A 57671-nucleotide genomic window follows, 5' to 3' on the forward strand; every position below is an offset into this window, starting at 1 on the left:
AGCGGCAGCTCGAAGCCGGAAGGCATCCGTGCCGGCAACTCGTCCAGCAAGGCCTGCGCGGTCGCAAGCTCGTTCTGGAGAATGTGCCAGCGGATCAGATCCAACCGGGCCTGCACCCGCCCGGGCGCGTCCACCGGCAGCGTCGCCGCCAGACCGGCATCGGCATGCAGCAGCAGCTTGCCCGCCTCTTCGCTACGCCCGCTGCGCATCAGAAACTGCCCCAGGCCACTCTGCGCACGCAGGGTGGTGGGCGACTGGCTCCCCAGCTTCTGGCTGCGCAGTGTCCATGCCTGCCGGTAGAGCCGCTCGGCCTGCACCACATCGCCACGCAGATCGTGCAGGAGGGCGTAGTTGAACAGGCCCATCGAATACTCGACCGAATCGGCGCCATCCAGCACCGCACTCAGGCGCTGCCGCAGCTTGTACTGCACCTCGGCGGCGGCGTAGTTGCCCGCGTCGCGGTACAGATCGGCCAGCGCGTCATGCTGCATCAGTACGAAGCTGCTTTGGTCTCCATACAGCTCTGTGGCGCGATGCATTCCCGATTGCAGCAATGGAAGCGCCTGATCGAATCTGCCCTGCTCCCGGAGGATCTGCGCCAGTCGCATTTCCGTGGCCAATGTCAGACTGGTACGGCGGCCATGCCGCCCGGCCAGGACCTGGCGGAACGCCGCTTCAGCCGCCGCCTGGCGGCCATGACGCAGGTACATGATGCCCTTGTTGTAGGTCAATTCAGGCAGCAGCACCTCGGCATGCGCGTTCGGAAGCGTTTCATACAGCTGCCGGGCCTGGTCGAACAGTGCCTCGGCCTTGTCGAACTGTTGCTGATTGGTATGCGCCAAGGCCTTGGCGGCGTACAGCTGTGCCACGACTTCAGGCGCATTGTGTCGGGCAAGCAACGCCAGGCCACGATCGGCCAGCGCCAGCCCTTCGATCCCGTTGCCCTGGCGTGTCTTGTGGATGGAAAGACTCGCCAGCGCTGATGCCGCATCCACCGGACGATCCACATCCTCGCGCAAAAAGCCCTCATACGCCTGCCGCAACAGGCGCTCGGCCTGGGAGGAGACGCCGGAGTTCTGATAGGCAATACCGAGCACGGCGCGCATCCGCGCCTGCTGGGCGGGCACGCCGTCCAGATCGCGTGACACCTGCAAAGCCGCGCGATCAAGCAGCTGCCTGGAGGTAAGCTCCTCCTCGCCGCGCTCGGTGCGCAGGAATGGATCCGCGGTTTCGAACACGCCGACCATGAAATCCGTCAACTGCTTTGCAATGGCCGCATCCTCTTGCGCCTGCTGGCGGGTGCGGACCAGGCCGGCGACGAACGCCCCCATCACCACCAGCGCCGCCGAGCCCAGGACGATTGCCCGCCAGTTGCGCCGCGCTCCGCGCTTCAGCTCGTACAGGCGGCCGCCTTGTCGCGCCGCGACCGGACGCCACTCCAGATAGCGGCGGATATCGGCGCTAAGCGCCTCCACCGAACGGTAACGTTGCGCGACCATGCCTGCACAGGCACACCTGACGATCGCGTCCAGGTCCCCCCTCAGCTGCCGCCTCCAGCGCAGTGTTTCGGACGCATGCTCGCTGGGCGGAATCATTGGCACATCGATGTCCTGCGGCTCACGCACGCACGTACGTGCCGCGACCAGCTCCAGCAGCATCACCCCGAGACTGTAGACATCGCTGGCCGCTCCCACATGCGCGCCACGCATCAACTCGGGGCTGGCATAGCTCGGCGTGCAGTAGCCGGAGTCCTCTTTCGCGCGTGCATCATTGAGTACCCGGGCCAGACCGAAATCCAGCAGAACCGGCTGTCCTCCGGGTGCTACAAGGACATTGCTGGGCTTGAGATCACAGTGCAGAACCAACCGTTCATGCGCCGACTGCACCACGGAACAGATATCCAGGAACAGCCGCAAGCGCTGGGGAAGATCCAGCTTGTGCATCTCGCAGTAGCGATCCAGCGGCAGACCGTCGATGTACTCCATGACCAGATAGGGATGGCCATCGGGCGTCGTACCACCGTCGTAAAGACGCGCCACATGGGGCAACTGCAGATCGGCAAGCACCTGCCGCTCTGCCGCCAGCCGTTCCACCTCTATGGTCCCCGGCAAGCCATGAAGCAGCTTGATCGCAACGGTGCGCTGGTAGACCCCGTCCGCCCGCTCTGCCTTGAACACGGTGCCCATGCCACCTTTGGCAATCCGCTCGGTCAGCCGCCACGGCCCCAGACGCTCGCCCACACCGAACTCCGGCGCGAGGGCTTGTGCAAGTGCCGTATCCAGCCTGCTGGCAACCCGGCTCAAACCAACGGTCTGCGCCCGCAGCAACTGGAACACCTCTTCGACAATGCCGGCATCGCCACAGCGTTGCATCAGCGTCGCCCGCCACTGGTCCCGCGGAAGATCGCAGACCGCCTCGAAAAGGTCGCGCACCTCCCGCCAACGCTGAGCATTCATCGGCAGCCCCCCTTTGCCAGATGCCTCACAGCAACTGGCGATTCAACCATGCCCGGGCAAACCGCAGATCACGATCCACCGTCGGTGCGGAAATGCCCAACACCATGGCGATCTCATCCCGGCTCATGCCACCGAAATAGGTCAGCTCGATGGTGCTCGCCGCACGCGGCTCCAGCTCGGAAAGCTGGTTCAACGCCTGATGCAGCGCCAGCACCTCGTAGCCGATGCCATTGTCATCCGCGGCTCCTTCGGCATGGGAAAGAGTGAGTTGCTCGGCATTGCCGCCACGCTTTTCCGCCGACCGCGCGCGCAGGTGATCCACCAGTACCGAGCGCATTTTCAGCGCCGCCACCGCGATGAAATGGGTACGATCATGGTAGTCGGCCTGCGTCCCCAGCAAGCGCAGCAGGGACTCGTTGACCAGCGCCGCCGGCTGCAACGTTCCTGCAGTATGGTTGGCCAGCCGATTGCGGGCGACAAGCATCAAATCGGCATACAGCGCATCGAACAGGTGCTCACGCGCCTGCAGGTCTCCCTGCTGCCAGCGGTGCAGCAATTGCGTGATCTGGTTGCTCAACGACCGTCCCGGTACACAGATGTGATGCCCTGATGGTAGAGCGCACACCTGATACTGCCAACCGCCTGTGCCTGGCCGGCCGGCTCGCAGGGACCACAAAAAAGGCCCCGGATCGCTCCGGGGCCCTCTTGAAAACTGGTGGGCCGTGATGGATTCGAACCATCGACCAAAAGATTAAAAGTCTTCTGCTCTACCAACTGAGCTAACGGCCCAAACAAACAGCCTGCGCCGTTTGCCGGGTGCGCATTCTACCGCAGAAATACCGAAAACAGGAAGTCAGACGTAATGCGTCGGGTCCGTCAGGCCCGCTACAGCGAAGCCGTCGGCGCGAAGCCGGCAGGCATCGCAATGACCACACGCTCTGCCCTCCGTATCGGCCTGGTAGCACGACACGGTGAGGCCGAAGTCGACGCCAAGGCGCTGCCCTTCGCTGGCGATCTGCGCCTTGCTCAGGTGCTGCAACGGTGCATGGACGCGGATGCCCGCGCCCTCCACACCCGCCTTGGTCGCCAGATTGGCAAGCGTCTGGAAGGCGGCAATGAATTCGGGTCGGCAATCCGGATAACCGGAGTAGTCCACCGCATTCACGCCGCAGAAAATATCATTGGCGCCCAGCACCTCGGCCCAGCCGAGCGCCAGCGACAGCATGATGGTGTTGCGGGCCGGCACGTAGGTGACCGGGATACCGGCGCCGCCGGCTTCGGGCACAGCGATATCATCGGTCAACGCCGAGCCGCCGATGCTGCGCAGATCCACGTCGACCACCTTGTGCCCAGCCACGCCCAGTGCCGCCGCGACACGTGCCGCGGCATCCAGCTCGGAGGTGTGGCGCTGGCCATAACGCACGCTCAGCGCGTAGACCTGATAGCCCTGCTCCTGGGCAATGGCGATGACGGCGGCAGAATCCATGCCGCCGGAGAGAAGCACAACAGCCTTCTTCATGGGAATCGTCCGGTTGGGGAGGGAATGCCAGCACGCTGTCCCGCGCCGGATTTTTGAAATATCGGATCAACAATCAAAGCGCCGATGAAATCCCGCATCCGCTTGCGCATACGCGGCTCAGCGGCCGGGGGCGTCATTCCACAGCAGTTTGTGCAGCTGCATCTGGAACCGCACCGGCAAGCGGTCAGCTACGATCCAGTCGGCCAGCTCACGTGCGCTGACCTGCGACTTGCTGGGCGAAAACAGGACCATGCAACGCCCGGGGAGGTCATGCTCGACCAGCATCGACTTGGCCCAGTCGTAGTCGGCGCGACTGCAGATCACGAACTTGAGCTGATCGCGCGCCGTCAACAACGCAATGTTCTCAAGCCGGTTGCGCGCCATTTCCGCCGAATCCGGGGTTTTCAGGTCGACCACGCGCGACACGCGCGGATCCACCTCGGCAATGTCCAAGGCGCCGGAAGTCTCCAGCGAGACCTCCAGACCTGCATCGCACAACTTCTGCAGCAGGATCAGGCAGCGCTTCTGCGCCAACGGCTCTCCCCCGGTCACGCAGACATGCCGCACGCCCTGCCGGAGCACCTCGTCGACAATCGCGTCGATGTCCCACCAAGTGCCGCCATGGAACGCATACTCGGTATCGCAGTACTGGCAACGCAGTGGGCAGCCGGTCAGGCGCACGAAGACCGTCGGCCAGCCGACGCTATCGGCCTCGCCCTGCAGGGACAGGAAAATTTCGGTGATCTTCAGTCGCGGCAATGGCGACTGCACGATCTCGCTGGGGACAGCGGCACTGGGAGAATTCATAGTCACATCAGCCGCACCGACGGGTGCGGCATCACCTCAACGCAGCTGCCGGCCAAGCCGGATCGACTGCAGTCGATCCTGGGCGGTACGGGCCGCATCACTGCCGGGAAAACGGGATACCACCTGCTCCAGGGTCTGCTGCGCCAACGCTGCATCGCCATCACCCAGCTGCGACAGGCCAAGCTTCAGCAAACCGCCGGCGGCCTTGTCATGGGTGGGATAGCGCGCGACGAGATCACTGAACTGCGTCTCGGCCATCTTGAAATTGCGGGTGGCGTAATAACTTTCGCCGAGCCAGTACAACGCATTGGGCGTGTAGGCGGCATTGGGATACAGCTCGAGGAAGCTCTGGAACAGCTGCGCCGAATCGGCATAGTTGCCTGCTTTCAACGCATCGAACGCGACGTTGTAGGCGGCGCGCTCGTCACCGGCCGACGCCAGCGCACCGGCGTCACCACGCACCGTGGGCGGACGTTCCGCAGCAGCCGCTGTCGGCTTTGCGGCCGCAGCGGCGGGCGTCACTGCGCCAGTGGCTGGAGCTGCTGGAGCGCCAACACCGCCCTCAAGACGGTTGAGACGACCATCCAGGTCCAGATACTGATCGCGATTGCGCTGCTTCAGCTGTTCATTTTCATGCTGGAGCTGTTCGATCGTGCCTTGCAGCGACTGCAGCTCAGTACGCAACTGCTGCAGCTGGTTGAGCATGTCGGTATTGGCCTGGCTGTTGTTGACCTGCTGCTCGAGCACGCCAACGCGATCGGCCAGACTCTGCCGCTGTGCATACGCGGGTGCGGCACCCGAAACGGCTGCCGCGACCGCGAGCATCAGTGTGATGCCGATACGCATCGATTACTGCGCGGTGTAGACGATTTCGACGCGACGGTTCTGCGACCAGCAGGACTCGTTCGACTCGGTGCACACCGGACGCTCTTCACCGTAGGACACGACGGTCAGCTGCGAAGCCGAGCCACCGTTGGCCTGCAGCGCGGAGTTCACGCCGTTGCCACGACGCTCGCCCAGAGCCTGGTTGTACGCGCGCGAACCACGCTCGTCGGTGTGGCCCTGCAGGGTGATGCGCGAGGACGGACGGTCACGCAGATACTTGGCGTGGCAGGCCATGATGGCCTGGAATTCCGGCTTGACCGAATCCTGATCCAGGTCGAAGTAGACCACGCGCTGGCGCAAGCAGGCGTCGGTATCCAGGTCGCCCGGGCCATACAGACCCGAGGTGGACGGAGCCGGTGCCGGAGCGGTCGGGGTGGTATCGACCGGAGCAGCAGGCTGTTCCTTGACCTTTTTGGAGCAACCGGCCAGCGCGGCCACGGACAACAGCGAAACGAGCAAAACGCGAGTGGACTTATTCATGGCGATAACTCAAGGCTCCTAAGCCGGTGTTGGGGTTTAATGCAACTGCGATATTAACATTTTATCAACGCGCGGCACGGTAGGGGCCCCACGAAGGTTCCCTGACATCACCATCCGCCAAAACCAGTCGCTGGCGCACCCGCGCATCCGCCGACACGGCATACAGCACACCACGGCCACCTTCGCGGGCGGCGTACAGCACCATGCTTGCATTCGGGGCGAAACTGGGAGACTCATCCAGCGATCCCGGCGACAGCGTGCTCCAGCGGGGAGACCCCAGGCTGCTGTCCATCATCGCGATCTTATACGTATTGCCGCTGCCTTGCGCCATGACGATCTTCTTGCCGTCAAATGAAACACTGGGGGTGGCGTTGTAGTTGCCCTGGAACGTCACACGGCTGGCGCTGCCGCCACTGGCCGGGACCTGGTAGATCTGCGGACGACCGCCCCGGTCGGAGGTGAAATAGATCGAGCCGCCATCCGCCGCCCAGGTCGGCTCGGTGTCGATACCGAAGTGGTTCGTCAGCTGGGTCAGCTGCTTGCTGCCCAGATCCATCACATAGATTTCCGGATTGCCGCTGCGCGACAGGGACAGCGCCAGCCGTCGGCCGTCCGGGGAAAACGACGGGGCACTGTTGATGCCACGGAAGCTGGTCAGCAATTCGCGCGCGCCGGTGGAAATGTCCTGGATGTAGATGGAGGAATTTCCACGCTCGAAGCTGACATAGGCCAGCTTGCGGCCATCCGGGCTCCAGTTGGGCGACAGCAGCGGTTCGGCCGAACGCACGATGGTCTGTGGATTGAAGCCATCGGAGTCGGCCACCATCAGCGCATAGCGCATGTTGGCGCCCTTGCCGCTGGCGGTGATGTAGGCGATACGCGTCCAGAACGCGCCGCGGACACCGGTGATCTTCTCGTAGATCGCATCGGCCATCTGATGGGCGACATCACGCATCGCGTTGGAGCGTGCGGTCATCGCCAGACCCAGCATGCGCTCGCCCTTGGCGACATCGAACAGCTCGTACTCCACCCGATAGGCACCGGCGCCGGCATCGAGCACACGCCCCACCACCAGGTAGTCCTGCTTGAGCGCGCGCCAGGTCGGGTACTGCACCTCGCTGCCGCGGGTCGGACGCTCGACAATCTGCGCCTCGGGCAGACTGCGGAACTGGCCGGAGCGCTCCAGATCGGCGCGCACCACCGCCGCGACATCGGTCTGCGGCGCGACCGAGCCCTGATACGGCATCGGCACGACAGTGATCGGCATTGCCGATGCATTGCCACCGATGATGTCGATTTCCAAGCCCTTCTGCTGCGCCATCGCCGCAAGCGGCAACAGCAGGACAGCGAGGGCAACCAGCCAGCGATGCATTTTCTTCATGGGAGGCTCAACGGTACGGATCAAGTCAAAGAGGGATAGCAGCACGCGGATGAACAGTTTCGCAATTGTGAACGAACACCCTGTGAAATTCCGCCAACTGCGGAAAACGGAGTCCACCACCATGGCTACTTGAGCAATCAGAGCAAGTGGCTACCGCGACCTGCCCTGCGCTCAGCGATCCTGCGCCTCGAAATTGAAATTGAGGTTGCGCTGGAACACCGATTCGAATCCGCGATAGGGCAGCGGCTGGGCGCGCCGCACCGCGGCCTCCACCGAACGCCTGCCGGCCTCGTCATAGGGACAGCCCGGTGCGAATTCGACATCCATCACCTCTCCCCCGGGCAGCTGACGGATGGTGAGGCGGCAGCGCTGGCCTCGCGGGATGGAATCCGGACGTATCCACTGGTTGAGCACCGCCTGCTGGATCGCCGCCGCATATTTGGCGGTGAGATCCGTGCTGGTCCCCCCCTGCCCCGGTGCGGGCGATGTCGGCCCGGCACTTCCGGCACTGCTGGACGATGCAGCCTGGGCTTTGGCGCGCGCATCGGCCACCTGGCGCAGACGCTGCTCGGCGAGCTTGGCCTCGCGCTCGGCCTGCTCCCGCTTGCGGCGGATCTCGGCGATCTTCTGCTGCCGCTCCTGCTCGGCCTTGGCCTCGTTGGCCTGGCGCTGCTGGTCGGCCAGCTTCTTCTGGCGGTCGGCTTCTTCCTGCTGCTTGGCCAGCCTCAGCTTCTGCTCGGCCTCCTCCACGCGCTTGCGCTCGGTCAGATCGATCTGCTCCTGGCGGCGCTTGGCCTCCTGCTCCTGCCGGGCCTTCTCCTGCGAGATCGCCAGTGCACTGACGCGCTCCTGGTCCACCGTATCGGGCTGGGCGATGCGTTCTTGTGCATTGTGCTGCTGCGGAGTCGGCGCATCCTGCGGGCGCGGCTCGGGAATCGGCTGCGGCGGCGGCACGGTGTCTTCGGGCACCGGTTCGGGCTGCACGTCCTGCACCGGCTCGGGCAGGTCGGGCAGCTTTTCCGAAGCACGCAACGCCTGGCGTGCGGCTGCCGCCTCGGCAGCAGAAAGCTCAAGGCTGGCCTCCACCGCCGGGCTCCCGGCAGCGGCGTCGGTCGAGCGCGAGGGCGACCAGACCCAGGCGATGATAAAGATCGCCGCAACCAGCAGATGCACCAGCAAGGCCAGTACGACCGGCAGGCCCCACTCGCTGTTGGAATCGCGCGGCGGCGGCAAAGCGTCAGCGTGCATCGGTCGCCAGACCCACCTTCTCGATCTTCGCGGCCTTGATCACGTCCATCGCCGCGACGACCTTCTCATAGGTCACGGTCTTGTCGGCGGCGACGATCACGCGCAGATCCTTGTCCTGCGAGGCCAACGCGCCCAGCTGCGCCTGCAGCACACCAGCCTCCATGGCTTGCGGGTCCTTGGCTTCGGGCAGCTTGAGGCTGAGCTGGCCATCGGCGCGCACCGAGACGATCACCGGATCCTGCCGGCTTTCCAGCGCCTTGGCGGTGGAACTGGGCAGATCGACTTCGAAACTGAGCGTCAGCAGCGGCGCGGTCACCATGAAGATGATCAGCAGCACCAACATCACGTCGATGTACGGCACGACGTTGATCTCGGACTTGAGCTTGCGGCGCTTGCGGCGGGGTATGGCGGCGGTCATGTTCTGGGCTCCTGCGGTCAGAGGAAAGCGCGGAGGCGCTTACTCGTCAGCGCCGCTCTGGCGCTGCAGGATGGAGCTGAACTCTTCGGCGAAGGTTTCATAACGCACCGACAGGCGCTCCACGCGGGTTGTGAAACGGTTGTAGGCCCACACTGCCGGGATGGCCACGAACAGGCCGATGGCGGTGGCGAACAGCGCTTCGGAGATGCCGGGCGCGACCGAGGCGATACCGGCCTGCTCACCGCTGCTGATCATGTCGTGCATGGTCACCATGATGCCGAACACGGTACCGACCAGGCCCACATAAGGGGCGGTTGAACCGATATTGGCCAGCAGCTCCAGGTTGCGCTCCAGCCCGTCCACTTCACGGGCATAGGCGGTGCGCATGGCGCGCTGCGCGCCTTCCAGCTGGCTGCGGCCGTCCAGGCCGCGACGATTCTGCATCCGGGTGTATTCGCGGAAACCGGATTCGAAGATCGCTTCCAGACCGTCCACCGACCGGTTGCGATCAGTCGCCGCCGAATACAGCTTGCCCAGATCGGCCCCCGACCAGAAGCGGTTCTCGAAATCGTTGGCCTCGCGATCGGCGGCCTTGAACACGCGCGCCTTGCGGAAAATGATCACCCAGCTGATGAACGAACCGGCCAGCAGCAGCAGCACGATCAGCTTGACCGGGATACTGGCCTTGATCATCAGATCCAGATAGTTGATGCCGCCGCCATGGCTGGCCTGGGCAACGGTCTGCGCAGCTGCGGCGCTGACATCGGCCGGCAGGGCCTCGGTCACGGTGGCCTGCAGGGCCAGAAGCAAAGCGATCATCCGGTCTTCCTCAGTATTGCTTAAGCGGTTTGTGTTTGAAGGGGTTTGAGCGTTGCGTACAGCGTTTCATCAATGGGCTGCGGACGGAAATCCGCTGCGCTGACGGCGGCAAGCCGGACCTCGGCACTGACCAGCAGTTGGTCCTCTCGCATCACCGCCTGCGTCATCAGCAGACTGGCCCACCGGCATCGCACCAGTTCCACCGTGGTGGTCAGTGCATCGTCCAGCCTGGCCGGTTTCAGGAAATCCAGCTTCATGGCACGGACCACAAACACTTGTCCGCCCCCATTGCGCATGGCTTCCTGCCCATAGCCCAGCGCGCGCATCCATTCGGTGCGGGCGCGTTCCATGAACGCCACATAGCGTGCGTGGTAGACCACACCACCTGCGTCGGTATCTTCCCAGTAAATGCGTGTCGGCCAACTGAACCGGGCCTCAATCGTCATCGCGCTGCTCCACAAACAGATCCACCGGTGCCGGCGCGGCCTTGGGCTTCAGCCCCATGTGGCGATAGGCCTTGTGCGTGGCCATACGCCCTCGCGCGGTACGCACCAGAAAACCCTGCTGGATCAGATAGGGCTCGACCACGTCTTCGAGCGTACCGCGCTCTTCCGACAGGGCGGCGGCCAGCGACTCGATCCCGACCGGGCCGCCATCGAAATATTCGACCATCGTGCGCAGCAGGCGCCGATCCAGCTCATCGAAGCCTTCCGGGTCGACCTTGAGCATCTGCATGGCGGCCTGCGCGACGTTCTGGTCGATATGCCCACTGGCCTTGACCTGCGCATAGTCGCGCACGCGGCGCAGCAGGCGGTTGGCGATGCGCGGGGTGCCGCGCGAACGGCGCGCGATCTCGCCGGCGCCTTCGGCGCTGCAATCGATCCCGAGGATGGCGGCCGAGCGCCGGACGATACGGGTCAGCTCGTCGGCCGAATAGAACTCCAGCCGCTGCACAATGCCAAAGCGGTCACGCAGTGGCGCGGTCAACAACCCGGCCCGGGTGGTGGCGCCGATCAGGGTGAACGGAGGCAGATCCAGCTTGATCGAACGCGCCGCCGGGCCCTCCCCGATCATGATGTCGATCTGGAAATCCTCCATCGCCGGGTACAGCACTTCCTCGACCACGGGCGAGAGGCGATGGATCTCATCGATGAACAACACATCGTGCGGCTGCAGGTTGGTCAGCAGCGCGGCCAGGTCGCCGGCTTTCTCGATCACCGGGCCGGAGGTGACCCGCAGCGCCACGCCCAGTTCGTTGGCGATGACGTGGCTGAGGGTGGTCTTGCCCAGCCCCGGCGGGCCGAAGATCAGCACATGGTCCAGCGCCTCGCCACGCGATTTTGTCGCCTGGATGTAGATATCCAGCTGCTCACGCACGGGCGCCTGGCCGAGATAGTCGGCCAGGGTGCGCGGACGGATACTGGCATCGGCCACCTCGTCCTCGCGGGTGGCGCCGGCGCCGATGATGCGATGATCAGTCATCGCGCAATTATGCGCCAAGCGCGCGGCAAGTTACGGGCATACGGGCTAGATCTCCACCTGCGCACCCAGCTCGACCAGACGGTTGCCCGGAATCCGGAAGAAGCCGGTGGCCGGGGCCGCGTTGCGATGCATGAACGCAAACAGCTTGTCACGCCAGATCGGCATGCCGCGATTGGCGCTGGCGACGATGGTTTCGCGGCTGGCGAAGAACGTGGTCTCCATCGGATCGAAATAGATGCCGCCGTGGTCGCATGAGCGCATCAGCGCCAGCGGGACGTCCGGCGTTTCCATGAAACCGTAGCGCACCTGGATGCGATAGAACTCGTCCCCCACCGAATCGATCTTCAGCCGCTGCGCATCGGCCGCATACGGCACCGGCAGGGTTTCCACGTGGAGGAACACATTGCGCTCGTGCAGCACCTTGTTGTGCTTGAGGTTGTGCATCAGCGCGTGCGGCACCACCGCCGGATCGGCCGTCAGGAATATCGCCGTGCCCGGTACACGCACCGGCGGTGCCAGCATCAGCCCGGGCAGGAAGGTATCGATGCGGATACCGTCCTTGCGGATCTCATCGCGCAGCAGTTCGCGACCACGCCGCCAGGTGCGCATCATCGTGAACAGGGCCAACCCCAGCACAACCGGGAACCACGCCCCCTGCAGCAGCTTGGCGCCGTTGGCGATCACGAACCCCAGGTCGATGACGAAGAAAACCACGCACAGCGCGACGATGGCATGCCGCGCCCTGGGCCACAGCGCACGCGCCACCAGCGCCAGCAGCAGGGTGTCGATCAGCATCGTGGCCGACACCGAGATGCCGTAGGCCACGGCCAGATTGCTGGAACTGCGGAACGCCAGCACCAGCCCGAACACCATCACCGCCAGGCCCCAGTTGATGCCCGGGATGTAGATCTGGCCGATGGTGTCATGCGAGGTATGCAGGATGCGCATGCGCGGGATGTAACCCAGCTGTATGGCCTGACGGGACACCGAGAATGCGCCGGTGATCACCGACTGGCTGGCGATCACCGCCGCCATCGTCGCCAGGATGATCATCGGGTACAGCGCCCATTGCGGCACCGCTTCGAAAAACGGATTGGACACCGCATCCGGCCGCTGCAGCACCAGCGCGCCCTGGCCCAGATAGTTCAGCACCAGACACGGCAGTACGAAGAAGTACCAGGCATGGCGGATCGGCGGCGCGCCGAAGTGGCCCATGTCCGCATACAGCGCCTCGCCACCGGTCACCGCCAGCACCACCGCACCGAGGATGAAGATGCCGTGCCAGCCATGCTCCAGGAAGAAGCGCGCGCCCCACAGGGGATTGAAGGCCTTGAGCACTTCCGGGGCACTGACCACGTTCCAGATGCCGATCGCCGCCAGCGACAGGAACCAGATCGTCATCACCGGTCCGAACACCTTGCCAACCTTCTCGGTACCGAAACGCTGCGCGGCGAACACCGCGGCCAGCACCACCAGGGTGATCGGCACAACGAAATGTCCCAGTCCGGGCGCTGCGACCTCCAAGCCCTCCACTGCGCCCAGCACCGAGATGGCCGGGGTGATCACCCCATCACCGAAGAACAGCGAGGCGCCGAAAATACCGAGAATGCCCACCACATAGGCCGAGCGCGAGCCGTTGCGCAGCGTGCGCTGGGCAAGCGCCATCAACGCCATGATGCCGCCCTCGCCATCGTTGTCGGCGCGCATGATGATGGTCACGTACTTGAGCGTGACCACCATGTTCAGCGCCCAGAACGCCAGTGACAGCACGCCCAGCACGGTGTCGTGGTCGCTGGTCAGCCCGTAGTGCGGCGAGAACGCCTCCTTCAGGGTGTACAGCGGACTGGTGCCGATGTCGCCGAACACCACGCCGATGGCGCCGATGACCAGCGCCAGACCACCAGCGGTGCCGTGGCCGGAATGTGGCGCGGAAGAGTCAGACTGCGGGGAAACGTGGGACATGGAAGTCTCGATTGACGTCATACAGCCGGATGGGCACCGCGCCTCAGCGCAGCGCCGATTGCAGCGCCTTGCGGATGACGGTGGCGACATCGTCGCCCTCGCCGCCGGCATCGCGCGCCATCTTGGCCGCCTCGGCCGGTTTATAGCCCAGTTGCTGCAAGGCCACTGTCGCCTCGGACACCGGATCGGCCCCGAGCTGTCCGGCGATGGGCGCACCGCCGCCGGTGAAATTGGCCGCGCGATCACGCAGCTCCACCACCATACGCTCGGCGGTCTTCTTGCCGATGCCCGGAATACGGGTCAATGCGGCGACATCGCCGGTCTGGATCAGCCGCCCGAACTCGTCGACGCTGACCCCGGAAAGTACCGCCAGCGCGATCTTCGCCCCGATACCGCTGACCTTCTGCACATCACGGAACAGGCGGCGCTCGCCTTCGCGCAAGAAGCCGTACAGCGACACGCTGTCTTCCTTCTGCGCGTAGTGGGTGAACAGGATCACCTCGCGGCCGACATCGGGCAGGTCGTAGAACGTGCTCATGGGCGCCTCCAACTCGTAGCCGACGCCGTTGACGTCGATCACCAGCCACGGCGGGGCTTTGTACGCGAGGATGCCGCGCAGGCGTCCGATCATGCCAAGTTCCTCATTTGCGACTCCAGGCCTGGCGCACATCCACGCCCAGCCGGTTGGCCGTGGCGCGCACATGCGCATGGGTAATGGCAACGGCCAGCGCATCGGCGGCATCCGCCTGCAGCTTGCCCTTCAGGTTCAACATCAGGCCCACCATATGCTGGACCTGTTCTTTCTGCGCGCTGCCGCGCCCGACCACCGCCAGCTTGATCTCGGTGGCCGCGTATTCGCTGACCTGCAGATCCCGCATCACCACCGCGCAGATCGCCGCCCCGCGGGCTTGGCCCAGCTTCAACGCCGAGTCGGCGTTCTTGGCCATGAACACCTTCTCGATGGCCACTTCCTGCGGCCGGTATTCCTCGATCAAGGCGTGCAGGCCATCGGCCAGCCGCTTGAGCCGCAACGCAAAGCCATCGGCGCCCAGCAGCACCAGCGGGGCATGGTAGACGTGGCTGGCGCGGCCGCTGGCATCGATATCGATAATGCCGACACCGGTGCGTTGCGAGCCCGGGTCGATGCCGAGGATGCGGGTCATTGGAGGGTCTGCCTGGATTTGGACGGCGGCCATGATCCGCCACCGCCGTCTCAATCAGTAGGACGGGAACGGCCGGTCAGGCCCGCTCGAGGCTGGCCTGATCGACGTTGGAATACACGTCCTGCACATCGTCCAGATCTTCAAGCATGTCCAGCAGCTTCTTGACCTGCACAGCGGTGTCGGCATCCACGGCAATGTCGTTGTCGGCGCGGAAGGTGATTTCGGCATGGTCCGGCGTCAGCGCCACCGCTTCCATCGCCGCCTTCACCCCCAGGAATGATTCCGGGGCGGTGATCACATCGATCGCGCCATCTTCCGGATAGACCGCGATGTCATCTGCACCGGCCTCGATCGCGGCCTCGGTGATTTTTTCCTCATCGGCGCCGGGCGCGTAAGCCAGCACGCCAAGGCGCTTGAACATGAAAGCCACCGAGCCCTCGGTGCCCATATTGCCGCCGCACTTGCTGAAGGCATGGCGCACATCGGCCACGGTACGCACACGGTTGTCGGTCAGACAGTCCACGATCACCGCCACGCCGCCCGGAGCATAGCCTTCGTAGCGGATTTCCTCATATTCAACGCCTTCCAGCTCGCCGGTCGCCTTCTTGATCGCGCGCTCGATCACGTCCTTGGACATGTTCGCCGACAGCGCCTTGTCGATGGCCGTACGCAAGCGCGGGTTGTTGTTGGGGTCGCCTCCACCACCGCGTGCGGCCACGCTGATCTCACGGATGATCTTGGTGAAAATCTTGCCGCGCTTCGCGTCAGACGCGTTTTTGCGGCCTTCGATGGAAGGACCTCTACCCATGGGAATACCGTACATCTGTCAGGAACAGGGCGTGAATTCTACCCGATCGCCGCGCCGGTACCTGTCACGCCACCCGTCGCCCCAGATCACGGTCAAACCGCCCTTCACGCAGGAACGCCGCGGTCTGCCGCGCCACCTCCGGCGACAGCACCAGCCCGCTGTGGCTGACCGGCACCACACAATGGTCGGCCAATCCCGGCAGACGGGTCTCGGCCAGCGCCACGGTGCCATCGGAATCGGCATGCACCGCGCCCAGCAGGGCCCCCAGGCCGTGCGGCACCGAGCCGGCCACCAGCCCCACCTCGGCCCGGCCCTGCCACGCCGGCAATCCGTGCCGCAGCAGTCCGCCGCTGCGCCCCAAGGCCGCCGCCCAGCCATGACCGGCCAGGGCGCGCGCGGTTTCGCTGCCGCACAACGGCGAGCCCAGGCACACCACCCGGGACACTTCCAGCTCCGGCGCCACCCGCAGGGCCTCCAGCGCCACCAGCCCCCCGAGGCTATGCCCGACCAGCGCGACCGGGCCGCGACCACGCAACCGCTCGATCAGCAGCGGCACCGCCACCTCCGGGCCACCGAATACGCTGGGATAGCCGAAACTGTTGACTGAAAAGCCCTGCGCGCGCAGCCGCCACGCCAGGGGGCCGACCCAGGCGCGGGCGTTCCAGATGCCATGCAGCAGCAGTACCGGTGATGTCATTGCGTCCACCTTGCGCCGCTTGCGGCGCCCGTGCTCCATATAGATACGGGGAGTGATAGCCGACCCACGGGCAATCCCGGGTGAAGCAGGTGTTGGGTGGCCATAGCCGGCGCTAGGGGGAACGGCGCAGGATGAACTCCCGGTCGCGGACCCGGCCCACCGGGAATTCATACTCGCCGGCTTTCTCAAAACCGTGCCGGCCATAGAAGCGCTGCGCGCCGAAGTTTTCCGACCACACCCCGATCCACAGCGTGCGCGGGCCCTCGCGCTCCAGCCATGCCAGCGCGGCCTGGAACAGACGGCCGCCCCAGCCGCCATTCTGATGGCCCTGGAGCAGATACAGGCGCTTGAGCTCCCCGTCGCCGGGACGCACCTGCGGATGCGGCAGACCACACGGTCCGGCGGCGGCATGACCTACGGCCACCCCATCGCATTCGAGCAACCAAACCGCATAGTCCGGATGCTCCAGGATCACCCGCTGGCGGGCCGCCGGATACGCTTCGTCCAGAAACGCCTGCAGATCCTCCGGCGGATACAGATGCCCGAAGGTCTCGACAAAGGTACGTGTAGCCAGCGCCGACAAGGTGTCGGCGTCGTCAGCAGTGGCGCGGCGGAGCGTGTAGCGATTGTTGATCACGGGGTTTCCGGCGGTACGGGAACGATGCCCAATCTATCCGGCGGCACTGCCATCGGATAGGACCGCCAACGCATCCCTCCAGATGCATTGGCGGCGGGCGCCAGGCGCTCATCAACGCGACCGGGCACCTATCAAACGGCGAGCGGAACTTATTCCTTGGCCGCCTTCGGACGCACCTGCACGTGCACCTCGGCCAGCTGCGCGTCGGCGATCGGCGAGGGCGCGTCGGTCATCAGACACTGTGCGCCGGTGGTCTTCGGGAACGGGATCACGTCGCGGATCGACTCGGTGCCGGCCATCAGCGCGGCGATGCGGTCGATACCGAAGGCGATGCCGCCGTGCGGCGGTGCGCCATAGTTCAGGGCATCCAGCAGGAAGCCGAACTTGGCGCGCGCTTCTTCAGCACCGATGCCGAGCAGCTCGAACACCGCACTCTGCATCTCCGGGCGATGGATACGGATCGAACCGCCGCCAATCTCGTTGCCGTTGAGCACCATGTCGTAACCGCGCGACACCGCCGTCTTGGCATTGGCGCGCAAGTCGGCCACGTCATCCACCGCCGGTGCGGTGAAGGGATGATGCAGGGCCACATAGCGCTGCTCTTCCTCGTCCCACTCGAACATCGGGAAGTCGGTGACCCACAGCGGGGCCCAGCCATCGGCGACCAGATTGAAGTCGCGACCGGCCTTCAGGCGCAGTGCGCCCATGAAGTCGGAGACCTTGTTGTAGCCGCCGGCGCCGAAGAACACGATGTCGCCATTGCCAGCACCAATGTGCTTGAGCAGCGCAGCGAAGGCGTCTTCGGCGAAGAACTTCTGGATCGGCGAGCTGATCTCACCGTTTTCGGCAATCTTGATGTAGGCCAGACCCTTGGCACCGTACTTGGCGGCGTGGGCCGCGTATTCGTCGATCTGCTTGCGGCTCAGGCTGGCGCCACCCGGGATGCGCAACGCGGCCACGCGGCCGTCGGCGTCATTGGCGACCGCGGTGAACACCGGGAACTCGCTGGTCTTGACCAGCTCGGCCACGTCCACCAGCTCCAGCGCGATGCGCAGGTCCGGCTTGTCCGAACCGTAGCGGCGCATCGCCTCGGCCCAGGTCATGCGCGGGAAGCTGGCATCGAGATCGACGTCGACCACTTCCTTGAAAATCGAGCGGATCATGTCCTCGACGAAATCCTGCACGTCGCGCTCGCGCACGAAGGCGAACTCCATGTCCAGCTGGGTGAACTCCAGCTGGCGGTCGGCACGCAGGGCTTCATCGCGGAAGCAGCGGGCAATCTGGTAGTAGCGGTCAAAGCCGGCCACCATCAGGATCTGCTTGAACAGCTGCGGGCTCTGCGGCAGCGCGTAGAACTCGCCCGGGTGCATGCGCGCCGGCACCAGGAAGTCGCGCGCGCCTTCCGGGGTGGCTTTGGTCAGGATCGGGGTCTCGATATCCTGGAAGCCACGCGCATCCAGATGACGGCGCAGGGCCTGCACCAGCTTGATGCGGGTGCGCTGCATGCGCTGCATTTCCGGACGGCGCAGGTCCAGGTAGCGGTACTTCAGGCGGGTTTCTTCGCCCGGGTTCTCGTGGGCGTGGAACGGCAGCGGCGCGGCCTTGTTGAGTACGGTGATGGCGGTGGCGATCACTTCCACCTTGCCGGTGCGCATTTTGTCGTTGACCGCGTGGCGGGCGCGCACGACGCCTTCCACCTGCAGCACGTCCTCGTAGCCCAACGAGGCGGCCACGGCGAACACCTCGGCGTTGTCCACCTCCACCGTCACCTGCACGATGCCTTCGTGATCGCGAAGATCGATGAAGCAGACGCCGCCCTGGTTGCGGGCCACGTCGGTCCAGCCGGCGAGAGTGATGGTTTGGCCGATCAAGGTCTCATCGACCAGGCCACAGAAATGGGTACGCATGGAAAAGCTCCGCAGGGGATGCCAGCGCGCAGCGGCGCCGGTTAAGGTTTTATATCAGCCAAGGCCGATCAAGCCGGTTATTTTGCGGCCCGGGCGGTGCGGGAGCAAATCCGGCGACCAGTCACGCCCGCTTAAGCGGGTGGCGGACTATAGTCGGCCACCTCCGGAACTGAATGGGGATGTCACCATGAAACGCCACCTCCTGCTTGCCTGCCTTGCCGCGACCCTGCCCGGCGCGCTGTTGACCGCCCTGCCAACCACCGCACAGGCCCAGGCCACCCGCGCCTACGCACCCGAGGACCTGCGCCAGCTCAACCGCGCCGACCGCGCGCGGGTGATCGAACGCGAATACGCCGACCAGTCCGGCGGACGCCGCATTCCCGACGACCAGCTGGAGTTCTACATGGACCAGGTCAACTCCGGCTGGGGCTTCTCGCGGATCAAGCAGGACATCGCCACTTCGCTGCGCGGCAATGGCGGAGGCAACTGGAATGGGGGCGGTAACTGGAACGGCAACGCCGGGACCCTCCGCTGCGAAAGCAATGACAACCGCCAGCGGATCTGCAACACCGGCTGGCGCCGCGCCACCCTGGTCCGCCAGTTGTCCAAGACCCAGTGCATCGAGGGCCGCAACTGGGGCAGCAGCAACGGCAGCGTCTGGGTCAGCAACGGCTGCCGCGCTGAGTTTGCCGAGGGCCGTGGCGGCACGGGCGGCAACTGGAACGGCAATGCCGGCACGATCCGCTGTGAAAGCAATGACAACCGTCGCCGCGAATGCACCACGGGCTGGCGCCGCGCCACCCTGGTGCGTCAGCTGTCAAAGACCCAGTGCATCGAGGGCCGCAACTGGGGCAGCGGCAACGGTACGGTCTGGGTCAGCAATGGCTGCCGTGCCGAATTCACGGAAGGCCGTGGCGGTGGCTGGGGCAATAACGGTGGCAACTGGAATGGCGGCAACAGCGATTACAGCGTCACCTGCAGCAGCGATGACAACCGCATGCGCTCCTGCGCCTGGGACCGCCGCCAGGGGCGCCCGGTGGTCATCCAGCAGTTGTCCAGTACCCCGTGCGTCGAAGGCCGCAACTGGGGTTACAGCGGCAACAGCGTGTGGGTGAACGCCGGCTGCCGCGCGCGCTTTGGCAGCCGCTGAGCACCGACCCGGCTCCTGCCGGAATAGTGAAGAAGGGCGCCTATCGGCGCCCTTCCTTTTTCCGCTCAGCTCTCGCTGCCCCACGGCGCGGGCGGCAGCGCCACCGGCGCGGTGAGATCGAATTCGACCTGGAACAGCCGCCCGTCCGGGCGCGACAGCTCGTAGACGAAGCGCTTGCCCGCTTCCAGCTCCATCGCCCAGGTATTGCGCACCGAGCCCTGCAGACCCTCGCGCTGGAACAGCGCCACCGACTCGGCATCCACCGGGAAGCGCTGCCGCGTCACGCTGCCGGCGTCCTGGGTGTCACCGCCGTACATCGTGGTGGCATCCGGACTGCCGTCCTCATGGCGGTGATCGTGTTTCAGGCGCAGCCCCCCGGCGGTGCGGGTCAGCACCCAGGTCCGCGACCGGTCATCGCCGACATGGAACGGCACGCGCAGCTCCTGGGTCGGCGCATCGCAGCCGCGGACATGCATTACCAGCGGCTGGCCCTCGAAGGCATCGGGTGTGGCCGTGGCCGGCTGGTTGGCGATCACGCGCCCGGCGAACGCCTGCCCACAATGCCGCGCCAGCGCCGCCAGGAACTGGTCGGCCGGCGCCGGGTCCGGACGGGCGATGCGCCCGGCATCGAGAGTGCCCGCAAAGGCCGGGGAAACCGCACCGCCGGCCAGGGCCAGCACGCACATCAGGGAATGCGAAAGTTTTTTGTTCATCCGGCGACCCTAGCCCGCCGTGGATTGACGGGCAAGCGCCTGCCTAGGGCCTCGCATTGGCTGATGCGGCGCGGGCGGTTGCCAATGCCGCCCGCCACTGGCGGGTGATCGGCGAATCATCGCCATATACCGGCACCGCCGCGGCGAGCACCGCCTGCCACGCCGTCACCGCCTCGGCCCACGCACCACGCTGCTGCGCCAGTCGCGCACGCAGTACGTGCTGGTTGATCGCCGCGAACGGACTGGCCTGCACGACCGGTTCCAGCGCCGCAAGCATCGCCGCCGCCTCGTCCAGACGCTGTTTGCCGATCAGCCACTCCGTCCAGGCCTGGCGCACGCGGATGCCATTGGCGCTGTTGGCGGGAATACGCGGCAGCCATTGCCGGTACGCCCGCTGCAGCAGCGCGTCACCCTCGTTCCTGCCCAGCCGGGTCAGCAACAGGCCCAGCTGCAACGCCGCATCCAGCGTATCGGGATGATCGGCGCCGATCACCGCCTCGCGCGTGGCCAGCACCGTGCGGTAGTCGGCCTCGGCACGGCGCATGTCGCCGGTCCCCACCGCCAGCTGCGCCGCCGTTTCCAGTACCAGCGAATAGCCGTAGCTGTCTTTGCCCTGCACCGCGACCGTCAGCCGCAGCGCTTCATCCAGATAAGGCCGCGCGCGGACATACTCACCCTTGCGGATCAGCGTGGCGGCCAGCCGGTTGTTCTCGCTGGACACATACACACTGTGTTCGCCGAAAATCTTCGGTGCCCGCGCCAGGTTGGCCTCGAACAGCGTCACCGCCTCCGCCAGCCGGCCGCTGTCGGCCACGGCCAGGCTGCGCTCGGTATGGCTGCCCCAGTAGTCGAACGACATCGGTCCAAACAGGCGCTCGAACATCGGCGTGGAACGGTCGAACATGGCCAGCGCGGCGGCCAGGTCGCCCTTGCGCCGGTAGAGCATGCCCAGGTTGTCCTGCAGCACGCCGATGAACTGCTCGCGCCGGCCGGCCTCATGCCGTTGCAAGGCCTGTTTGAACGCCGCTTCGGCCTCGTCATAGCGCTGCTCGGACAGCAACGCCAGTCCCAGCGAGTTGTAGGACTGCGCAATCCGGAAGCTGTCCGGCGCGCCCTCGCCCAGCAGCGCCAGCGAACGGCGCGCCAGACGCTCGCCCTCCTTGCCGAAGCGATCGGCCGAATAGGTGCTGGAGGCCATATTCAGACTCTGCGTGGCCAGATCGATGTTCTTTGCGCCACCGGCCTGCGCCAGTGCTTCGGCAGCGGCCTCCATCAGTGGCCGGGCCCTGCTGGAATCCCCCAGATTCTTGTAAGCCAGCCCTATCACCGCCTTCAGCCGCGCGCGTACTTCCGGTGCGGTATCCAGATCGGTGTCCACCTGCACGGCGGCCCGGTCCAGCACTTCCCTGGCGCTGATCGTTTCTCCGCCCCGCAGTCCCTTCTCGCGCGGATCGGCCGCCTGGAACATGGACACCAGAAAGCCGCTGACCTGTTCGGCGACCATGGCCTCACGCTCGGCCTCGGCCCGGGCCTGGCCCAACCGCCAGACAAACCCGGCCGCCAGCAGCAGCCCTGCCGACAGGGCCGCCATCCCCTTCCAGTTGCGCCGCAACCAGCGACCGGCGCGGTACCCACGCCCACCCTTGCGCGCCCGCACCGGGCGGTGTTGCAGATAGCGCCGTACATCGGCCGCCATCGCCTCGACCGAGGAATAGCGCTGCTCCGGCAGCAGCGCTCCGGCACGTACCACGATGGCATCCAGGTCACCGCGCAGCGCGCGCCGCTGCCTTGAGCCAAGACCGACCCGCAGGCTGGGCGCGACCACCGCCGCGGCGGAAGCCCCGGCAGCGCGGCGCACGCATCCGCCCGCCAGCAGTTCGCCCAGCACCACCCCCAGACTGAACACATCGCTGGCGACACCCACGTTCTGGTTGGACTGCAACTCCGGGGCCGCGTAGGCCGCGGTGAAGAACGGCTCGCGCACGCCGCGCTCTTCGCCCTCCAGCAGCCGCGACACGCCAAAATCCAGCAGCACCGGCTCGCCATCGGCGCGCACCAGGATATTGGAGGGCTTCAGGTCGCAGTGCAGCACCAGCTGCGCATGCGCCGCCTGCACCGCGCCGCAGACCTTCAGGAACAGAGCCAGGCGCTGGGGAATATCCAGGGCCTGGCGGCGGCAGTACTGATCCAGCGATTCGCCACGGACGTACTCCATGACCAGATAGGGATTGCCCGCCGGCGTGCTGCCACCGTCATACAGCCGCGCGATGTTGGGATGCTGCAATCCGGCCAGAATGCGCCGTTCCGCGGCCAGCCGCTCGGCCACCCGGGGTCCGGGTTGACCGAGCAGGAACTTGATCGCCACCTGCTGCGCGTACAGGCCATCGGCACGCTCGGCGCGGAACACCACGCCCATGCCCCCACTGGCCAACCGCTCACACAGACGCCACGGTCCGATCCGTTCACCCTCATTCAATTCCGACACTGCCGCGGCGGTCAGCAGCTGCTCCATCGGCGCGCGTGCGCGGCCCAGATCGCAGGTCTGTGCCTCCAGCAGCCCAAGGGTTTCCGCGATGACCTGCGGATCGGCGCTCAACCGCGCCAGCTCGGTCCGCCATTGCGACGGATCCAGCGCGCACACCGAGTCGAAAAGCTCCCGCACCTGCTGCCAACTGTCCCGATCCACCCGCATCCCCTGTGCCTGCAGGGCGCCGCTTTGGCGTCCCGCTTTCCGGGTGCCGATGATAGCGGGCCGGCAGGCCCAGGCCTCAGGTCTTGCGCGACAGATCAGCCGGTTTCGAGGCGACGTCCAGCGGCCCATCTGCAGCCATCTGCGCTCTTACGTTCGTCGCCGCGGCGTCGTTTGCGCGTTCGTGCTGCAACGGATCCACATCCATCGGAGTGCGGAACACCAGCGATGGCAGCAGTGTGGTCACCGCCGCGTAGAACAGCAGCGCGCCATACAGCACCGGCGAGACATCGAAACGCTCGCGCATGATCCCGGCCAGCACCAGGGTGAAGATCAACGTCGGCGACAGCGCCAGCGCCACCCGCAGGCTCGAACGCAGGTTCTCGCCGAAGATCAGCCGACGCTGCAGGCTCACCACCGCGATGCGCAGCGGCAGCACCACCAGGGTGATGACCACCCCCAGTCCCAGCGCTTCGAAACTGAGCGCGTCGCCGGGCACATGGGTGCCGGAATTGAAGAAGTAGAACGGCACGAAGAACGAGGAGAACAGGCGCAACGCGTGCAGGTTCTCGTGCGAGGCCAGCGACGGCATCCGCTGTTGCAGCAGGCGTGCCACCAGCCCGGCAATGAACGCGCCGACCAGGTAGTACACCCCCAGCCAGTAGGTGATGTAGGCCGCGAGCATGCCCACCATCACCAGCAGCGAGAACTCCGAGCCCGGCGCGTGCGGCGCCACCCAGCGGCCGAGACCGACGAACAGCAGCGGCAGCCCGACCATCATCGCCACCAGCGCCAGGCTGGAGAGCCCCAGGTGCACCGGATCATCGGCCTGCATCACCACGAACATCGCTGCCAGCGCCAGCAGCTCGCCGGCGATGGCCTTGCTGGTCACCCAGAACCGTTCCTCGTCACCAAGCCCGAGCTGCGACAGGGAATCCATGATGAAGCCGGTCGACGGCGTCAGCAGCGCCAACGCCAGCAGCCCCGCGGCCTGCCACGACAGGCCGGCGTAGCGCCATGCCAGCCAGGCCACCGCGACCAGCGAGGCACTGCGGATCAGCAGGTGCGCCAGCAGCGGCCACAGGCCCTTGCGCAGGCTGGCGATATCCACCTCCAGCCCGGCGAACAGGAACAACGAGGAGATTCCCAGTATCGACAGCAGGCTCACCACCGGATCGTGGGCACCATCGTCCAGCCACAGCACCGCGCCGATACCGAACGCCAGGCAGGTCAGCGGGGCGGGAATGCTGAAGCGCTGGATCGCGCGCGGGATCACCAGCAACGCGAAAATCAGCAACAGGTAGATGAAATCTTTGTTCATGAGCCCGGCATCCTTGATGGACAACTGACAACGCGGGCGCCGGAACAGACCGGCTGTCAGTGCAACCAGGCCCCCGCAAGCTCCCCCACGCGGCGAAGAATCCCATTGCGACCGTCATCATCCAGTGCAGACCCCTGCAGGAAACTGGCCAGCAGCCACGGACTGCCGCCGGCCTCGGGCCACAGCACGGCGATGTCGTTGGTGGCGTCACTCCCGTTGCTGCCGGTCTTGTCGCCCACCCGCCAACCGCGCGGCAGGCCGGCACGCAGGCGCGCATCGCCGGTCTGGTTGTCGATCAGCCAGTCGGCCAGTTGCTGCCGTGATGCCGGGGCGAGCACGTCGCCCAGCACGAAGCGCTGCAGGTTGGCGGCCATCGCCGCCGGACTGGTGGTGTCGCGCGGATCGCCGGGCGCGAAGCGGTTGGCCTCCGGCTCGTAGCGCGCGCAGACGGTTACCGCATCGCCCTGCGCCCGCAGGAAGGCGGTCAGCCCGGCCGGCTCGCCGACCAGCGGCAGCAGCAGGTTGGCCGCGGCGTTGTCACTGGTGATCATCGTCGCCCGGCACAGATCGCGCACCGTCAGGTCCTTGCCGACGTGGCGCTGGCTGACCGGCGAGTGGTCGATGATGTCCGCCGCCCGCACCGGCACGCGCCGGTCCAGCGCGAGCTGGCCCCGATCGGCGCGATACAGCACCGCGGCCGACAGCAGGAACTTGAAGGTGCTGCACATCGGAAAGCGTTCCTGCATGCGGTGGCCATAGCGCGCACCGCTGGCCGGATGCCACAGGCACACGCCCAACCGACCGCCGCTTTCGGCTTCCAGCGCGGCGAAATCGCGGGCCGGCGGGGCAGGTGCCGTAGCGTTGGCCAACCGCGCCAGTGCCGGCACGGCAACGGCACTGGCCAGGGCGGCACCCCCGAACTTCAGGAACTGGCGACGGGCGAACATGCGGACTCTCCTGGGCATTGGCTGACAACGATGGTGAAAGCCGCGGCGGCCTGTGACCAGCGCGAAAAACCAGCATCAGCCATGAGCTGAATTTGCAGCTGACCCCGCCCTTGCCGCAGCAAAGGCGGAATAATGCGGACAACCCATCACCCGCCCTAATGGCTTTGCATGATCCGCCCGCCGCTGCCCCTCAACGCCCTGCGTGCCTTCGAGGCCGCCTCACGGCACCTGAACTTCACCCGGGCCGCACTGGAGCTGTGCGTCAGCCAGGCCGCCCTGAGCCACCAGATCCGCTCGCTGGAAGACCGCCTGCAGGTCAGTCTGTTCCACCGCCTGCCACGCGGCGTGGCCCTGACCGATGAAGGGGCGGCGCTGCATCCGGTGCTGACCGAGGCGTTCGACCGCATCGCGATCGCGCTGGCGCGTTTCAGCGACGGCCGCTTCCGCGAAGTGCTCACCGTCGGCGTGGTCGGCACCTTCGCCACCGGCTGGCTGCTGCCACGGCTGGCGGCCTTCGAGGCTGCCCATCCGGATATCGAACTGCGTGTGCAGACCCACAACAACCGCATCGACCTGGCCGGTGAAGGGCTGGACCTAGCGATCCGCTTCGGGGAGGGCGACTGGCAGGGCCAAGACTGCACGGCCATTGTCGATACCCCGTTCGCGCCATTGTGCGCCCCGGCGCTGGCCCGGCGGCTGCGGCAGCCGCGCGAGCTGGGCAACGTGCCGCTGCTGCGCTCCTACCGCAATGACGAGTGGCCGCGCTGGCTGAAACTGGCCGGCATCAGCGGCGTTCAAGCGCGCGGGCCGGTGTTCGATTCGTCATTGACGCTGGCCAGCGCGGCGGCGGCCGGTGCCGGGGTGGCGTTGCTGCCGCTGCGCATGTTCGAGCAGGAGCTTGCCGACGGCCGCCTGCTGCAGCCGTTCACGCCGACGCTGTCACTCGGCCGTTACTGGCTGACGCGGCTGCGCTCGCGCCCGGAACGCGAGCCGATGCGCCGGTTCAAGGCCTGGCTGCAGGCGCAGGAAGCGCCGGCCGGTCCTTGATCACCGGTGGGAGCTGTCCACCGCCTGCCAAGCTGCGAGGCCAGGCGCCGCGGGAAGCTCAGTCTTCCAGCATCTCCATCCACGTGGCTTCTGCCTGTTCCAGCTGCTGGGCCAGCACCTCGCGCTCGCCGCCGAGCTTTGCCATCTTGGCCGCATCGGCGTAGTTGCCCGGATCGGCGAGCTGGCGGTCGATCCCGGCCAACGCGGCCCCCAGCTGCTCCACCTTCTTTTCGGCCGCTTCCAGCTTGTGCGGATTGACCGGCTTTCTGGCCGCAGCCGGCTTGACCGGCGCCACGGCTGCCGGCGGCGCGGAAGCGGCCGGCTTTTCCTGTTTGTCGGCCTTGCTGCGCGCCCCCTGGGCACTGGCACGGGTGCGCAGCCACGCCGCATATTCGTCCAAATCACCTTCAAACGGCTCGACCACGCCATCGGCCACGCGCCAGAAGGTGTCGCAGACCAGACCGATCAGATGGCGGTCATGGCTGACCATCACGATCGCGCCTTCAAACAGCGCCAGCGCTTCGGCCAGCGCTTCGCGCATTTCCAGATCCAGGTGGTTGGTCGGTTCGTCCAGCAGCAGCACGTTGGGCTGCTGCCAGGCGATCAGCGCCAGCGCCAGACGCGCGCGCTCGCCACCGGAGAATCCGTCGACCGGTTCGAACGCGCGATCGCCCGGGAAATTCCACTTGCCCAGGAAATCGCGGAAGCTCTGGTTCACGCCATTGGGGTCCAGATCACGGAAGTGGTCCATGGGCGTGGCGCCTTCGCGCAGCGATTCCACCGTGTGCTGGGCGAAGTAGCCGATCTGCAGGTCCGGATGCGCCATGCGGTCACCGGCCAGCAGCGGCAGCTCGCCCACCAGCGATTTGACCAGCGTGGTCTTGCCGGCGCCGTTGGGGCCGAGCAGGCCCACGCGCTGGCCGGCTTCCAGACCGAAGCCGACGTTGTCCAGGATCACCGCGTCCGGGCCGTAGCCGGCGGTCACATCGTTGAGCCGGATCAGCGAGAACGGCAGCTTGGCCGGTGGCGAGAACTCGATGCGGAACTCGCGCTCGGCGCGCACCGCTTCGGTGCCGGTCATCTTGGCCAGACGCTTGATCCGGCTCTGCGCCTGGGTGGCCTTGGAGGCCTGCGCCTTGAAGCGGTCGATGAAGCTCTGCAGGTGAGCGCGCTCGGCCTGTTCCTTCTCGTGCGCGATCTGCTGCTGGCGCAGGTGCTCGGCACGCTGGCGCTCGAAATCGGTATAGCCACCCGGGTACAGCTTGGCGCTGCCGCCATGCAGGTGCAGGGTGTGGGTGGCGACGTTGTCCAGGAACTCGCGGTCATGCGAGATCAGCAACAGGGTGCCCGGGTACTTGAGCAACCACTGTTCCAGCCAGTACACCGCATCCAGATCCAGGTGGTTGGTCGGTTCGTCCAGCAGCAGCAGGTCGCTGGGCATCATCAGCGCGCGGGCCAGGTTCAGACGCGCGCGCCAGCCGCCGGAGAACGCGGCCACCGGCCGGCTGTGGGTTTCGGCCGGAAAGCCCAGGCCGTGCAGCAGTTTGCCGGCACGGGCCTCGGCGTCATAAGCGCCCAGCTCGGCCATCTTCTGGTGCGCGTTGGCGACCGCTTCCCAGTCCTCGCGTGCGGCGGCGGCGGCCTCTTCAAGCAGCACCGCGGCCACCACGTCATCGCCACCGAGCACGTAGTCGATGGCGCGGTCCGGCAGCGCCGGGGTTTCCTGGGCCACGTCGGCGATGCGGATCTTGCCCGGCAGCGACACATCTCCCTTGTCCGCCTCCAGCTCGCCGCGCACGGCGGCAAACAGGCTGGACTTGCCCGCGCCATTGCGCCCCACCACGCCAACGCGGTAGCCGGCATGCAGGGTGAGGTCGACATTGGACAGCAGCAGGCGTTCGCCCCGGCGCAGGGCGAAATTACGAAGGGAAATCATGAATAGGTCCGTTATAACGAAAAGGAATGTGCATGTGAGCAGCATTCCTGCGACGTGATTCTAACGTTATCCAATACTTGACTCACCTCCTGCACCGGCAGGCGCCCTCCCGGCGTTTAACCGCAGGACTCCCCTACTCCCCCTGCCAAATCGCTCCTGCCGATCTGAAAAAGCTTTCAAAAGCAACAATTTAGCTGAAGCATCCGGTTTGACACGAGGTAAAAATTCCATTAATCCGTTGATGGCGCACCGCAACAGCCGCGAACCCCACGCCTCGCCGATGCCGCCACTCAATACCGGAGCTGCAAGCTGATGAACCGCAAGTCCAGTACCCTCGCCGTCGCCATTGCCCTCGCCCTGGGCGCCCCCGCCGTCCCCGCCCTGGCCCAGTCCAGTGCCAACACGCTGGACACGGTGATCGTCACCGGTACCCGCGTGGCCGACCGTACCGTGGCCGAATCGCAGTCGCCGATCGACATCATCACCCCGGAAGTGCTGCAGTCCACCGGTACCTCCGAGCTGGCCACCGCGCTGTCACGCGCCCTGCCCTCGCTGAATTTCCCGCGCCCGGCGCTGACCGACGGTACCAGCGGCATCCGTCCGGCGCAGCTGCGCGGGCTCTCGCCCGACCAGGTGCTGGTGCTGGTCAACGGCAAGCGCCGCCACACCTCGGCGATGATCAACGTCAACGGCAGCATCGGCCGCGGTTCGGCCGCGGTGGATATCAACGCCATTCCGATCGCCGCGATCGAACGGGTGGAAGTGCTGCGCGACGGCGCCTCGGCGCAGTACGGTTCGGACGCCATCGCCGGCGTGGTCAACATCGTGCTCAAGGGCAGCGGTGAGGGCGGCAGCCTGGCGGTGGACGCGGGCCAGTATTCGGCCGGCGACGGTGCCAAATATCAGCTCTCCGGCGACACCGGCGTCGACTTCGCCGACGGGCGCGGCAAGCTGCACCTGGCCGGCCAGATCAGCCAGCAGGACGAGAGCAACCGTGCCGGCCCCTACCGCGGCACCACGCCCAACACCGGCAACTTCCCGTCCATTGGCCAGACCACCTTCATCGTCGGCGACCCGCGCGTGGACGCCAGCGCCGCTTCGGCCAACCTGAGCTTTGCCTTCACCGACAACATCAGCGGCTATGCCAACGCGTTGCTGGGCAACCGCGACATCACCTCCTTCGCGTTCTACCGCTCGCCCAACCACAGCAGCCAGGGCGCACTGCTGGCCCAGGTCTATCCGGACGGCTACGTGCCGCAGATCAACCAGTACTCCAAGGACCGCTCGCTGGTGGCCGGCGTGAAGGGCAACACCGAGAGCGGCTGGACCTGGGACGTCAGCCTCAACCACGGTGAAAACACCCTGGATTTCCACACCCGCAACAGCATCAACTACAGCTTGGGCGTGAACAGCCCCAGCTCGTTCTACGACGGCACGCTGAAGTACCAGCAGGACATCTTCAACGCCGACCTCACCAAGTCGCTGGACTGGGGCCTGGCCTACCCGGCCACCCTGTCCTTCGGCGGCGAGTACCGCCGCGAGAAGTGGGAGCAGACCGCCGGCCAGCTGGAGTCGTACACCGGCAGCGGCGCCCAGGGTTTCGGCGGCTTCACCCCGATCAACGCGGTCGACGCCGATCGCCACAACTACGCGGTCTATGCCGGCCTGGAAGCCGACCTGACCGACAAGTTCTCCGCCGGCCTGACCGGCCGCTACGAGGACTACTCGGATTTCGGTGACAAGTTCTCCGGCAAGCTGTCGGCGCGCTACGCCTTCACCGACAAGGTGGCGCTGCGTGCCACTGCCTCCAGCGGTTTCCGCGCCCCGTCGCTGGCCCAGCAGAGCTACCAGGCGGTGACCAGCACCATCATCAACGGCGTCTTCGTTGAGCGCGGCACCTTCCCGACCACCAGCACCGCCGCACAGGCGCTGGGTGCCAGCCCGCTCAAGGCCGAAAGCTCCACCTCCTACAGCGTCGGCCTGGTGCTGCAGCCGGTGGACCGGCTGTACCTGACCGTCGACGCCTACCAGATCGACATCGACGACCGCATCGTGCTGTCCACCAACATCACCACCAATGCCGCCGCCAACGCCTTGCTGGCCGGGCTGGGGCTGCCGCAGGTCACCGCGTTCTCCTACTTCACCAATGGCATGGACACCCGTACCCGCGGTGTGGATGCGGTGTCCAGCTACACCGTGCCGTTGGCGGCCAGCAGCCTGGAGCTGACCGCCGCCTACAGCTACAACGAAACCGAGGTGAAGAAGTTCCTCGCCTCGCCGGCGGTGTTCGGCAGCCTGGGCATCACCCAGTCGCTGATCGGCCGCGACGAGATCGGCCGCATCGAGGACAGCTACCCGCGTGACAAGGCCATTCTCAGCGGCACCTGGCGCTCGGACCGCTGGGAGCTGGGCCTGTCGGCCACCCGCTATGGCAGCTTCACCGTGCGCAACTCGGCCACCGCCGCCCGCGACCAGACCTACAACGCCAAGTGGGTGCTGGACGCCTCGGCCAGCTTCAAGCCCAGCGGGCAGTGGAAGCTGACCCTGGGTGCGGACAACCTGCTGGACACCTACCCGGAGCGCACCGCCGACCTGCAGAACTCGACCTGGGGCATGCTGCCGTACAGCAACTACTCCCCGTTCGGCTTCAACGGTGCCTACGTCTACGGCCGCATCAGCTACACCTGGTAAGACCGCAGCCGCGTCGTGGAAGGAAGATGCCCCGGGAAACCGGGGCATCTTTTTGGGCCTGGCCGGTGCCCCGCCGTCGCCTGGCACAGACTCGCCGTTGCCGCATCCGCCACCAACGGCACGGGCCGGAGCCGGCAATCCATCATCTTGAATTTTTTGCTTTTTCCGGCGTATTTCCGCTTTGTCGATGCCGGCCGCGTCCGTAGAATCGAGCTATCCCCCATAACTGCGAGCTGTAATGCACCATGACACCGCCCTGATCAACATGCTGGCCATCGGCCTGGGCTTTGCCTTCGTACTCGGCGTCCTGGCCAACAAGCTGCGGCTGTCGCCGCTGGTGGGCTATCTGGTTGCCGGTGTCATCGTCGGCCCCTTCACCCCGGGCTTTGTTGCCGACCAGGCGCTGGCCAACCAGCTGGCCGAAATCGGGGTGATGCTGCTGATGTTCGGGGTGGGATTGCACTTCTCGCTGAAGGATCTGATGGCGGTCAAGGCGATCGCCATCCCCGGCGCCGTCGGCCAGATCCTCGTGGCGACCCTGCTGGGCTGGGGCGTGGCCTCGGTGATGGGCTGGCCGGTACTGCACGGGGTGATCTTCGGTTTCTCGCTGGCCACCGCCTCCACCGTGGTGCTGCTGCGGGCGATGGAAGAGCGGCGCCTGCTGGAAACCACCCGCGGCAAGATCGCCGTGGGCTGGTTGATCGTGGAAGACCTGGCCTGTGTACTGGCGCTGGTGATGATGCCGGTGATCGCCGACGTCTTCGGCCCCGATGCGAGCGGCAAGGCCCCTTCCATCGCCGGTGTGCTGGCCTCCATCGGCTGGACCTTCGTGCAGCTGGGTCTGTTTGTGGCGGTGATGCTGCTGGTCGGCCGCCGGGTGATTCCGTGGGTGCTGGAGAAAGTGGCCGGCACCGGTTCGCGCGAACTGTTCACCCTGTGCGTGCTGGCCATCGCGCTGGGCGTGGCCTTCGGCGCCGCCGCGCTGTTTGGCGTGTCGTTCGCGCTGGGCGCGTTCTTCGCCGGCATGATGCTCAACGAGTCCGAACTCAGCCATAAGGCCGCGCACGACTCGCTGCCGCTGCGCGATGCCTTCGCGGTGCTGTTCTTCGTCTCCGTTGGCATGCTGTTCAACCCGATGATCCTGGTCGAGCACCCGTGGCAGGTACTGGCGACGGTGGCGATCATCATGTTCGGCAAGTCGGCCGCGGCGTTCTTCATCGTGCGCGCGTTCGGCCACTCCAAGAGCACCGCACTGACCATTTCCGCCTCACTGGCGCAGATCGGCGAGTTCGCCTTCATCGTCGCCGGACTCGGCGTGGCGCTGAAGATCCTGCCCGAGACCGGGCAGTCGCTGGTGCTGGCCGGCGCCCTGGTCTCGATCATGCTCAACCCGCTGGTGTTCGGCCTGCTCGACCGCTGGCAGGCCAAGCATCCGATCGCCACCCAGGTGGCGCAGGAACCGGAGATTCCGCCGGGCCCGTCGCTGGAGCTGCAGGACCATGCCATCGTCATCGGCTACGGCCGGGTCGGCAGCCATCTGGCGCAGGTGCTGCGCGAGCGCGGCGTGCCGGTGCTGGTGATCGATGACAACCGCGAGCACGTCGAGCGCGCGCATGCGGCCGGCATTCCCGGCATCCGCGGCAGCGCGGCGGCCGACCGGGTGCTGGCCGAAGCGCATCCGGAGCGCGCCAAGATCGCGGTGCTGGCCATTCCGCAGCCGCTGGAATCGGGCGAGGCGCTGGCCAAACTGCGTGCGATCAATCCCAACCTGACCCTGCTGGCCCGCGCCCACAGCGATGCCGAAGTGAAGCACCTGCTGGAGCACGGCGCCGACGGCACGGTGATGGCCGAGCGCGAACTGGCGCACTCACTGGCGGAAATGGTGATGGCCACCCCGCCCTATCGCGCCCTGCGCCACGGCCCCGGCTACTGACGGCATCGCCCTGTCGCCCCGCCCGCCAGTGGCGGCGGGGGCGTTCCGTTACCGGGCGGAGTGGGGGTCGCATACGCCCTCTCCACCACCGCCACGAGGCGACGGCGCCCCTGATCAGGCGCTGGCCAGCGCCTGTTCCAGGTCGGCCAGCAGGTCGTCGATATGCTCGATGCCGATGGACAGCCGCACCGTGTCCAGGGTGACGCCCGCCTTCTCCAGCTCGGCCGCATTCAACTGCCGATGGGTGGTGGAGGCCGGATGCGTGGCCAGGGACTTGGCATCGCCCAGGTTCACCAGACGGGTGAACAGCTGCAGCGCATCGAGGAAACGGGCACCGGCCTCACGTCCGCCGGGCAGGCCGAAGGTGAGAATCCCCGAGCCATGGCCGCGCAGGTACTTCTGCACCAGCGCATGCTCCGGATGGTCCGGCAGCGCGGCGTAGTTCACCCATGCCACCTTGGCGTGCTTCTGCAGATAGTGGGCCACCGCCAGCGTATTGCTGTTGATGCGGTCCATGCGCAGCGCCAGCGTCTCGATGCCCTGCAGGATCTGGAACGCGTTGAACGGTGAAATCGCCGCGCCCATGTTGCGCAGCGGCACCACCCGCGCACGGCCGATGAAGGCCGCCGGGCCCAGCGCTTCGGTATAGACCACACCGTGGTAACTCACATCCGGCGTATTGAGACGCGGGAAGCGCTGCTTGTGCTCAGCCCACGGGAAACGACCGGAATCGACGATGGCACCGCCAAGGCTGGTGCCATGGCCGCCGAGATACTTGGTCAACGAATGCACCACGATATCGGCGCCAAAATCGAAGGAGCGCTGCAGATACGGCGTGGCCACGGTATTGTCGACAATCACCGGTACGCCATGCGCATGCGCGATCTTGGCGATGGCTTCGATATCGGTGATGTTGCCGCGCGGGTTACCGATGGATTCGACGAAGACCACCTTGGTGCGCTCGTCGATCAAGGCGGCGAAGGCCTGCGGATCGCGGTAGTCGGCGAAGCGGGTCTGGATGCCGAACTGCGGCAGCGTATGCGCGAACAGATTGTAGGTGCCGCCATACAGCGCACTTGCGGCAAGGATGTTGTCACCGGCCTCGGCGATGGTCTGGATGGCGTAGGTGATGGCGGCCTGGCCGGAGGCCAGCACCAGCGCACCGATGCCGCCTTCCAGCGCAGCGATACGCTTTTCCAGCACATCGGTGGTGGGGTTCATGATGCGGGTATAGATATTGCCGGCCACCTTGAGGTCGAACAGATCGGCACCGTGCTGGGTGTCGTCGAAGGCATAGGCAACCGTCTGGTAGATCGGCACCGCGACCGCGCGGGTGGTCGGATCGGGCGAATAGCCGCCGTGCACGGCGATGGTTTCAGGCTTCCACTGCGGGTTGGTCATCGGAGCGCTCGGTCAGGAGGGACCGCTGACGATAGCCGAGGAGGAATGGCGTCCGGCCGAAGGTTGCAGCCGTTACTTGTGAGTGCCTGGCATCAGCGGATAGGCCGGACAGCAGCTGCCCGGCCTGCCGGCATCCTGCGGCACCTTACGGTTTGGCGGGGCTCATCTGCGGGCAGGGATGGGCCGCGTCCTGGGTATCGCAGAGCTGCACCTTGCTCAGGTATTGCACCCAGGACACCACCTGCTCCTGTTCCGGCGCGAAGCGATAGGCTTTCTGCACCACATAGAAACGGTCTGCCCCCTGGATGCCCTTGAACCAGGTGTATTCGGGCTTGCCGCTGGCGGGATTGTCCGGGCAGGTGAGCATCAACAAGGCGAAGGGATAGCCATTCTCCTCGCCCTCGCGGATCCAGCGGCTTTCGCCACCCGGGCAGGCGCCTTTCCAGCCGCGTTCAATGAAGCCCAGGAACTCGCGCGGCGTCGCCTGCAGGCCGGGACGGGAGGCGGTGACCGTCAACATCTCCGTCCATTGCTGCACGGTTTGGCCAGTGGGCACGTATTCCCACAGGCGTGCGCCGTCAGCTTCGGTGTTCTCGAACGCCTTTACATAACCCGATACCTGCGGGCGCAGCAGCTGTTCGGTGCCGGTGCGCTGCGCAAGCGCCGCCGGTACCACCAGCAGCGATGCCAGCAACGATGCAATCACATACCGCATCAGATCTTCCTCATCCACGGAGTGCGCGGGCCTTCCCGCAGCGTAGGGCCCGCGCCCGCAGCCCAATCGACCCTGCTCCTGCAAGGCGTGAATCGCTGCGACGACGGGCACCGGGCCACGCCGTCGCAGTCTCGCGATCAGGCCTTGGCGAACTGCAGCTGGCCACTGCCGCCGGCTTCCACCTGGATGGTGTCGCCGCTGGTGAACTCGCCGGACAGGATCTTCTGCGCCAGCGGATTCTCCAACTGCGCCTGGATCGCACGCTTGAGCGGACGGGCACCGTAGACCGGATCGAAACCGACGTTGGCCAACTGCTCGAACGCCGAATCGGTGACTTCCAGCTTCAGGCCACGCTCGCCCAGCCGCTTCTCCAGCCCACGCATCTGGATGCGCGCGATCTGCTTGATCTGCTGCTTGTCCAGCGGGTGGAACACGACGATGTCATCCAGCCGGTTGATGAACTCCGGGCGGAAGTGCGCCTGCACCACGCCCATCACCGCCGCCTTCATCTGCAGATAGGCCTCCGGGCTGTCGTCGCCGCTCATGTCCTGGATCTGGTGCGAGCCCAGGTTGGAGGTCATCACGATGACGGTGTTGCGGAAGTCCACGGTACGGCCCTGGCCATCGGTCAGGCGGCCGTCGTCGAGCACCTGCAGCAGGATGTTGAACACATCCGGATGCGCCTTCTCCACCTCGTCCAGCAGGATCACGCTGTACGGACGGCGACGCACCGCCTCGGTCAGGTAGCCGCCTTCCTCATAGCCCACATAACCCGGGGGCGCACCGATCAGGCGCGAGACGCTGTGCTTCTCCATGAACTCGCTCATGTCGATACGCACCATCGCGTCGGGCGAGTCGAACAGGAAGTCGGCCAGCGCCTTGGTCAGCTCGGTCTTGCCCACACCGGTGGGGCCCAGGAACAGGAACGAGCCACTCGGACGGTTCGGATCGGACAGGCCCGCGCGCGAACGCCGCACCGCATCGGAAACAACCTTGATCGCCTCTTCCTGGCCGACCACGCGGTTGTGCAGCATGTCCTCCATGCGCAGCAGCTTGTCGCGCTCGCCTTCGAGCATCTTGCTGACCGGAATGCCGGTCCAGCGCGAGACGACCTCGGCGATTTCCTCGTCGGTGACCTTGTCCTGCACCAGCTTGAAATCCTTGCGCTCGACCTCCTGCGCGGCGGCCAGCTGCTTTTCCAGATTGGGCAGCACGCCATACTGGATCTCGCTCATCTTGGCGAAATCCTGGCGGCGCTGGGCCGCTTCCAGATCGAGCTTGGCTTTCTCGACCTGCTCCTTGATCTTTGTCGCCCCCTGCAGCGCGGCTTTTTCCGACTTCCAGATCTCGTTGAGGTCGGAGAACTCGCGCTCCAGCGTGTCGATGTCGTTTTCCAGATCGGCCAGCCGCTTGCGCGAGGCCTCGTCCTTCTCCTTCTTGAGCATCTCGCGCTGGATCTTGAGCTGGATCAGCCGGCGTTCCTGGCGGTCCAGTTCTTCCGGCTTGGAGTCGATCTCCATGCGGATGCGCGACGCCGCCTCGTCCATCAGGTCGATGGCTTTGTCCGGCAGCTGACGATCGGTGATGTAGCGGTTGGACAACGTCGCCGCGGCAACCACGGCCGGATCGGTGATCTCCACGCCGTGATGTACCGCGTAGCGCTCCTTCAGACCGCGCAGGATGGCGATGGTGTCTTCCACCGTCGGCTCGCCCACGAACACCTTCTGGAAGCGGCGCTCCAGCGCGGCATCCTTCTCGATGTACTGGCGGTACTCATCCAGGGTGGTGGCGCCGATGCAGTGCAGCTCGCCACGCGCCAGCGCCGGCTTGAGCATGTTGCCGGCATCCATCGCGCCATCGCCCTTGCCGGCACCGACCATGGTGTGCAGCTCGTCGATGAACAGGATGATCTGGCCTTCGTTCTTGGAGAGGTCGCTGAGCACGGCCTTCAGCCGCTCCTCGAACTCGCCGCGGAACTTGGCACCGGCAATCAGCGCGCCCATGTCCAGCGACAGCACGCGCTTGCCGCGCAGGCCTTCGGGCACTTCGTCGTTGATGATGCGCTGGGCCAGGCCTTCGACAATGGCGGTCTTGCCCACGCCGGGTTCACCGATGAGCACCGGGTTGTTCTTGGTCCGGCGCTGCAGCACCTGGATGGTGCGACGGATCTCCTCGTCGCGGCCGATCACCGGATCGAGCTTGCCGCTCTCGGCGCGCGCGGTCAGGTCGATGGTGTACTTCTCCAGCGCCTGGCGCTGCTCTTCTGCATTTTCGCTTTGCACGGTTTCTCCGCCGCGCAGCTTGTCGATGGCGGCCTCCACTTTCTTCTTGTCGGCACCGGCGCCGCGCAACGCCATGCCGGCGGCCCCCCCGTCATCCACGGCGGCCAGCAGGAACCATTCGCTGGCGATGAACTGGTCGTTGTGCTGCTGGGCCAGCTTGTCGGTGGCATTGAGCAGACGCACCAGATCGTTGCCCATCGACAGGCTGCCGGCCTGGCCGGAGACCTTGGGCAGCGCATCCAGCGATTCGGCCAGTCGCTCGCGCAGCACCGGCACGTTGACGCCGGCCTGGGCCAGCAACGGACGGCTGCTGCCACCGGACTGGTCCAGCAGCGCACTGAGCACGTGCACCGGTTCGATGATGTTGTGATCGCGGCCGACCGCCAGGGATTGCGCGTCAGCCAGCGCCTTCTGGAAGTTGGAGGTGAGCTTGTCCATCCGCATGGGTGTTCTTCCTCGATATCAGGGGGCCGGCACTGCCAGCGATACTGGTTCAGATGCGGTTGCAATGGTGTGATTCAAGGGCGGGCAACCTGCCCTGTTCAGCTGCAATCGCCGCCTCCGGTCCAGTATCGCCACACCGTCACCCCGTGCATTGATCCGGCGCAAACGCCTGCGCGAGCGGGTTATCCGCCGGTCAATGCGGTCCTCAGTTCGCGCAACTGCTGTTTGACCGCCCGCGCCTGCGCCACCTCCAGCCGCAGCAGCGCCTTCTGCCCCACCGAGCGCGCCTGCAGATCCGGATCGACAAAGCGGTACCTGCCACGCTCATCCCGCACCAGCGACGGGGCCACCGGCGGTTCGGGCGTCAGCAGCAGATGGTCGATGACCGCGACCAGGCGGTCGTTGAAATGGCCATCGGGATGCCCGACCTCGCGCCAGGCCTGCTGGATCAGCGGATACAAACGGCGATAGGCCTGCGCCAGCCGCTGGGCATCAACGCCGGTGAAGGCGTCCACATAAGGCGCATAGCGCGCCGCATTGGCCGCGGCCAGCTGCTCACCGCCCTGGCCGTCAGCTTGCAGCAGGGGGCTGCCGGCAACCGGGCGGAGCGCCATCGCCGCCGCCGGCAGGCTGGATTGGGTGAGATTGTCGATATGCACCACGCCGCGCTGGATCAGGTGCCCGGGCACCAGCAAGGCCAGCAGCCCGTCCGGAAACATCCCGCCCAGCATCTGCATCACCTGCGCATCGCTGTCGGCCAGCACAGGCAGCGCCACATCGGCGGCATCCGTGCTGTGGAGCGGATAACGCGGCGAGGCCGCGGCCGGCGCTGCGGCAATCTGCGACGGTGCCGCGGCCGGCGCTGCCACCCCGGTATTACCGCCGGGCGCAACCTTGCCCGGCGACGGCAGCCGGCGCAGATCATCCTGGAACAGCCAGCCCCCGGCTCCGCCTACCGCCACCACTCCCAGCACCACCCACGGCCACACCGCTTTGCGCTTCTGCATCACTTGCACCTCGTATTGCATGTGAGGGTGTGACCGGGCCGATCGGCGAGGGTTCCCCGCTATTGGCCGGTCGGCCGCCTCTGCAGCGACAGCAGTCCCAGCATCAGCGCCAGCGCGACATAGGCGCCGGCGAACTGCCAGCTGATGATCTTCGGCAGGCCTTCCAGCATCCACGGCAGGTAGATGCCGCCGCGCGGATCCACCGAATGGATCAGACCGAACAGGGTCAGCCCGGCGGCGATCAACATCAGTACCGCACCGCGCCGCAACTGGCCATCGATCATCGCCACCACCGTGGCGATCCACAGCATCGCGGTGATGATGAAGCCGTTGCCAAGGGTGAAGATCACCGCCAGCTCCGGCAGGCCGTGCCCATCCAGCGTCGTGGTCATCGCCACCAGCTGTTCCGGCGCGATCCAGCCCGGGGCCTTGATCGCCAGCAGATAGGCCACCGACGGCAGAAAGCCCAGCACCATCGCCCCGGCATGCGCGCGCGGGGTAGCCTGGAAGGCCTGGGTGGTGATGTCGATGGCCACGTACACGATGATTGGCGCCAGCACCGCCAGGGGCAGCCACTGCACCAGCCCGGAGATCACCCCGAGCATGCCGCCGATGCCGATGAACAGGCCGGTCAGCAGCGTGTAGCCGCTGCGCGCGCCCATGTGCTTGTAGGCCGGCTGGCCGATATACGGCGTGGTCTGTGCCACCCCGCCGCACAGCCCGGCCACCAGCGTGGCGAAGGCTTCCACCAGCAGGATGTCGCGGGTGCGGTAATCGTCACCGGCCGCGCGGGCGCTTTCGGAAACGTTGATGCCCCCCACCACCATCAGCAGGCCGAACGGCAGCAGCAGCGGCAGATAGGTCATCGCCGTGGGCAGGCCCTCGATGAAACCCAGGCTCGGCCATGGCAGCACCACCTGCGGCGGCGTCCATTGCGGCACCTTGAAGCCCGGCGCGCCGAGCCCGGTCAGCCCAAGCCCGTAATACAGCAGCGTGCCGAACGCGAACGCGACCAGCACTCCCGGCGCGCGGACCGGCAGGCGCCCCTTGGCGATCAGCACATACAGCAGCAGACCGAGGGTGACGAAACCCACCACCGGCGAGCGCAGCGTTTCCAGCAAGGGCAGAAAACCCATCAGCACGATCGCGATCCCGGCGATCGAGCCCAGCAGCGCGGCCCGCGGCAGCGCGCGGGTCACCGCCTCGCCGAAAAACGACAACACGGTCTTGAGCACGCCCATGATCACCAGCGAAGCCATGCCCAGCTGCCAGGTGGCGATCGCCGCGGCGTGCGGGTCCAGCCCCTGCGCCTTGAACGCGACGAACGCCGGGCCCAGCACCAGCAGCGCCATGCCGATACTGGTGGGCGCATCCAGCCCCAGCGGCATCGCGGTGACATCGTCGCGGCCGGTCTGCGCGGCCAGCCGCCGGGCCATCAGCGTGTACATCAGATTGCCGACCAGCACGCCCAGCGCGGTGCCGGGGAACATGCGCCCGAACACCACCTCGGCCGGGAACTGGAACATGCCCACCAGGGCCATCGCGATGAAGCCCAGGATCGACAGGTTGTCGACCACCAGGCCGAAGAAGCCGTTGAGATCGCCGGCGACGAACCAGCGCCGGGGGAAGCTTGAAGCGGAAGGATTCATGAGGATGTCATCAGGAAAGCGGGGCGGAGCAATCGCGGGGATGTTGGGTGCGGATGGAGCAGATCAGCCGTTCGGGGGCAGTTTCACCCAGCCCAGCACCGGGCCATGGCGGGGATTGTGGTAGCGCAGCTGCAGCCAGCCCTCGGCTTCGTCCAGCAGCTCGACGCGATCACCTTTGCGCAGATAGCGCCGGGTGACAGTGTCGCCGGCCCTGCTGTACAGCTGCAGTTTGTCCGGCACCACCGAGGCACTGCGGCCCGGCAGCGGTGCATCCTCCAGTGGCGGATCGAATGCATCCCGGATGGCACTATCAACACGCTTTCCTGCAACGTCCCAGGTGCTCCACACGGTGAGGATTTCCCGATCCCCATCCCCGGCTAGCCCGAGATCCAGAACCGGCGCCAGGGGGGCGGTGTCGAGCATGGCGCCGCGCATGGAGCGATACAGGTAGACCCTGTCTGCCTGGTAGCGGTAGACATCGCTGTACCACATCGGCCCACTGCGGCAGCTGCTGGTCAGTGTGCGTGTGGCCGGGTCCGGGGTCAGCGACCAGAAGCCCGCGCAGCTGATGTGCGCCCCCGCAGGCGCGGCCAATGTCCTGAACTGGCCGCTGGCCGGCTCGTACAGGTAGACCGTGACCGCCTCGTTGACCTGGCCCAGCGTCGCGCGGGTAGCCAGGTCCTGGTAACCGTCGAAGTTGTAGTCGGCGTGGCCCAGGCGCGTGCCGCCGCCTGCTTCATCCGTGGACGCGAGCAGTAGCTGGCGGGCCGAGGAGCGACTGGTACCCACGTCCACGCGGCCATCGCCGGGCAAGCGCGCATGCGCGCTCACAGCGGCGGTAACCTCGAAGCGTATCTCGCGGTCATCGGCAGCCCGCGCTGGCACTGCCGGCAGCACAACCGCTGCGAGCAGCAGGCCGAAAGCGGCAAAACGCCAGCGGGGCCGGGTTATGGGGGGCGTCATGGAGAAACTCGTCTGCACTTGGAAGCTGCCCGCAGGCTAGTCGATCCGGTGTCGCTCAGAACGAAACCTCGACCGGCTGCCGCGACCACAGCACCGACTGGTGCCGGGTGGCCTGCTTCCACGCCAGACGGATCGCCTCGATGTCATCGCGACGCTGCGCGGTGTCTTCGTGCAACACCACCAGCACTTTCGTGCGCAGCCGGTTCGGCTCCGGCGCGCCGCGGAACAGCCACTGGCCATAGGCGTCGAACACGGTCAGGCCATCGGGAAAGCGTGGCGTCACCTCCTTGTCCAGGAAAGCGCGCCACTGGGCCTCGCTGACGATATCGGTCTGTTCGCGGGCGGAATTCCCGCTTTCCTCGCCGACGCCGAAATACAGCTCGCTGCGCACCCAGCCACTGGCTGCGGCCGGACGCGCCGCATCGTCCTGCAGTGTGGCGGTGACCGCACTGCCCGCCGGAGCAGTCGACGACAGGCTGGCACAGCCGGTCAGGGCCAGGGCGGCGGCGAACAGGAGGGCTTGCAACTTCATCGGGGAACTCCGGAACAGGGAAAGACAGGAATGGTCGGACGGCCGATGGCGCAGATCGCCATCGGCGATATGCAGATGCCGTGCGCGGTACTTGCGCCGGATGCCGTCATCACGCCAAGATAATATATCGCTTCATCCGGATGGATGTAAGTAATAAATTTCCTCCCCGCCCTTCTCCGGAGTTTCCATGTCCCGCCCCACCTCGGCCCCGCTTGGCCTGGCCATCGCGCTGGTGCTGTCTTCTCCCGCCTTTGCCCAGGACGCCCCGCAAGCCACCAACCTGGACACGGTGATCGTCACCGGCACCCGCGCCATCGACCGCACCGTGCTCGAATCCACCGCGCCGGTGGACGTACTCAGCGCCGAGGACATCCGCAAGGCCGGCGTGGTCAACGGCGAGCTGGGCAGCGCGCTGCAGGCGCTGCTGCCCTCGTTCAACTTCCCGCGCCAGTCCAACTCCGGCGGTGCCGACCATGTGCGTGCCGCGCAACTGCGTGGTCTGTCGCCAGACCACGTGCTGGTGCTGGTCAACGGCAAGCGCCGCCACAACAGCGCCCTGGTCAATACCGACAGCAAGATCGGCAAGGGCACCACGCCGGTCGACTTCAATGCCATCCCGGTCAGCGCGATCAAGCGCATCGAGGTGCTGCGCGACGGCGCCGGCGCACTGTATGGCTCCGATGCGGTGGCCGGCGTGATCAACGTGATCCTCGACGACGCCCCGGAAGGTGGCGCCATCGAGGCCAGCTTCGGCGCCCACCACACCGACCTCAAGCCGATCGACCGTACCCTGACCGATGGCCAGACCAGCTACTTCAGCACCAAGGTCGGCACCGCCCTGACCGATGACGGTGGCTTCCTGCGCGTGGGCCTGGAACTGAAGAACCGCGAAGCGACCAACCGTGCCGGTTTCGACCAGATCCCGCCGTGGGAGGCGCAGACTCCGGACAACCTGGCCTTGGCCGGCAAGCGCAACTACTCGCTCGGCGATGGCGCCAGCAAAGACCTCAACGCCTGGTTCAATGCCGAAATCCCCTTCGGCACGGCCTCCAAGGCCTATGCGTTCGGCACCTGGAACCAGCGCGATACCGAAGGCGCCAACTACTTCCGTTACCCGGACGGTGAGGCCAACTGGAAGGCGCTGTACCCGAACGGCTACCGCCCGATCTCCGAAGGCGAAAACCTGGATGTGCAGCTGGTGGCCGGTGCACGCGGCGAACTCGGCGACTGGAACTACGATGCCAGCCTCGACCATGGCCGCAACGCGTTCACCTATCGACTGCACAACTCGCTCAACGCCTCGCTCGGCCCGGCCAGCCCGACCCGCTTCAAGACCGGTGATTTCAGCTTCGCGCAGACCGTGGCCAACCTGGATGTCGGCCGCATCTTCGTGCGCGCCAATGACAGCCACAGCCTCGGCTTCGGCATCGAAGGCCGTCACGAGCGCTATGAAACCGGCGCCGGCGACCCGGCCAGCTATGCAGCCGGCCCGTATACCGACCGTCCGACCGGCTCGCAGGCCGGCGGTGGCCTGACCCCGCAGGACGAGGCCGATCTGTCGCGCGATGTGATCAGTGCCTACACCAGCCTGTCGTCCACGTTTGGCGAGAAATTCTCCACCGATATCGCCGCACGCTACGAGCATTACGAGGACTTCGGCGGCGAACTGACCGGCAAGATCGGTGCGCGCTATGCATTTGCACCGGCATTCGCGCTGCGCGGTTCGGTCTCCAACAACTTCCACGCGCCGTCGCTGAGCCAGATCGGCTACGAGTCGACCTCGACTGGCTACACCGCCGGTGGGCAGCTGGTGCAGGGCCGGCTGCTGTCGGTCAACAATCCGATCGCACGTGCCTTGGGCGCTACTGACCTGAAGCCGGAAAAGTCGATCAACACCAGCGTGGGTTTCACCAGCCAGATAGGCAGCCACTTCGACCTGTCGCTGGACCTGTTCCAGATCGATATCGATGACCGTATCGCACTGTCGGAAAGCATCACCGGCGATGCGCTGACCGATTTCGTGCAGCAGCAGTTCGGCATCGGCGGGCTGGAAAGCGCGCATTACTTCGTCAACGCGGCCGATACCCGTACCCGCGGCGCCGAGTTCGTCGGCAACTGGCGGCAGTCGCTGGGCGATGGCGAGCTGCTGCTGACCGGTACCTGGAGCTATGCCAAGACCGAGCTGAAGAACGTGCTGGCCACGCCGGCGCAGCTGCTGGCACTGGATCCGGACTACGTGCTGTTCGGCGTGGAAGAGAGCAACACGCTGACCGATGCCGCCCCGCGCACCCGCGCGCAGTTCGCCGCGAGCTGGGCCAATGACAGCTGGTCGTTGAGCAGCCGCATCAGCCGTCACGGCAGTGCCAAGCGCGTGTTCGATTTCGGCGATGGCTATGTACCGACCCAGACCTACCAGGCCGAATGGCAGTTGGATGCGGAAGTGGAATACCGCATCAGTCCGCAGTGGAGCGTGGCGGTTGGTGGCCAGAACCTGACCGACAACTATCCGGACCTGTCGAACGAAGACATCCACTACTTCGGCAACCTGCCGTATGACGTGCTGTCACCGATCGGAAGCAACGGTGCGTACTGGTATGGCCGGGTGCGCTTTACGTTCTGATCGGCAAACACGCCGGCTCCCCTCTCCTGGCAGCAGGACAGGGGAGCTGCACGCACATCGCACCATGTGCAGTCATGCAGCGGCTGTCGCACGCGGGATGACCTTCCCATAACAACTGTCGCGGCATAGTGTCGGCATGTTTGAAGAACTACAGCGTCCGCCACCTCCGGCGCTGGCGGACACCGATGCGCTCTTCCTCGACGTCGACGGCACCTTGCTCGCCTTTGCCGATCATCCGGACAAAGTGAAGCCCGACGCGCCGCTGCTGGACCTGCTTGCCATCCTGCACCGGCGTCTGGGTGGTGCGCTGGCGTTGCTCAGTGGACGGCCGCTGGCCCAACTGCAGCAGATGTTCGCGCCCTTGCAACTGCCGATGGCAGGCCTGCACGGCGCACAGCTGCGGCACTGCGCCGAGGCCCCCCTTCCGGACAGCGACACCGCACCGTGGCTGCATGCTCTGCACGTGCGCGCCCAACAGCTCGCCCACGCGCACCCCGGCATGCTGGTCGAACACAAGGGTCAGTCTCTGGCACTGCACTGGCGCAACGCCCCGGACGCCGCCGGCGCCATCACCGCCTTTGCCCGTGCCCAGCTGCCGCAGCTGCCCGGGGTGCGTCTGCAGCCGGGCAACCATGTCATCGAGTTCGTCACCGCCACGCACGACAAGGGCCGGGCGCTGCGGGAACTGATGCAGCACCCGCCTTTTCAGGGCCGCCGTCCGCTCTTCATCGGCGACGATCTCACCGACGAGCACGGATTTCAGGCTGCGCAGCAGTCTGGCGGTCTGGGCGTGCTGGTCGGCCAACGCGCCGAAAGCCATGCGCGGAGCGCCCTGCCCGACATCCCCGCCGTACATGCCTGGCTGCGCGCAGCCACGACCTGACCCCTCCGGAGGAAACAGCGACGCCAGCGGCGTTCGCACAACAAGGAGTAAGCAATGCAAGACGCCACCCTCGACCTTGGCGTAGTTGGCAATGGCAGTTTCGGCGCGCTCATCGACACACAGGCGCGCGTGGTGTGGAGCTGCCTGCCCAGCTTCGATGGCGACCCGGCCTTCTGTGCCCTGCTCGGCCCCAACCAGCATCCGGGCGGTGACTTCGGCATCGAGCTGGAGGACTTCCGCAACAGCGAGCAGTCCTATCTCACCAATACCGCCATCCTGCGCACGGTGCTGTATGACCGCCATGGCGGTGCGGTGGAAGTCATCGACTTTGCACCACGCTGGCGGCAGAACGAGCGCTTCTACCGTCCGGTCAGCCTGATCCGCCAGGTCACCCCGCTGTCGGGCAGCCCGCGCATCGTCGTGCGTGCGCGGCCACTGGCCGACTGGGGCGCACGCCAACCGGACACCACCTGGGGCAGCAACCACATCCGCTGGCTGCTGCCGGACCACGCCTTGCGCCTGACCACCGATGTGCCGGTGCGCTTCGTGCGGGACGGCCTGCCGTTCGTGCTCAACCACCGCGTGCACCTGGTACTGGGCGTGGACGAATCACTCAACCGCTCGCTTAGTGGCTATGTGCAGGAATCCTTCCAGCGCACGCGCGACTACTGGCGCGAATGGGTGCGCTACCTGTCCATTCCGCTGGAATGGCAGGACGCGGTGATCCGCAGTGCGATCACCCTGAAGCTGTGCCAGTACGAAGACAGCGGCGCGATCATCGCCGCGATGACCACCTCCATTCCCGAAGCCCCCGGCAGCATCCGCAACTGGGACTACCGCTATTGCTGGCTGCGCGATGCCGCCTTCGTGGTGCGCACGCTCAACCGCCTCGGCGCGACCCGTACGATGGAGCAGTTCCTGGGCTACATCTTCAACCTGGCCACCAGCGATGGCAGCCTGCAGCCGCTGTATGGCATCGGTTTTGAAGCCAAGCTCGATGAGGAGGAGGTGGCGACGCTGTCCGGCTATCGCGGCATGGGGCCGGTGCGGCGCGGCAACCTGGCCTGGCTGCAGCGCCAGCACGATGTCTACGGCAGCGTGGTGCTGGCCTCGACCCAGCTGTTCTTCGACCAGCGCCTGCAGGACCCGGGCGACGCGCACACCTTCGCCCGGCTGGAGCCCTTGGGCGAACAGGCCTTCGCCCTGCATGACGTGCCTGATGCCGGACTGTGGGAGTTCCGCGGCCGCACCGACGTACACACCTATACCAGCGCGATGTGCTGGGCGGCCTGTGATCGCCTGTGCAAGATCGCAGTGCGGCTCAAGCTCGATGCACGTGCGCAGTACTGGCGCGAGCGCGCCGACATCATCCATGAGCGCATCATGGAAAAAGCCTGGAGCGAGCAGCTCGGCCACTTCACCGATACCTTCGGCGGCCATCGCCTGGATGCCTCGCTGCTGCTGCTGGCCGATCTGGGCTTCATCGACGCCAGCGACGCCCGCTTCATCGCCACCGTCGAGGCCATCGGCCGGGACCTCAAGCATGGCAACGCGCTGTACCGCTACATCGCTCCGGATGATTTCGGCGAACCCGAAACCAGCTTCACCATCTGCACGTTCTGGTACATCGATGCGCTCGCCGCAATCGGCCGCATGGAGGAGGCACGCGAAATGTTTGAAGCGCTGCTGCAACAACGCAACCACCTGGGCCTGCTGTCGGAGGACCTTGCCTTCAACGGTGGCGAAGCCTGGGGCAACTTCCCGCAGACCTACTCGCATGTCGGGCTGATCACCGCCGCGATGCGTCTGTCGCGCAGCTGGCAGGAGGCCTCGTGAGCCGGCTGGTGGTCGTCTCCAACCGGGTGGCCGTGCCCGGCGAGAATCGCGCCGGTGGCCTGGCGACAGGCCTGCTGGCGGCACTGCGCGAGCGCGGGGGACTGTGGTTCGGCTGGAGCGGGCGCAGCACCGCGACAAGCGGGGCACTGCACGAGCACACCGACGGGGCCATCCGCCTGCTCACCATGGACCTGAGCAAGGCCGATCTGGACACCTACTACAACGGATTCTCCAACCGGACGTTGTGGCCGCTGCTGCACTTCCGCCTGGACCTGGTGGACTACGACCGCAGCAAACGCGCCGGCTATTGGCGCGTGAACAGGCTGTTCGCCGATACCTTGGCACCGTTGCTGCGCGAAGACGACACGGTCTGGATCCATGACTACCACCTGATTCCGCTGGCCTCACTGCTGCGCGAGCGCGGGGTGGGCTGCCGGATCGGCTTTTTCCTGCACGTGCCAGTGCCCTCGGCCGATCTGATCCATGCGCTGCCCGACCACCGCGCGCTGTTCCAGACCTTGTACGCCTACGACCTGCTGGGCTTCCAGACCCGGCGCGACGTGGACCGCTTCCAGTCCTATGTGCGCCTGTTCGGCGGCGGCAGTCTGATCGACAGCCAATGGATACAGGCCCCCGACGGTCGCCGTGTGCGCACTTCCGCCTTCCCCATCGGCATCGACACGGAGCACATCGCCCGGCAGGCACGCAGCGCCGCCGGCAACAGCGCGGTGCGCGCACTGCGGCAGAGCCTGCAGCACCGCAAGCTCGCCATCGGCGTGGACCGGCTGGACTACTCCAAAGGGCTGCCCGAGCGTTTCCACGGCTTCGAGCGCTACCTCAGCCGCCATCCGCAGGACAAAGGCACGATGACCTTCCTGCAGATCGCGCCGGTCTCGCGCGGCAGCGTCAACGAATACCGCAAGCTGCGCGGGGAACTGGAACAGCTGGCCGGCCACATCAACGGCAGCCATGCCGAAGCCGATTGGACCCCGCTGCGCTACGTCAACCAGAACTATGCGCACAGCACCCTGACCGGCTTCTACCGGGAGGCGGCAGTGGGACTGGTCACGCCCTTGCGCGACGGCATGAACCTGGTCGCCAAGGAATACATCGCCGCGCAGAACCCGGAAGATCCCGGAATGCTGGTGCTGTCACTGCTGGCCGGCGCCGCCGACGAGCTGCAACAGGCGCTGCTGGTGAACCCGCACGATCTGGATGGCGTGGCCGATGCCATCGCCACGGCGGCGAACATGCCACGCGCCGAACGCATCGAGCGCTGGCAGACGATGATGCAGCACCTGCGAGAATTCGATATCAACCGCTGGCGCCGCGACTACCTGCAGGCACTGGAAGCGGCCCCTTGAACTGCTCCAGCCTCAGTCCAGAAACCGTTCGCGGCTGGCCGCATCGGGCACAAAGCAGCGCTCATGGCGGCCGAACCAGCGGTACCGGTTGCGCGCCAGCCAGCGGTAGCCGCGGTCACGCAGTGGCGCGGGAACCACCCGGGCCAGCACGGCCAGCGTCCAGACACCGCCCAGTCCGGCCACCACCCGGATAATCGCGTCGGTATCGGTGTACGCGATGCCATCCTCCAGCAGCAGGAAGGACAGCGGATCCTCCGGATCCAGCCCGTAGCGGTGCAGGAGGCTGCGACCGCAGCGGCCCTGCATCGCCGCGAAGCGGTAGCGTCCGCCGCGATCAAAACGCAGCAGGAACCCGACCCAGCGGCTGCACAGCGCACACACGCCGTCGAACACGATCACCGCCGGCTCAGTGCGCATCGGTGTCTGGCAACAGCCAGCCCTCGTAGCGGATGAGCCGGCCGATCAGCGGCATCGAGACGTCGACCAGGAATTCGTAGCGTCCGGCCTGTTCGCGTTCGCGGCAGTGCACCTGGGCGAACCAGCGTGCCGGCAGGGGCAGCAGCCCGAAGGCCCAGGCCCGCTCGACCCGCCACAGGATCTGCCCGGCGCTTTCGGACAGGCCGAAGCGGAAACGCACCGCGCCCAGCTGCTCGAACAGCCGCCCGCCGCGCTGCCAGAGCCGCGAGTGCATCCGCGCCGGCCCGAAACGGCGACGCCAGCACTCGCCATCGGCATCGACCACGAACTCGACAGCCACTGGCACGGTCGAGGTCGGCGGCAGACGCGCCAGCCAGGCGCACGGCGCTACCAGCCAATGGCTGCCGCGCATTACGTCACCCTGCCCGCTCCAGCGTTGCCGGTCACGCACCGAATGCAATGCCCGCAGTTGCGGCGACAGCTGTTCGAACGCGGAACCCAGCACCTGCGCGAACAGCGGCACATTCATCCCTGCATCCACACCAGGGTGGCGATCCGGCCACTGCGGCGGTCACGGCGGTGCGAGAACCAGCGCGCGGGGTCGGTGATCGTGCACAGATCACCACCGTGGATAGCGGCCGGTTCCATCCCCGCGGCCAGCAGCCGCTGCCGCGCCAGCGCGTACAGGTCCACCCGCCAATGGCCGGGCCGGGTCGGCGTGAACGCCGCTTCCGCCTCGGCCGAGCGGGCGACGAACGCCTGATACACGTCAGCGCCAATCTCATAGTGCGCCGGTCCAGCCGCCGGCCCCAGCCAGGCGATCACCGACCCGGCCGGCGTACGCATCGCCGCCAGTGTGGCTTCCAGCATGCCGTCGGCCAACCCGCGCCAGCCGGCATGGGCGGCGGCGACTTCACCGCCATCACGCGCGGCGAACACCACCGGCAGGCAATCGGCGGTGAGGATCGCCAGCACCACGCCTGGCACCGAAGTCACCGCCGCATCGGCCACCGGTTCGGCGTCGATGCCCTGCGCGGCGGGCGGCGCGTCGAAACGCAGCGCACCGGTGCCATGCACCTGCCGCAACCAGTGCGGGGCCGAAGGCAGCCCGGCCAGGCGCTGCAGCTCCTCACGATTGCGTTGCACCTGCGCCGGATCGTCACCGTCAGCGGCCGTGCGGTTGCCGAGGTTGAAGGTATCGAACGGGGGCTGCGAGCCACCCGCCCCATGGCGCGTCGTGGTGAAGGCGCACACGCCCGGCGGCGCCGGCCAGTGGGCCCGCATCCACGGCTGCGCGCTGGGCATCAGCGGCGGTCCCGCTCGCGCTCGGCGAAGGCTTCCGAATCCTCGCGCAGCGCCTTCATCAGCGCCAGCAGGTCGGCCGGCACCGGCGCGGTGTTGCGGATCGTTTCGCCACTGACCGGGTGCACGAACTCCAGGGTTTCAGCATGCAGCGCCTGGCGCTTGAAGCCACGCAACTGCGCGATCAGCTCATCGGTGGCGCCCTTGGGCAGCTTCAGCGAACCGCCGTACAGCGGATCGCCGACGATGGCGTGCTTGAGGTGGGCCATGTGCACGCGGATCTGGTGGGTACGGCCGGTTTCCAGACGGCATTCCAGGGCGGTGTGCGCGCGGAAGCGCTCACGCAGCCGGTAATGGGTCACCGCGTCCTTGCCGTCCTCGCGCACGCCCATGCGCAGACGGTCACGGGCGTGGCGGTCGATCGGCGCATCCACGGTACCGCCGGCAACCAGCGCACCGACCACGACCGCCAGATACTGGCGGTGCACTTCACGTGCCGACAGCTGCTCCACCAGCGCGGTCTGCGCCTGCAACGTGCGCGCCACCACCATCACGCCACTGGTGTCCTTGTCCAGGCGATGCACCACACCGGCACGCGGCACCTTGGCGATCTCCGGGTCCCGGAACAGCAGCGCGTTGACCAGGGTGCCGCTCGGGTTGCCGGCGCCCGGATGGACCACCAGCCCGGCCGGCTTGTCGATCACCAGCACATGCTCGTCCTCGTACAGCACCGACAGCGGGATATCCTCCGGCACCGCGTGTGTCTCGATCTCCAGCACCGCGTTCAATGTGGCCAGCTCGCCGCCACGGACCGGATCGCGCGGCCGCACCGGCTCGCCGTCGAGCAGTACCGCGCCGGTCTTGATCCACTCGGTCAGGCGCGAACGGGAGAATTCGGGAAACAGTTCGGCCAGCACGGCATCAAAACGACGACCGGCAGCGGAATCGGGGACCAGCGCCTGGCGCTGGGTGGCAGAGGTGTTCTCGGACATGGGAAAGACCAACAGAAAGACGAAATTGGGGGTCCTGACGGCAACAGTCAGTCGCAGGACAGGCCACTAGGCTATCATCGCCCCTTCGTATTCCTGCCGCGTCCTGCCCTGACCCATGATCCGAGGCTTCTCGATGCTGTCCGCCCCCCTCCGTTTCACCGCCCTGCTGCTGGTGCTGGTTTTTGCCGTTTCCGGCTGCCACCGCGGTACCAAGGGCAAGAATGCCGACGAAGGCGTGCCGGTCGAACAGCTGTTCGAAAAGAGCCACAAGCTGATGCAGGGCGGCAACTGGTCGGGGGCTGAAAACAGCTTTCGGCGCCTGATTGCGCAATATCCGTACGGCCCGTACACCGAGCAGGCGATGATCGAAAGCGCCTACGCCCAGTACAAGGCCGGCAAGAACGATGACGCGGTGTCCAGCATCGACCGCTTCATCCGCACCTACCCGACCCATCGCAACATCGCCTATCTGTACTACCTGCGTGGCCTGGCCAACAGCAACCGCGATACGGTTTTCCTGCGCCGCGTATGGTCCTTGGATCCGAGCCGCCGCGATCTGTCCTCGCCGCGTCAGGCCTATGCCGATTTCACCATCGTCACCGAGCGCTACCCGAACAGCCGCTACGCCGCCGACGCGCGCCAGCGCATGATCGAGCTGCGCGACGTGTTCGCCCAGCACGAGCTGGACAACGCCCTGTACTACGCCCGTCGCGGCGCCTGGGTCTCGGTCGCCGGCCGCGCCAACTACCTGCTGGAAACCTATCCGCAGAGCGCCTTCCAGTACGATGCGGTGGCACTGCTGGCCGAGGCCTATACCCGCCTGGGCAACCAGACCCTGGCCGATGACGCCCGTCGCGTGCTCGAGCTGAACCAGCCCGACCACCCGTGGCTGGCCGGCAACTGGCCCAAGTACCCGTGGATGATCCGCAAGCTCAACCCGTTCGCCGGCGAGAAGTCGGTGGCCACCGGGCAGCGCAAGGCCACCATGGGCAAGAAGTAAGCGGCCGGATCCATCCGGCGCAGACACAGGAAAGGGGCCTTGCGGCCCCTTTCTTTTTATCCCTTGAACGGTTTGGGCCGGCTCAGCCGCGGAAACCGTTGCTGATCGGATAGCGCCGTTCCCGGCCGAACGCACGCCGTGACACCTTCGGCCCCGGCGCGGCCTGGTGGCGCTTCCACTCGCCAATCCGCACCAGCCGCAGCACCCGGTCCACCACCTCCGGCGCATAGCCGGCGCCGATGATGTCCTCGCGCGACTGCTCCTGGTCGACGTAGCGGTACAGGATGCCGTCGAGCACGTCGTAGGCCGGCAGCGAATCCTGGTCGGTCTGGTTCTCGCGCAGCTCGGCCGACGGCGCGCGCGCGATCACCGCCGGCGGGATCACCGGGGCCCCGCCCACGGTGTTGCGCCACTTGGACAGGCCGTAGACCTCGGTCTTGTACAGGTCCTTCAGCGGCGCGTAGCCGCCGCACATGTCGCCGTAGATGGTGGCGTAGCCGACCGCGTACTCGCTCTTGTTGCCGGTGGTCAGCAGCAGGCCACCGAACTTGTTGGCCAGCGCCATGAGGATCACGCCACGGCTGCGCGACTGCAGGTTCTCCTCGGTGACGTCGGGCGCCTGCCCTTCGAACATCGCCGACAGCGACTGCATCAGGCCCTGGAAGGCCGGCTCGATCGGCACCGTCTCCAGCTTCACCCCCAGCGCGCGGCATTGCTCCACGGCCAAGTCATTGGACAGGTCGGCGGTGTAGCGCGAAGGCAGGCTGACCGCGGTGACGTTGGCCGCGCCCAGCGCATCCACCGCCAGCGCCAGCACCAGCGCCGAGTCGATACCGCCGGACAGGCCCAGCCAGACCTTGGAAAAACCGTTCTTGCGGCAGTAGTCCTGGATGCCACGGGTGACCGCGCGCCAGGCCAGCGCGTCCATGCTTTCATCGCCATCATCGATCCAGCGCATCGGTATGAAGCTGCGGCGCGCCACGTCGTAGTCGACCACCAGCATCTCCTCGGCAAACGCCACCGCGGCCGGATGCACGATGCCATCGCCATCGGCCACCACCGAGGCGCCATCGAACACCACCGCGTCCTGGCCGCCGACGGTGTTGACGTAGACGATGCCGACGCCGGTCTCGCGGCTGCGCTCGGCCAGCAGCGCATCGCGCTGGGCGTGCTTGCCACGTTCATAGGGCGAGGCGTTGGGCACCAGCACCAGCTCGGCGCCGGCCTTGGCCGCACCGGCCAGCGGCTCGGCAAACCAGAGGTCCTCGCAGATCACCAGCCCCAGCTTCACGCCGTTGACCTCGAACACGCAGTCGCCGCCGTCCGGATCGACGTCGAAATAGCGGCGCTCGTCGAACACCGCGTAGTTGGGCAGCTCACGCTTGCGGTAGGTGGTTTCCACCGCCCCCTCGCGCAGCACGCTGGCCGCGTTGTAGACCACCGCGCCGGCGCTCTGCGGCCAGCCGACTACCGCCACGATGCCGTGCGCGGCGGCCGCAATACGCTGCAGCGCCTGCTCGCACTGGCGTAGGAATCCCGGGCGCAGCAGCAGATCTTCCGGCGGATAGCCGCTGACCGCCAGTTCCGGAAAGAGCACCACCTCGGCGCCGTATTCGTCGCGCGCCTCGTGCATCAACTCGATGATGCGGTCGGCGTTGCCCGCCACATCACCGACCGGGAAGTCGAACTGGGCCAGAGCGATGCGAAGCGATTGGGTCATGTCAGCTGCCTTGTTCTGCGGGCATCCCCATGCGGATGCCGGAAAGGAAACACCTGGCGGGCTGCCGCCCGCCCCGTGCAACCGCCGCGCGGATGCACCGGGCCATTATTCCAGATGTGGCCCATTGCCCGCCGTACCGGGGCCCAGCCGGGCAAGGGTCCAAAAGAAAAGGCCGCCCGAAGGCGGCCTTTTACAGACATCCATGCAGCGGATGGCTTACTTCTTCATCAGCTCGGCAATCGCCGCGCCCAGATCGCCCGGCGAACGGACGGTCTTCACGCCAGCGGCTTCCATCGCGGCGAACTTGCCTTCGGCCGTGCCCTTGCCACCGGAGGCGATCGCACCGGCGTGGCCCATGCGCTTGCCGGCCGGAGCCGAGGCACCGGCGATGAAACCGACGACCGGCTTCTTGACGTGCTTGGCGATGTACTCGGCGCCGGCTTCCTCGGCGTCGCCGCCGATTTCACCGACCATGATGATGCCTTCGGTCTGCGGGTCTTCGTTGAACAGCTTCAGGCAGTCGACGAAGTTCAGGCCGTTGATCGGGTCGCCGCCGATGCCGATGCAAGTCGACTGGCCCAGGCCCACTTCGGTGGTCTGCTTGACCGCTTCATAGGTCAGCGTGCCCGAGCGCGACACGATGCCGATCTTGCCCGGCATGTGGATGTGGCCCGGCATGATGCCGATCTTGCACTCGCCCGGAGTGATGACGCCCGGGCAGTTCGGCCCGATCAGCACGGTGTCCGGATGCGAACGGGTCAGCACGTTCTTCACGCGCAGCATGTCCAGCACCGGGATGCCTTCGGTGATGCAGACGATGACCTTGATGCCGGCCGCAGCGGCTTCCAGGATCGCGTCGGCGGCGAAGGCCGGCGGCACGTAGATGACCGAGGCGTCGGCGCCGGTGGCGGCGACGGCATCGGCGACGGTGTTGAACACCGGCAGTTCAAGATGGGTGGTGCCACCCTTGCCCGGGGTCACGCCGCCGACCACCTGGGTGCCGTATTCCAGCATCTGGGTGGCGTGGAAGGTGCCCTGCTGGCCGGTGAAGCCCTGCACGATCACCTTGGTGTTCTTGTTGATCAAAACGCTCATGGGTAATTCCTTGGGGTGTCGTGGATCAGGCAGCAGACTTGACCGCTTCAACGATCTTCTTGGCGCCATCGTTGATGTTGTCAGCCGGGATGATGGCCATGCCGCTGTCACGCAGCAGCTGCTTGCCTTCTTCCACGTTGGTGCCTTCCAGACGTACCACCACCGGAACCTTGACGCCCACTTCCTTGACCGCGGCGATGATGCCTTCGGCGATCATGTCGCAGCGGACGATGCCGCCGAAGATGTTGACGAAGATGCCTTCGACCTTGTCCGAGGACAGGATCAGCTTGAACGCTTCGATGACGCGCTGCTTGTTGGCACCGCCGCCCACGTCCAGGAAGTTCGCCGGCTCGCCGCCGTTGAGCTTGATGACGTCCATGGTGGCCATGGCCAGGCCGGCGCCGTTGACCATGCAGCCGATGTTGCCGTCCATGGTGACGTAGTTGATGTCCAGCTCCGACGCGATCACTTCGGTCGGGTCTTCCTGGGTCTTGTCGCGCATGGCGACCAGATCCTTGTGGCGGTAGCTGGCGTTGTCGTCGCTGTCGAACTTGCCGTCCAGCGCATACAGGTTGCCGTCGTCCAGGATCGCCAGCGGGTTGATCTCAACCAGCGCCAGGTCCTTTTCGTTGAACAGGCGGTACAGGTTGACCATGATGCTGGCGAACTGGCCGGCCTGCTTGGCGGTCAGGCCCAGCTTGAAGCCGAAATCGCGACCGTGGTAGCCCTGCACGCCTTCAACGAAGTCGACGTTGAGGGTGTGGATCAGCTCCGGGGTCTCGGCGGCGACCTGCTCGATCTCCACGCCACCTTCGGACGAGGCGATATAGCTGATGGTCTTGGTGCCACGGTCCACGAGGACGGACAGGTACAGTTCCTTGACGATCTCACCGGCGGTGGTCACCAGCACCAGGTTGACCGGCAGCTCGACGCCGGCGGTCTGGTAGGTGGCCATCTTGGTGCCGAGCATCTTGGCCGCAGCGGCCTTCACATCGTCGACGGTCTTGCAGAACTTGACGCCGCCGGCCTTGCCGCGACCGCCCGCATGGATCTGCGCCTTGACCATCCAGGGGCCTTCGCCCAGCGACTGGGCAGCGGCAACGGCCTCATCGGCGGTGGCTGCGACCTTGCCGGCCGGGACCGGAATGCCATATTGGGCAAGCAGCTGTTTTGACTGGTATTCGTGGAAATTCATGCGTCACCGTGGGAATAGGAACGACCGCCTCATAAGTCCGCGAGGCCAAAGTGGCCGTCATACAGCGCAGGCGGGCCGGCTATTGTCGCCGACCCCGGGCCGCGGCGCAAAGAAGTCTGTACAAATCATCGGCGCGGGCCCGGTTTTCAAAAGCTTTTCAGTCACTTGCCTGTGAAATTCGACGCCGCCACGGCGCCGCCCGCCACCGGTTCGGCACCTATACTGTGCGCTCGTCGCGAGGAAAGGAGTCCGGCTTGTCCCCCAGCTCATCGCTTATCGATCGCATCGAATCGATCCCGCGACGCGAACTGTATTTCTTCGCGCTCTACCGACTCCTGGTCGCCAGCCTGATCGCGGCGCTGGTGTTCAGCCCGCTGTCCATGCTGGTTGGCGAGCCCCATCACCCGCGACTGGCGCAGCTGGTCTCCATCGGCTACCTGCTGGTTTCGCTGGGCCTGTTGATCTGGGGCCGCAACGAACGCTGGCTGCAGACCATCGTCCTGTGCAGCGTGATGGTCGACACCGTGGCCGCGATGCTGCTGACCCACGCCCTGCCCGGCGCCAGCGCCGGCATCTCGATGTCGCTGCTGTTCAACATCGCCGCCGCGGCGATGCTGCTGCCGCTCGCGCGCGGCATGCTGGTGGCGCTGGGCGCCAGCGCGGCCACCGTGCTCGAATTCGTCTGGCGCGAGCTGGAGGACGGAAGCAATGCGCGCACCGTGGCCGAACTGGCGATGTTCATCACCAGCTATCTGGCGCTGGCCTGGATCAGCTACCAGATCGGCAACCGTGCACGCCGCAACCAGCAGCTGGCCGAGCAGCGCGGGGCCGAAGTGGCCAACCTGTTCGAGATCAACGAACTGATCATCCGCCGTATGCGGACCGGCGTGCTGGTGGTCGATGGCCACGGCCGCATCACCGTGGCCAACGAGGCCGCCACCGCCCTGCTCGGCGATGCCGGCGGCACCCTGGACGATGGCGAGAACCGGCTGTCGCTGCGCGCGCCCGAACTGGCCAAACGCCTGCAACGCTGGCGCAATGGCTGGCGCGAGGAAGAACTGCCGCTGCAGCTGGCGCCCGACCAGGCCGAGGTGCAGCCGCGCTTCGCCCGGCTGCTGGCCGACAGCGAACTGTCGCTGGTGTTCCTGGATGACACCA

At 66.3% G+C, this 57671-nt stretch carries 48 protein-coding genes and 1 tRNA gene (2 of these 49 only partly in view); 10 read left to right on the forward strand and 39 right to left on the reverse strand.

Going from position 1 to position 57671, the window contains the following annotated elements:
• The 20 genes from ACVOMC_RS09345 to aspS all read right to left on the reverse strand — a co-directional run.
• Nucleotides 1-2456, reverse strand: partial view of a protein kinase domain-containing protein gene (locus ACVOMC_RS09345; RefSeq protein WP_481523715.1) — the 5' portion only. Its footprint begins 304 nt before the window's first position; the window shows 2456 of its 2760 coding nt (coding positions 1-2456); it begins with the start codon at nt 2454-2456; the stop codon falls past the left edge of the window.
• Nucleotides 2457-2481: 25 nt separating this feature from the next.
• Nucleotides 2482-3033: an ECF-type sigma factor gene (locus ACVOMC_RS09350; protein WP_054657602.1), complete on the reverse strand. Its 552-nt coding sequence runs from the start codon at nt 3031-3033 to the stop codon at nt 2482-2484.
• Nucleotides 3034-3169: 136 nt separating this feature from the next.
• Nucleotides 3170-3245 (reverse strand) — tRNA-Lys (locus tag ACVOMC_RS09355).
• A 64-nt stretch (nt 3246-3309) separates the two neighbouring features.
• Nucleotides 3310-3975, reverse strand: a complete 666-nt coding sequence (queC, locus tag ACVOMC_RS09360) for a 7-cyano-7-deazaguanine synthase QueC (protein WP_481523716.1) — start codon at nt 3973-3975, stop codon at nt 3310-3312.
• Nucleotides 3976-4092: 117 nt separating this feature from the next.
• Nucleotides 4093-4782, reverse strand: coding sequence for a 7-carboxy-7-deazaguanine synthase QueE (queE, locus tag ACVOMC_RS09365; RefSeq protein ID WP_481523717.1), 690 nt, complete (start codon nt 4780-4782; stop codon nt 4093-4095).
• Nucleotides 4783-4818: 36 nt separating this feature from the next.
• Complete coding sequence (gene ybgF, locus ACVOMC_RS09370; RefSeq protein WP_481523718.1) at nt 4819-5628, reverse strand: tol-pal system protein YbgF; 810 nt, start codon at nt 5626-5628, stop codon at nt 4819-4821.
• A gap of 3 nt (nt 5629-5631) precedes the next feature.
• The gene (pal, locus tag ACVOMC_RS09375; RefSeq protein ID WP_054657596.1) at nt 5632-6147 is read right to left on the reverse strand and encodes a peptidoglycan-associated lipoprotein Pal; all 516 of its coding nucleotides are present in this window, start codon (nt 6145-6147) and stop codon (nt 5632-5634) included.
• 64 nt (nt 6148-6211) lie between these two features.
• Nucleotides 6212-7528: a Tol-Pal system beta propeller repeat protein TolB gene (gene tolB, locus ACVOMC_RS09380; RefSeq protein WP_054657594.1), complete on the reverse strand. Its 1317-nt coding sequence runs from the start codon at nt 7526-7528 to the stop codon at nt 6212-6214.
• Nucleotides 7529-7699: 171 nt separating this feature from the next.
• Nucleotides 7700-8776 carry a cell envelope integrity protein TolA gene (gene tolA, locus ACVOMC_RS09385; protein ID WP_481523719.1) on the reverse strand — a complete coding sequence of 359 codons (1077 nt, stop codon included), beginning with the start codon at nt 8774-8776 and terminating at the stop codon, nt 7700-7702.
• Nucleotides 8766-9194, reverse strand: coding sequence for a protein TolR (gene tolR / locus ACVOMC_RS09390; protein ID WP_054657591.1), 429 nt, complete (start codon nt 9192-9194; stop codon nt 8766-8768). Before tolR ends, tolA begins: the two co-directional genes overlap by 11 nt.
• Nucleotides 9195-9233: 39 nt before the next feature.
• Entirely contained in the window at nt 9234-10013 is a 780-nt protein-coding gene (tolQ, locus tag ACVOMC_RS09395) for a protein TolQ (protein ID WP_054657590.1), read from the reverse strand.
• A 20-nt stretch (nt 10014-10033) separates the two neighbouring features.
• Nucleotides 10034-10459 carry a tol-pal system-associated acyl-CoA thioesterase gene (gene ybgC / locus ACVOMC_RS09400; RefSeq protein WP_481523720.1) on the reverse strand — a complete coding sequence of 142 codons (426 nt, stop codon included), beginning with the start codon at nt 10457-10459 and terminating at the stop codon, nt 10034-10036.
• Entirely contained in the window at nt 10449-11495 is a 1047-nt protein-coding gene (gene ruvB, locus ACVOMC_RS09405) for a Holliday junction branch migration DNA helicase RuvB (RefSeq protein ID WP_054657585.1), read from the reverse strand. The genes ybgC and ruvB overlap by 11 nt, the downstream gene beginning before the upstream one ends.
• A gap of 45 nt (nt 11496-11540) precedes the next feature.
• Complete coding sequence (locus ACVOMC_RS09410; protein ID WP_481523721.1) at nt 11541-13457, reverse strand: potassium transporter Kup; 1917 nt, start codon at nt 13455-13457, stop codon at nt 11541-11543.
• A 43-nt stretch (nt 13458-13500) separates the two neighbouring features.
• A complete protein-coding gene (gene ruvA / locus ACVOMC_RS09415; RefSeq protein ID WP_054657581.1) occupies nt 13501-14088 on the reverse strand; it encodes a Holliday junction branch migration protein RuvA in 588 nt (195 codons plus the stop codon).
• A 10-nt stretch (nt 14089-14098) separates the two neighbouring features.
• Complete coding sequence (ruvC, locus tag ACVOMC_RS09420) at nt 14099-14620, reverse strand: crossover junction endodeoxyribonuclease RuvC (RefSeq protein WP_054657579.1); 522 nt, start codon at nt 14618-14620, stop codon at nt 14099-14101.
• Nucleotides 14621-14696: 76 nt separating this feature from the next.
• Nucleotides 14697-15428 carry a YebC/PmpR family DNA-binding transcriptional regulator gene (locus tag ACVOMC_RS09425; protein WP_481523722.1) on the reverse strand — a complete coding sequence of 244 codons (732 nt, stop codon included), beginning with the start codon at nt 15426-15428 and terminating at the stop codon, nt 14697-14699.
• A 64-nt stretch (nt 15429-15492) separates the two neighbouring features.
• Nucleotides 15493-16125 (reverse strand): esterase/lipase family protein, encoded by a 633-nt coding sequence (locus ACVOMC_RS09430; RefSeq protein ID WP_481523723.1) that lies wholly within the window; start codon nt 16123-16125, stop codon nt 15493-15495.
• A 112-nt stretch (nt 16126-16237) separates the two neighbouring features.
• Nucleotides 16238-16759, reverse strand: coding sequence for an N-acetyltransferase family protein (locus ACVOMC_RS09435; protein ID WP_481523767.1), 522 nt, complete (start codon nt 16757-16759; stop codon nt 16238-16240).
• A gap of 152 nt (nt 16760-16911) precedes the next feature.
• Nucleotides 16912-18669 (reverse strand): aspartate--tRNA ligase, encoded by a 1758-nt coding sequence (aspS, locus tag ACVOMC_RS09440; RefSeq protein WP_481523724.1) that lies wholly within the window; start codon nt 18667-18669, stop codon nt 16912-16914.
• 187 nt (nt 18670-18856) lie between these two features.
• On the opposite strand from aspS, the gene ACVOMC_RS09445 reads away from it, so the two are divergent.
• Nucleotides 18857-19819, forward strand: coding sequence for a DUF3011 domain-containing protein (locus ACVOMC_RS09445; RefSeq protein WP_481523725.1), 963 nt, complete (start codon nt 18857-18859; stop codon nt 19817-19819).
• Between the two features lie 65 nt (nt 19820-19884).
• Here the strand turns inward: ACVOMC_RS09445 and ACVOMC_RS09450 are convergent, their stop codons facing one another.
• The 4 genes from ACVOMC_RS09450 to blaCESS form a co-directional block, all read right to left on the reverse strand.
• A complete protein-coding gene (locus tag ACVOMC_RS09450) occupies nt 19885-20532 on the reverse strand; it encodes a hypothetical protein (protein WP_481523726.1) in 648 nt (215 codons plus the stop codon).
• Between the two features lie 43 nt (nt 20533-20575).
• On the reverse strand, nt 20576-23218 hold the full coding sequence (locus ACVOMC_RS09455; protein WP_481523727.1) for a serine/threonine-protein kinase: 2643 nt from the start codon (nt 23216-23218) through the stop codon (nt 20576-20578).
• 82 nt (nt 23219-23300) lie between these two features.
• A complete protein-coding gene (locus tag ACVOMC_RS09460; protein WP_481523728.1) occupies nt 23301-24542 on the reverse strand; it encodes a cation:proton antiporter in 1242 nt (413 codons plus the stop codon).
• 56 nt (nt 24543-24598) lie between these two features.
• Nucleotides 24599-25489, reverse strand: coding sequence for a CESS family extended-spectrum class A beta-lactamase (gene blaCESS, locus ACVOMC_RS09465; RefSeq protein ID WP_057505892.1), 891 nt, complete (start codon nt 25487-25489; stop codon nt 24599-24601).
• Between the two features lie 168 nt (nt 25490-25657).
• Here blaCESS and ACVOMC_RS09470 point away from each other — a divergent pair, with 168 nt between their 5' ends.
• Nucleotides 25658-26536, forward strand: coding sequence for a LysR family transcriptional regulator (locus tag ACVOMC_RS09470; RefSeq protein WP_057505893.1), 879 nt, complete (start codon nt 25658-25660; stop codon nt 26534-26536).
• Between the two features lie 58 nt (nt 26537-26594).
• Here the strand turns inward: ACVOMC_RS09470 and ACVOMC_RS09475 are convergent, their stop codons facing one another.
• Nucleotides 26595-28472 (reverse strand): ABC-F family ATP-binding cassette domain-containing protein, encoded by a 1878-nt coding sequence (locus ACVOMC_RS09475; protein WP_481523729.1) that lies wholly within the window; start codon nt 28470-28472, stop codon nt 26595-26597.
• Between the two features lie 312 nt (nt 28473-28784).
• Between ACVOMC_RS09475 and ACVOMC_RS09480 the strand changes: the two genes are divergently transcribed.
• Nucleotides 28785-31163 (forward strand): TonB-dependent receptor plug domain-containing protein, encoded by a 2379-nt coding sequence (locus tag ACVOMC_RS09480; RefSeq protein ID WP_481523730.1) that lies wholly within the window; start codon nt 28785-28787, stop codon nt 31161-31163.
• A gap of 238 nt (nt 31164-31401) precedes the next feature.
• Complete coding sequence (gene ybaL, locus ACVOMC_RS09485) at nt 31402-33096, forward strand: YbaL family putative K(+) efflux transporter (RefSeq protein WP_481523731.1); 1695 nt, start codon at nt 31402-31404, stop codon at nt 33094-33096.
• A 114-nt stretch (nt 33097-33210) separates the two neighbouring features.
• Here the strand turns inward: ybaL and ACVOMC_RS09490 are convergent, their stop codons facing one another.
• The 7 genes from ACVOMC_RS09490 to ACVOMC_RS09520 form a co-directional block, all read right to left on the reverse strand.
• On the reverse strand, nt 33211-34497 hold the full coding sequence (locus ACVOMC_RS09490) for an O-acetylhomoserine aminocarboxypropyltransferase/cysteine synthase family protein (RefSeq protein ID WP_481523732.1): 1287 nt from the start codon (nt 34495-34497) through the stop codon (nt 33211-33213).
• 145 nt (nt 34498-34642) lie between these two features.
• Entirely contained in the window at nt 34643-35212 is a 570-nt protein-coding gene (locus tag ACVOMC_RS09495; protein WP_481523733.1) for a hypothetical protein, read from the reverse strand.
• 137 nt (nt 35213-35349) lie between these two features.
• On the reverse strand, nt 35350-37938 hold the full coding sequence (gene clpB / locus ACVOMC_RS09500; RefSeq protein ID WP_481523734.1) for an ATP-dependent chaperone ClpB: 2589 nt from the start codon (nt 37936-37938) through the stop codon (nt 35350-35352).
• Nucleotides 37939-38120: 182 nt separating this feature from the next.
• A complete protein-coding gene (locus ACVOMC_RS09505) occupies nt 38121-38945 on the reverse strand; it encodes a DUF3014 domain-containing protein (RefSeq protein WP_481523735.1) in 825 nt (274 codons plus the stop codon).
• Between the two features lie 59 nt (nt 38946-39004).
• A complete protein-coding gene (locus tag ACVOMC_RS09510; RefSeq protein WP_481523736.1) occupies nt 39005-40594 on the reverse strand; it encodes a SulP family inorganic anion transporter in 1590 nt (529 codons plus the stop codon).
• A gap of 63 nt (nt 40595-40657) precedes the next feature.
• Nucleotides 40658-41557 carry an FG-GAP repeat protein gene (locus ACVOMC_RS09515; protein ID WP_481523737.1) on the reverse strand — a complete coding sequence of 300 codons (900 nt, stop codon included), beginning with the start codon at nt 41555-41557 and terminating at the stop codon, nt 40658-40660.
• Nucleotides 41558-41612: 55 nt separating this feature from the next.
• Entirely contained in the window at nt 41613-42089 is a 477-nt protein-coding gene (locus tag ACVOMC_RS09520) for a DUF3574 domain-containing protein (protein WP_481523738.1), read from the reverse strand.
• A 187-nt stretch (nt 42090-42276) separates the two neighbouring features.
• Between ACVOMC_RS09520 and ACVOMC_RS09525 the strand changes: the two genes are divergently transcribed.
• From ACVOMC_RS09525 to otsA, 4 genes are all read left to right on the forward strand, one after another.
• On the forward strand, nt 42277-44709 hold the full coding sequence (locus tag ACVOMC_RS09525; protein WP_481523739.1) for a TonB-dependent receptor plug domain-containing protein: 2433 nt from the start codon (nt 42277-42279) through the stop codon (nt 44707-44709).
• 136 nt (nt 44710-44845) lie between these two features.
• Nucleotides 44846-45592 (forward strand): trehalose-phosphatase, encoded by a 747-nt coding sequence (gene otsB, locus ACVOMC_RS09530; RefSeq protein WP_481523740.1) that lies wholly within the window; start codon nt 44846-44848, stop codon nt 45590-45592.
• A 54-nt stretch (nt 45593-45646) separates the two neighbouring features.
• Complete coding sequence (locus tag ACVOMC_RS09535; protein WP_481523741.1) at nt 45647-47428, forward strand: glycoside hydrolase family 15 protein; 1782 nt, start codon at nt 45647-45649, stop codon at nt 47426-47428.
• Nucleotides 47425-48792, forward strand: coding sequence for an alpha,alpha-trehalose-phosphate synthase (UDP-forming) (gene otsA, locus ACVOMC_RS09540; RefSeq protein WP_481523742.1), 1368 nt, complete (start codon nt 47425-47427; stop codon nt 48790-48792). The genes ACVOMC_RS09535 and otsA overlap by 4 nt, the downstream gene beginning before the upstream one ends.
• A gap of 12 nt (nt 48793-48804) precedes the next feature.
• Here the strand turns inward: otsA and ACVOMC_RS09545 are convergent, their stop codons facing one another.
• From ACVOMC_RS09545 to rluD, 4 genes are read right to left on the reverse strand one after another with little or no spacing between them, the layout of a single operon-like run.
• Complete coding sequence (locus ACVOMC_RS09545; RefSeq protein WP_054658490.1) at nt 48805-49209, reverse strand: thiol-disulfide oxidoreductase DCC family protein; 405 nt, start codon at nt 49207-49209, stop codon at nt 48805-48807.
• Complete coding sequence (locus ACVOMC_RS09550) at nt 49199-49732, reverse strand: DUF4166 domain-containing protein (RefSeq protein WP_199398897.1); 534 nt, start codon at nt 49730-49732, stop codon at nt 49199-49201. Before ACVOMC_RS09550 ends, ACVOMC_RS09545 begins: the two co-directional genes overlap by 11 nt.
• Before the next feature lie 2 nt (nt 49733-49734).
• Nucleotides 49735-50514 carry a peptidoglycan editing factor PgeF gene (gene pgeF, locus ACVOMC_RS09555; RefSeq protein ID WP_481523743.1) on the reverse strand — a complete coding sequence of 260 codons (780 nt, stop codon included), beginning with the start codon at nt 50512-50514 and terminating at the stop codon, nt 49735-49737.
• Nucleotides 50514-51503, reverse strand: coding sequence for a 23S rRNA pseudouridine(1911/1915/1917) synthase RluD (gene rluD, locus ACVOMC_RS09560; RefSeq protein ID WP_057505902.1), 990 nt, complete (start codon nt 51501-51503; stop codon nt 50514-50516). The genes pgeF and rluD overlap by 1 nt, the downstream gene beginning before the upstream one ends.
• A gap of 115 nt (nt 51504-51618) precedes the next feature.
• On the opposite strand from rluD, the gene ACVOMC_RS09565 reads away from it, so the two are divergent.
• Entirely contained in the window at nt 51619-52503 is an 885-nt protein-coding gene (locus ACVOMC_RS09565; RefSeq protein WP_481523744.1) for an outer membrane protein assembly factor BamD, read from the forward strand.
• Between the two features lie 82 nt (nt 52504-52585).
• On the opposite strand, the gene ACVOMC_RS09570 is transcribed toward ACVOMC_RS09565, so the two are convergent.
• The 3 genes from ACVOMC_RS09570 to sucC all read right to left on the reverse strand — a co-directional run bounded on the left by ACVOMC_RS09570 (nt 52586) and on the right by sucC (nt 56513).
• A complete protein-coding gene (locus ACVOMC_RS09570) occupies nt 52586-54223 on the reverse strand; it encodes an NAD+ synthase (protein ID WP_481523745.1) in 1638 nt (545 codons plus the stop codon).
• Nucleotides 54224-54439: 216 nt separating this feature from the next.
• Entirely contained in the window at nt 54440-55318 is an 879-nt protein-coding gene (gene sucD, locus ACVOMC_RS09575; protein WP_054658152.1) for a succinate--CoA ligase subunit alpha, read from the reverse strand.
• A gap of 25 nt (nt 55319-55343) precedes the next feature.
• Complete coding sequence (gene sucC / locus ACVOMC_RS09580; RefSeq protein ID WP_057505904.1) at nt 55344-56513, reverse strand: ADP-forming succinate--CoA ligase subunit beta; 1170 nt, start codon at nt 56511-56513, stop codon at nt 55344-55346.
• Between the two features lie 254 nt (nt 56514-56767).
• Here sucC and ACVOMC_RS09585 point away from each other — a divergent pair, with 254 nt between their 5' ends.
• Nucleotides 56768-57671, forward strand: partial view of a sensor histidine kinase gene (locus ACVOMC_RS09585; RefSeq protein ID WP_481523746.1) — the 5' portion only. It continues 710 nt past the right edge of the window; 904 of the gene's 1614 nt are visible here — the first part of the coding sequence; its start codon is at nt 56768-56770; its stop codon lies beyond the right edge, outside the window.

The sequence above is a fragment of the Stenotrophomonas sp. STEN014 genome (assembly GCF_056760315.1).

What these genes read in the sequence shown, in the direction of transcription:
- queC (WP_481523716.1), bottom strand. Translation starts at nt 3,975, where the DNA reads ATGAAGAAGGCTGTTGTGCTTCTCTCCGGCGGCATGGATTCTGCCGCC.
- queE (WP_481523717.1), bottom strand. Translation starts at nt 4,782, where the DNA reads ATGAATTCTCCCAGTGCCGCTGTCCCCAGCGAGATCGTGCAGTCGCCA.
- ybgF (WP_481523718.1), bottom strand. Translation starts at nt 5,628, where the DNA reads ATGCGTATCGGCATCACACTGATGCTCGCGGTCGCGGCAGCCGTTTCG.
- pal (WP_054657596.1), bottom strand. Translation starts at nt 6,147, where the DNA reads ATGAATAAGTCCACTCGCGTTTTGCTCGTTTCGCTGTTGTCCGTGGCC.
- tolB (WP_054657594.1), bottom strand. Translation starts at nt 7,528, where the DNA reads ATGAAGAAAATGCATCGCTGGCTGGTTGCCCTCGCTGTCCTGCTGTTG.
- tolA (WP_481523719.1), bottom strand. Translation starts at nt 8,776, where the DNA reads ATGCACGCTGACGCTTTGCCGCCGCCGCGCGATTCCAACAGCGAGTGG.
- tolR (WP_054657591.1), bottom strand. Translation starts at nt 9,194, where the DNA reads ATGACCGCCGCCATACCCCGCCGCAAGCGCCGCAAGCTCAAGTCCGAG.
- tolQ (WP_054657590.1), bottom strand. Translation starts at nt 10,013, where the DNA reads ATGATCGCTTTGCTTCTGGCCCTGCAGGCCACCGTGACCGAGGCCCTG.
- ybgC (WP_481523720.1), bottom strand. Translation starts at nt 10,459, where the DNA reads ATGACGATTGAGGCCCGGTTCAGTTGGCCGACACGCATTTACTGGGAA.
- ruvB (WP_054657585.1), bottom strand. Translation starts at nt 11,495, where the DNA reads ATGACTGATCATCGCATCATCGGCGCCGGCGCCACCCGCGAGGACGAG.
- ACVOMC_RS09410 (WP_481523721.1), bottom strand. Translation starts at nt 13,457, where the DNA reads ATGTCCCACGTTTCCCCGCAGTCTGACTCTTCCGCGCCACATTCCGGC.
- ruvA (WP_054657581.1), bottom strand. Translation starts at nt 14,088, where the DNA reads ATGATCGGACGCCTGCGCGGCATCCTCGCGTACAAAGCCCCGCCGTGG.
- ruvC (WP_054657579.1), bottom strand. Translation starts at nt 14,620, where the DNA reads ATGACCCGCATCCTCGGCATCGACCCGGGCTCGCAACGCACCGGTGTC.
- ACVOMC_RS09425 (WP_481523722.1), bottom strand. Translation starts at nt 15,428, where the DNA reads ATGGGTAGAGGTCCTTCCATCGAAGGCCGCAAAAACGCGTCTGACGCG.
- ACVOMC_RS09430 (WP_481523723.1), bottom strand. Translation starts at nt 16,125, where the DNA reads ATGACATCACCGGTACTGCTGCTGCATGGCATCTGGAACGCCCGCGCC.
- aspS (WP_481523724.1), bottom strand. Translation starts at nt 18,669, where the DNA reads ATGCGTACCCATTTCTGTGGCCTGGTCGATGAGACCTTGATCGGCCAA.
- ACVOMC_RS09445 (WP_481523725.1), top strand. Translation starts at nt 18,857, where the DNA reads ATGAAACGCCACCTCCTGCTTGCCTGCCTTGCCGCGACCCTGCCCGGC.
- ACVOMC_RS09450 (WP_481523726.1), bottom strand. Translation starts at nt 20,532, where the DNA reads ATGAACAAAAAACTTTCGCATTCCCTGATGTGCGTGCTGGCCCTGGCC.
- ACVOMC_RS09460 (WP_481523728.1), bottom strand. Translation starts at nt 24,542, where the DNA reads ATGAACAAAGATTTCATCTACCTGTTGCTGATTTTCGCGTTGCTGGTG.
- blaCESS (WP_057505892.1), bottom strand. Translation starts at nt 25,489, where the DNA reads ATGTTCGCCCGTCGCCAGTTCCTGAAGTTCGGGGGTGCCGCCCTGGCC.
- ACVOMC_RS09470 (WP_057505893.1), top strand. Translation starts at nt 25,658, where the DNA reads ATGATCCGCCCGCCGCTGCCCCTCAACGCCCTGCGTGCCTTCGAGGCC.
- ACVOMC_RS09475 (WP_481523729.1), bottom strand. Translation starts at nt 28,472, where the DNA reads ATGATTTCCCTTCGTAATTTCGCCCTGCGCCGGGGCGAACGCCTGCTG.
- ACVOMC_RS09480 (WP_481523730.1), top strand. Translation starts at nt 28,785, where the DNA reads ATGAACCGCAAGTCCAGTACCCTCGCCGTCGCCATTGCCCTCGCCCTG.
- ybaL (WP_481523731.1), top strand. Translation starts at nt 31,402, where the DNA reads ATGCACCATGACACCGCCCTGATCAACATGCTGGCCATCGGCCTGGGC.
- ACVOMC_RS09490 (WP_481523732.1), bottom strand. Translation starts at nt 34,497, where the DNA reads ATGACCAACCCGCAGTGGAAGCCTGAAACCATCGCCGTGCACGGCGGC.
- ACVOMC_RS09495 (WP_481523733.1), bottom strand. Translation starts at nt 35,212, where the DNA reads ATGCGGTATGTGATTGCATCGTTGCTGGCATCGCTGCTGGTGGTACCG.
- clpB (WP_481523734.1), bottom strand. Translation starts at nt 37,938, where the DNA reads ATGCGGATGGACAAGCTCACCTCCAACTTCCAGAAGGCGCTGGCTGAC.
- ACVOMC_RS09505 (WP_481523735.1), bottom strand. Translation starts at nt 38,945, where the DNA reads ATGCAGAAGCGCAAAGCGGTGTGGCCGTGGGTGGTGCTGGGAGTGGTG.
- ACVOMC_RS09510 (WP_481523736.1), bottom strand. Translation starts at nt 40,594, where the DNA reads ATGAATCCTTCCGCTTCAAGCTTCCCCCGGCGCTGGTTCGTCGCCGGC.
- ACVOMC_RS09515 (WP_481523737.1), bottom strand. Translation starts at nt 41,557, where the DNA reads ATGACGCCCCCCATAACCCGGCCCCGCTGGCGTTTTGCCGCTTTCGGC.
- ACVOMC_RS09520 (WP_481523738.1), bottom strand. Translation starts at nt 42,089, where the DNA reads ATGAAGTTGCAAGCCCTCCTGTTCGCCGCCGCCCTGGCCCTGACCGGC.
- ACVOMC_RS09525 (WP_481523739.1), top strand. Translation starts at nt 42,277, where the DNA reads ATGTCCCGCCCCACCTCGGCCCCGCTTGGCCTGGCCATCGCGCTGGTG.
- otsB (WP_481523740.1), top strand. Translation starts at nt 44,846, where the DNA reads ATGTTTGAAGAACTACAGCGTCCGCCACCTCCGGCGCTGGCGGACACC.
- ACVOMC_RS09535 (WP_481523741.1), top strand. Translation starts at nt 45,647, where the DNA reads ATGCAAGACGCCACCCTCGACCTTGGCGTAGTTGGCAATGGCAGTTTC.
- ACVOMC_RS09545 (WP_054658490.1), bottom strand. Translation starts at nt 49,209, where the DNA reads ATGCGCACTGAGCCGGCGGTGATCGTGTTCGACGGCGTGTGTGCGCTG.
- pgeF (WP_481523743.1), bottom strand. Translation starts at nt 50,514, where the DNA reads ATGCCCAGCGCGCAGCCGTGGATGCGGGCCCACTGGCCGGCGCCGCCG.
- rluD (WP_057505902.1), bottom strand. Translation starts at nt 51,503, where the DNA reads ATGTCCGAGAACACCTCTGCCACCCAGCGCCAGGCGCTGGTCCCCGAT.
- ACVOMC_RS09565 (WP_481523744.1), top strand. Translation starts at nt 51,619, where the DNA reads ATGATCCGAGGCTTCTCGATGCTGTCCGCCCCCCTCCGTTTCACCGCC.
- ACVOMC_RS09570 (WP_481523745.1), bottom strand. Translation starts at nt 54,223, where the DNA reads ATGACCCAATCGCTTCGCATCGCTCTGGCCCAGTTCGACTTCCCGGTC.
- sucD (WP_054658152.1), bottom strand. Translation starts at nt 55,318, where the DNA reads ATGAGCGTTTTGATCAACAAGAACACCAAGGTGATCGTGCAGGGCTTC.
- sucC (WP_057505904.1), bottom strand. Translation starts at nt 56,513, where the DNA reads ATGAATTTCCACGAATACCAGTCAAAACAGCTGCTTGCCCAATATGGC.